At 66.1% G+C, this 56,225-nt stretch carries 52 protein-coding genes and 2 tRNA genes (1 of these 54 running past the window's edge); 23 read left to right on the top strand and 31 right to left on the bottom strand.

Annotation, left to right across the window (positions count from 1 at the left end):
- The 3 genes from GBG68_RS08540 to GBG68_RS08530 all read right to left on the bottom strand — a co-directional run.
- Positions 1–2,380 carry the 5' portion of an ATP-binding protein gene (locus tag GBG68_RS08540; protein ID WP_152146525.1) on the bottom strand. It extends 407 nt beyond the left edge of the window, so only the first 2,380 of its 2,787 coding nucleotides appear in the window; it begins with the start codon at positions 2,378–2,380; the stop codon falls past the left edge of the window.
- 12 nt (positions 2,381–2,392) lie between these two features.
- Positions 2,393–4,168 (bottom strand): aspartate--tRNA ligase, encoded by a 1,776-nt coding sequence (gene aspS, locus GBG68_RS08535; protein ID WP_152146524.1) that lies wholly within the window; start codon positions 4,166–4,168, stop codon positions 2,393–2,395.
- A 231-nt stretch (positions 4,169–4,399) separates the two neighbouring features.
- A complete protein-coding gene (locus tag GBG68_RS08530; RefSeq protein ID WP_152146523.1) occupies positions 4,400–4,657 on the bottom strand; it encodes an FmdB family zinc ribbon protein in 258 nt (85 codons plus the stop codon).
- A 94-nt stretch (positions 4,658–4,751) separates the two neighbouring features.
- On the opposite strand from GBG68_RS08530, the gene GBG68_RS08525 reads away from it, so the two are divergent.
- Positions 4,752–5,594, top strand: a complete 843-nt coding sequence (locus GBG68_RS08525) for an SDR family NAD(P)-dependent oxidoreductase (protein WP_226801750.1) — start codon at positions 4,752–4,754, stop codon at positions 5,592–5,594.
- Positions 5,595–5,631: 37 nt separating this feature from the next.
- Here the strand turns inward: GBG68_RS08525 and clpB are convergent, their stop codons facing one another.
- From clpB to rluD, 3 genes are all read right to left on the bottom strand, one after another.
- Positions 5,632–8,223, bottom strand: a complete 2,592-nt coding sequence (clpB, locus tag GBG68_RS08520; protein ID WP_152146521.1) for an ATP-dependent chaperone ClpB — start codon at positions 8,221–8,223, stop codon at positions 5,632–5,634.
- Positions 8,224–8,510: 287 nt separating this feature from the next.
- The gene (pgeF, locus tag GBG68_RS08515; protein ID WP_152146520.1) at positions 8,511–9,251 is read right to left on the bottom strand and encodes a peptidoglycan editing factor PgeF; all 741 of its coding nucleotides are present in this window, start codon (positions 9,249–9,251) and stop codon (positions 8,511–8,513) included.
- Positions 9,238–10,197, bottom strand: coding sequence for a 23S rRNA pseudouridine(1911/1915/1917) synthase RluD (rluD, locus tag GBG68_RS08510; protein WP_152146519.1), 960 nt, complete (start codon positions 10,195–10,197; stop codon positions 9,238–9,240). The genes pgeF and rluD overlap by 14 nt, the downstream gene beginning before the upstream one ends.
- 77 nt (positions 10,198–10,274) lie before the next feature.
- On the opposite strand from rluD, the gene GBG68_RS08505 reads away from it, so the two are divergent.
- On the top strand, positions 10,275–11,069 hold the full coding sequence (locus GBG68_RS08505; protein WP_152146518.1) for an outer membrane protein assembly factor BamD: 795 nt from the start codon (positions 10,275–10,277) through the stop codon (positions 11,067–11,069).
- Positions 11,070–11,132: 63 nt separating this feature from the next.
- Here the strand turns inward: GBG68_RS08505 and GBG68_RS08500 are convergent, their stop codons facing one another.
- The 3 genes from GBG68_RS08500 to sucC form a co-directional block, all read right to left on the bottom strand.
- Positions 11,133–11,471 carry a P-II family nitrogen regulator gene (locus GBG68_RS08500; RefSeq protein ID WP_152146517.1) on the bottom strand — a complete coding sequence of 113 codons (339 nt, stop codon included), beginning with the start codon at positions 11,469–11,471 and terminating at the stop codon, positions 11,133–11,135.
- A 126-nt stretch (positions 11,472–11,597) separates the two neighbouring features.
- Complete coding sequence (sucD, locus tag GBG68_RS08495) at positions 11,598–12,470, bottom strand: succinate--CoA ligase subunit alpha (RefSeq protein ID WP_152146516.1); 873 nt, start codon at positions 12,468–12,470, stop codon at positions 11,598–11,600.
- Positions 12,471–12,497: 27 nt separating this feature from the next.
- Positions 12,498–13,670, bottom strand: a complete 1,173-nt coding sequence (sucC, locus tag GBG68_RS08490) for an ADP-forming succinate--CoA ligase subunit beta (RefSeq protein WP_152146515.1) — start codon at positions 13,668–13,670, stop codon at positions 12,498–12,500.
- A gap of 312 nt (positions 13,671–13,982) precedes the next feature.
- Here sucC and GBG68_RS08485 point away from each other — a divergent pair, with 312 nt between their 5' ends.
- The 7 genes from GBG68_RS08485 (at position 13,983) to GBG68_RS08455 (ending at position 22,489) form a co-directional block, all read left to right on the top strand.
- Positions 13,983–15,572 carry a sensor histidine kinase gene (locus GBG68_RS08485; protein WP_152146514.1) on the top strand — a complete coding sequence of 530 codons (1,590 nt, stop codon included), beginning with the start codon at positions 13,983–13,985 and terminating at the stop codon, positions 15,570–15,572.
- Complete coding sequence (locus GBG68_RS08480) at positions 15,569–16,915, top strand: sigma-54-dependent transcriptional regulator (protein ID WP_152146513.1); 1,347 nt, start codon at positions 15,569–15,571, stop codon at positions 16,913–16,915. Before GBG68_RS08485 ends, GBG68_RS08480 begins: the two co-directional genes overlap by 4 nt.
- Before the next feature lie 192 nt (positions 16,916–17,107).
- Positions 17,108–17,560, top strand: coding sequence for a pilin (locus tag GBG68_RS08475; RefSeq protein WP_152146512.1), 453 nt, complete (start codon positions 17,108–17,110; stop codon positions 17,558–17,560).
- Positions 17,561–17,649: 89 nt separating this feature from the next.
- Positions 17,650–19,608, top strand: a complete 1,959-nt coding sequence (locus GBG68_RS08470) for a tetratricopeptide repeat protein (RefSeq protein WP_152146511.1) — start codon at positions 17,650–17,652, stop codon at positions 19,606–19,608.
- Positions 19,609–19,694: 86 nt separating this feature from the next.
- A complete protein-coding gene (locus GBG68_RS08465; protein WP_152146510.1) occupies positions 19,695–20,621 on the top strand; it encodes a glycosyltransferase family 2 protein in 927 nt (308 codons plus the stop codon).
- Positions 20,622–20,942: 321 nt separating this feature from the next.
- Positions 20,943–21,740 carry a glycosyltransferase gene (locus tag GBG68_RS08460; protein WP_193222267.1) on the top strand — a complete coding sequence of 266 codons (798 nt, stop codon included), beginning with the start codon at positions 20,943–20,945 and terminating at the stop codon, positions 21,738–21,740.
- Positions 21,737–22,489: a class I SAM-dependent methyltransferase gene (locus GBG68_RS08455; protein ID WP_152146508.1), complete on the top strand. Its 753-nt coding sequence runs from the start codon at positions 21,737–21,739 to the stop codon at positions 22,487–22,489. The genes GBG68_RS08460 and GBG68_RS08455 overlap by 4 nt, the downstream gene beginning before the upstream one ends.
- Here the strand turns inward: GBG68_RS08455 and GBG68_RS08450 are convergent.
- The 10 genes from GBG68_RS08450 to GBG68_RS08405 all read right to left on the bottom strand — a co-directional run bounded on the left by GBG68_RS08450 (position 22,476) and on the right by GBG68_RS08405 (position 30,526).
- Positions 22,476–23,369, bottom strand: coding sequence for a lysylphosphatidylglycerol synthase domain-containing protein (locus GBG68_RS08450; RefSeq protein ID WP_226801747.1), 894 nt, complete (start codon positions 23,367–23,369; stop codon positions 22,476–22,478). The two genes, GBG68_RS08455 and GBG68_RS08450, sit on opposite strands and share 14 nt — an antisense overlap.
- Positions 23,370–23,511: 142 nt before the next feature.
- Positions 23,512–23,588, bottom strand: a tRNA-Met gene (locus GBG68_RS08445).
- A 68-nt stretch (positions 23,589–23,656) separates the two neighbouring features.
- Positions 23,657–24,748, bottom strand: coding sequence for a redox-regulated ATPase YchF (gene ychF / locus GBG68_RS08440; RefSeq protein WP_152146506.1), 1,092 nt, complete (start codon positions 24,746–24,748; stop codon positions 23,657–23,659).
- A gap of 88 nt (positions 24,749–24,836) precedes the next feature.
- Positions 24,837–25,418 (bottom strand): aminoacyl-tRNA hydrolase, encoded by a 582-nt coding sequence (pth, locus tag GBG68_RS08435; protein WP_152146505.1) that lies wholly within the window; start codon positions 25,416–25,418, stop codon positions 24,837–24,839.
- Positions 25,419–25,436: 18 nt separating this feature from the next.
- The gene (locus GBG68_RS08430; protein WP_152146504.1) at positions 25,437–26,084 is read right to left on the bottom strand and encodes a 50S ribosomal protein L25/general stress protein Ctc; all 648 of its coding nucleotides are present in this window, start codon (positions 26,082–26,084) and stop codon (positions 25,437–25,439) included.
- A gap of 173 nt (positions 26,085–26,257) precedes the next feature.
- The gene (locus GBG68_RS08425; RefSeq protein WP_193222265.1) at positions 26,258–27,196 is read right to left on the bottom strand and encodes a ribose-phosphate diphosphokinase; all 939 of its coding nucleotides are present in this window, start codon (positions 27,194–27,196) and stop codon (positions 26,258–26,260) included.
- An 84-nt stretch (positions 27,197–27,280) separates the two neighbouring features.
- Positions 27,281–27,355, bottom strand: a tRNA-Gln gene (locus tag GBG68_RS08420).
- Complete coding sequence (ispE, locus tag GBG68_RS08415) at positions 27,335–28,222, bottom strand: 4-(cytidine 5'-diphospho)-2-C-methyl-D-erythritol kinase (protein WP_152146503.1); 888 nt, start codon at positions 28,220–28,222, stop codon at positions 27,335–27,337. Before ispE ends, GBG68_RS08420 begins: the two co-directional genes overlap by 21 nt.
- Positions 28,209–28,793 carry a lipoprotein insertase outer membrane protein LolB gene (lolB, locus tag GBG68_RS08410; protein ID WP_152146502.1) on the bottom strand — a complete coding sequence of 195 codons (585 nt, stop codon included), beginning with the start codon at positions 28,791–28,793 and terminating at the stop codon, positions 28,209–28,211. The genes ispE and lolB overlap by 14 nt, the downstream gene beginning before the upstream one ends.
- Positions 28,790–30,526: a tetratricopeptide repeat protein gene (locus GBG68_RS08405; RefSeq protein ID WP_152146501.1), complete on the bottom strand. Its 1,737-nt coding sequence runs from the start codon at positions 30,524–30,526 to the stop codon at positions 28,790–28,792. The genes lolB and GBG68_RS08405 overlap by 4 nt, the downstream gene beginning before the upstream one ends.
- Before the next feature lie 127 nt (positions 30,527–30,653).
- On the opposite strand from GBG68_RS08405, the gene hemA reads away from it, so the two are divergent.
- Together hemA and prfA are read left to right on the top strand one after the other, a co-directional pair.
- Positions 30,654–31,910 carry a glutamyl-tRNA reductase gene (gene hemA, locus GBG68_RS08400; RefSeq protein WP_152146500.1) on the top strand — a complete coding sequence of 419 codons (1,257 nt, stop codon included), beginning with the start codon at positions 30,654–30,656 and terminating at the stop codon, positions 31,908–31,910.
- Entirely contained in the window at positions 31,907–32,992 is a 1,086-nt protein-coding gene (gene prfA, locus GBG68_RS08395) for a peptide chain release factor 1 (RefSeq protein WP_152146499.1), read from the top strand. Before hemA ends, prfA begins: the two co-directional genes overlap by 4 nt.
- Positions 32,993–33,068: 76 nt before the next feature.
- Here prfA and dksA read toward each other — a convergent pair whose 3' ends face one another.
- The 4 genes from dksA to GBG68_RS08375 form a co-directional block, all read right to left on the bottom strand.
- The gene (gene dksA, locus GBG68_RS08390) at positions 33,069–33,500 is read right to left on the bottom strand and encodes an RNA polymerase-binding protein DksA (RefSeq protein ID WP_152146498.1); all 432 of its coding nucleotides are present in this window, start codon (positions 33,498–33,500) and stop codon (positions 33,069–33,071) included.
- A 169-nt stretch (positions 33,501–33,669) separates the two neighbouring features.
- Positions 33,670–34,761: a 3-deoxy-7-phosphoheptulonate synthase gene (locus tag GBG68_RS08385; protein ID WP_152146497.1), complete on the bottom strand. Its 1,092-nt coding sequence runs from the start codon at positions 34,759–34,761 to the stop codon at positions 33,670–33,672.
- Between the two features lie 224 nt (positions 34,762–34,985).
- The gene (prmC, locus tag GBG68_RS08380; protein WP_226801745.1) at positions 34,986–35,834 is read right to left on the bottom strand and encodes a peptide chain release factor N(5)-glutamine methyltransferase; all 849 of its coding nucleotides are present in this window, start codon (positions 35,832–35,834) and stop codon (positions 34,986–34,988) included.
- A 4-nt stretch (positions 35,835–35,838) separates the two neighbouring features.
- Complete coding sequence (locus tag GBG68_RS08375) at positions 35,839–36,099, bottom strand: Trm112 family protein (RefSeq protein ID WP_226801740.1); 261 nt, start codon at positions 36,097–36,099, stop codon at positions 35,839–35,841.
- A 170-nt stretch (positions 36,100–36,269) separates the two neighbouring features.
- Between GBG68_RS08375 and clpX the strand changes: the two genes are divergently transcribed.
- The gene (clpX, locus tag GBG68_RS08370; RefSeq protein WP_152146495.1) at positions 36,270–37,520 is read left to right on the top strand and encodes an ATP-dependent Clp protease ATP-binding subunit ClpX; all 1,251 of its coding nucleotides are present in this window, start codon (positions 36,270–36,272) and stop codon (positions 37,518–37,520) included.
- 52 nt (positions 37,521–37,572) lie between these two features.
- Here clpX and hslO read toward each other — a convergent pair whose 3' ends face one another.
- The 4 genes from hslO to gatC all read right to left on the bottom strand — a co-directional run bounded on the left by hslO (position 37,573) and on the right by gatC (position 41,852).
- Entirely contained in the window at positions 37,573–38,445 is an 873-nt protein-coding gene (hslO, locus tag GBG68_RS08365; RefSeq protein ID WP_152146494.1) for an Hsp33 family molecular chaperone HslO, read from the bottom strand.
- A gap of 7 nt (positions 38,446–38,452) precedes the next feature.
- The gene (gene gatB, locus GBG68_RS08360) at positions 38,453–39,892 is read right to left on the bottom strand and encodes an Asp-tRNA(Asn)/Glu-tRNA(Gln) amidotransferase subunit GatB (protein WP_152146493.1); all 1,440 of its coding nucleotides are present in this window, start codon (positions 39,890–39,892) and stop codon (positions 38,453–38,455) included.
- A gap of 162 nt (positions 39,893–40,054) precedes the next feature.
- Positions 40,055–41,509, bottom strand: coding sequence for an Asp-tRNA(Asn)/Glu-tRNA(Gln) amidotransferase subunit GatA (gene gatA / locus GBG68_RS08355; protein ID WP_152146492.1), 1,455 nt, complete (start codon positions 41,507–41,509; stop codon positions 40,055–40,057).
- A gap of 55 nt (positions 41,510–41,564) precedes the next feature.
- Entirely contained in the window at positions 41,565–41,852 is a 288-nt protein-coding gene (gene gatC / locus GBG68_RS08350) for an Asp-tRNA(Asn)/Glu-tRNA(Gln) amidotransferase subunit GatC (RefSeq protein ID WP_152146491.1), read from the bottom strand.
- 115 nt (positions 41,853–41,967) lie between these two features.
- On the opposite strand from gatC, the gene GBG68_RS08345 reads away from it, so the two are divergent.
- The 10 genes from GBG68_RS08345 (at position 41,968) to lipB (ending at position 51,426) form a co-directional block, all read left to right on the top strand.
- Positions 41,968–43,011 (top strand): rod shape-determining protein, encoded by a 1,044-nt coding sequence (locus tag GBG68_RS08345; protein ID WP_152146490.1) that lies wholly within the window; start codon positions 41,968–41,970, stop codon positions 43,009–43,011.
- A gap of 95 nt (positions 43,012–43,106) precedes the next feature.
- Complete coding sequence (gene mreC / locus GBG68_RS08340; RefSeq protein ID WP_319020497.1) at positions 43,107–43,979, top strand: rod shape-determining protein MreC; 873 nt, start codon at positions 43,107–43,109, stop codon at positions 43,977–43,979.
- A complete protein-coding gene (gene mreD / locus GBG68_RS08335) occupies positions 43,976–44,467 on the top strand; it encodes a rod shape-determining protein MreD (protein WP_152146488.1) in 492 nt (163 codons plus the stop codon). The genes mreC and mreD overlap by 4 nt, the downstream gene beginning before the upstream one ends.
- Before the next feature lie 3 nt (positions 44,468–44,470).
- Positions 44,471–46,342, top strand: a complete 1,872-nt coding sequence (mrdA, locus tag GBG68_RS08330) for a penicillin-binding protein 2 (RefSeq protein ID WP_152146487.1) — start codon at positions 44,471–44,473, stop codon at positions 46,340–46,342.
- Positions 46,332–47,462, top strand: a complete 1,131-nt coding sequence (gene rodA, locus GBG68_RS08325) for a rod shape-determining protein RodA (protein ID WP_152146486.1) — start codon at positions 46,332–46,334, stop codon at positions 47,460–47,462. The genes mrdA and rodA overlap by 11 nt, the downstream gene beginning before the upstream one ends.
- 29 nt (positions 47,463–47,491) lie before the next feature.
- On the top strand, positions 47,492–48,490 hold the full coding sequence (gene mltB / locus GBG68_RS08320; RefSeq protein WP_152146485.1) for a lytic murein transglycosylase B: 999 nt from the start codon (positions 47,492–47,494) through the stop codon (positions 48,488–48,490).
- A complete protein-coding gene (locus tag GBG68_RS14665) occupies positions 48,487–49,356 on the top strand; it encodes a septal ring lytic transglycosylase RlpA family protein (protein ID WP_152146484.1) in 870 nt (289 codons plus the stop codon). Before mltB ends, GBG68_RS14665 begins: the two co-directional genes overlap by 4 nt.
- Entirely contained in the window at positions 49,353–50,513 is a 1,161-nt protein-coding gene (locus GBG68_RS08310) for a D-alanyl-D-alanine carboxypeptidase family protein (RefSeq protein ID WP_152146483.1), read from the top strand. Before GBG68_RS14665 ends, GBG68_RS08310 begins: the two co-directional genes overlap by 4 nt.
- A 5-nt stretch (positions 50,514–50,518) precedes the next feature.
- A complete protein-coding gene (locus GBG68_RS08305) occupies positions 50,519–50,785 on the top strand; it encodes a YbeD family protein (protein ID WP_152146482.1) in 267 nt (88 codons plus the stop codon).
- Between the two features lie 2 nt (positions 50,786–50,787).
- A complete protein-coding gene (lipB, locus tag GBG68_RS08300) occupies positions 50,788–51,426 on the top strand; it encodes a lipoyl(octanoyl) transferase LipB (RefSeq protein WP_193222264.1) in 639 nt (212 codons plus the stop codon).
- Positions 51,427–51,515: 89 nt separating this feature from the next.
- Here lipB and GBG68_RS08295 read toward each other — a convergent pair whose 3' ends face one another.
- From GBG68_RS08295 to GBG68_RS08280, 4 genes are read right to left on the bottom strand one after another with little or no spacing between them, the layout of a single operon-like run.
- On the bottom strand, positions 51,516–52,520 hold the full coding sequence (locus GBG68_RS08295; RefSeq protein WP_152146480.1) for a M14 family metallopeptidase: 1,005 nt from the start codon (positions 52,518–52,520) through the stop codon (positions 51,516–51,518).
- Between the two features lie 20 nt (positions 52,521–52,540).
- Positions 52,541–53,959 (bottom strand): glutamate--cysteine ligase, encoded by a 1,419-nt coding sequence (locus GBG68_RS08290; protein ID WP_152146479.1) that lies wholly within the window; start codon positions 53,957–53,959, stop codon positions 52,541–52,543.
- Entirely contained in the window at positions 53,959–54,624 is a 666-nt protein-coding gene (gene murU / locus GBG68_RS08285; protein WP_152146478.1) for an N-acetylmuramate alpha-1-phosphate uridylyltransferase MurU, read from the bottom strand. The genes GBG68_RS08290 and murU overlap by 1 nt, the downstream gene beginning before the upstream one ends.
- 5 nt (positions 54,625–54,629) lie before the next feature.
- Positions 54,630–55,664: an aminoglycoside phosphotransferase family protein gene (locus tag GBG68_RS08280; RefSeq protein ID WP_226801739.1), complete on the bottom strand. Its 1,035-nt coding sequence runs from the start codon at positions 55,662–55,664 to the stop codon at positions 54,630–54,632.
- Positions 55,665–55,976: 312 nt separating this feature from the next.
- Here GBG68_RS08280 and GBG68_RS08275 point away from each other — a divergent pair.
- A partial coding sequence (locus GBG68_RS08275) for a hypothetical protein (RefSeq protein ID WP_193222263.1) occupies positions 55,977–56,225 on the top strand: 249 nt, incomplete at its 3' end.

Raw genomic sequence — 56,225 nt, 5'->3', positions numbered from 1 at the left:
CCAGCGCCGCGTACAGCGCCGACAGCTCAAGCGGCTTGCCAACCACCGCATCCAGACCGTGGCGGCGGCAGAAGGCCCGATCCAACCGGACGGCATCGGCGGTCAGCGCCACCACCGGGGTATTGGCCGCCGCCGTGTCCGCCAGGGCGCGGATACGGCGGGTGGCCTCGCAGCCATCCATGCCCTCCAGCCGCAAGTCCATCAACACCGCATCGTAGCGAGTACCGGCCACCGCCGCCACCGCCGACTCGCCATCCGCCACCGCATCGACCTGATGTCCCTCCAGGCTCAGCAGTTCCCGGGCCATCTCCCGGTTGGCCGCGACATCTTCCACCAGCAACAGGCGCCAGGGGCCTGCCCGATTCGGCGCCGGCAGCGAAGCCGGTGCCTGCGCTCCTTGCAGGCGGCAGTGCACACGAAACCGGGAGCCTCGACCCGGTGCCGTATCCAGTTCGATGCGCGCACCGATGGCCGCCGCCAGCCGGGCGACGATGAACAGCCCCACGCCCGCACCCGGGCCGTTGGCCTGGGGCGCGCGGTAGAACTCCTCGAACACCCGGTCCCGTTCGGCCGCGCTCATGCCCCGGCCGCTGTCGCTGACTTCCAGGCAATAGCCTTGCGCCCCCTCCGGGTACAGCGCGATGCGCACTCCGCCCTGCTCGGTGAACTTGATGGCATTGCTCAGCAGATTGACCAGAATCTGGCGCAGCACGCCGGCGGGGCCGGACAGGCGCTGGGGCACTGTGTCGTCAACCGTAGCCTGGATCGTCAGCCCCTGATCCCGGGCCAGCGGTTCAAGCAGCGCGGTGACGCCGCGCAATAGCTGCCTAGGCTCGAAATCCCGCACCGGTGCGCTGAAACGCCCGGCCTCGGCCTGAGCCATTTCCAGCACGCCTTCCAGCACCTGCAGCAGGGAGCTGCCCGCCTCCCGCAGGCGCTCTATGCGCTGACCGGCGGCAGCAGCAGGCAGGTCACGCTGCAGCAGTTCGAGATTGCCAAGGATGCCGTTCAAGGGCGTGCGCAACTCATGACCCAGGGTGGCGAGGAAGCGGGACTTCTGGCGGGCCTCGGCCTCGGCGGCCTGACGCGCCTGGCGCAGGGCCTCGCCGCGCTCGGCCAGATCCCGGGTGCGCCGCTCTACCTGAGATTCCAGGTCACGGTTGAGCGCCGCCAACCGCTCGGACAGCGCCGCGTTCTCCATCAGACTGTCCAGGGCACGATGGCCCAAGGCCAGACCGTGGGTGAACAGGAAGGCCAGCACCCCCAGGGAAGCCAGGTCAATGCTGTTGAAGACGTGCGCATAGCGCAGGGCATCATTGCCCACCGCCAGCAATAGCAGTACCGCACCCACCGCGATGGTACCCGCCCCCCGGCGCCGGGCCCGCACCGCCAGGGCCAGGCGGAGGAACAGATACAGCAACGCCAGCACCAGCATGGCTGCCCCCGGGTCGCGCAGCGCGGTGAACTCGGCCACCGGCAGCAACACCACCGCCAGGCTGCCGGCCAGCGCGCCCAGACTGAGCAGGCGGCACACGCCAAGCGCCACCTCGTCCGGGAACAGCGCACGCAACAACCAGGCATAGAAGGCCGGCATCAGGAACAGCGGCAGGTATTCCAGGCGCAGGGCCGTGGCTGCACTCAGCCCGCTGTTCGCCAGCAGATCGCTGGTCATCAGCAGGCGCAGGGTGCTGATGGCCAGCACGGCAATGAACAACAGCGCGGGGTAGGGTTGCCGGCGACTGCGGATCAGCAGGGCCAGGTAAAGCCCCAGCGCGACCGTGGCGCCCAACACCGCCACATTGGCTTGCTCGCGGGCCGCCAGGCGCTGTGCCAGTACCTCCTGGCGGCCGATCAGCACCCGGCCGTCGACGCCCCCTTCGAAGTGAAAGTGATTGGAGATCTCCACCACCAGCTCCAGCTCCGTGCCCTCGGCGGGCAGGCTCAGCAGGGTGGGAAGCAGCTGTGGCTGCTCACCGGCGGCCGAGGCCGCGGGCAGTCCGCGGCTCGCCAGCAGCCGGCCATCGAGGTAGAAACGGGCGGCGGACTTGACGTCACGAAAGCGCAGCGCCAGTGGCGGGCGCTCCGAGGGCAGGCGCAGGGTCAGGCTCAACCAGGCATGGCCGAAGGCCGGCAGCTCTTCACCGTCGACCAACACACGGCCGTTCCAGGTGCCCGGCAGTACGAAAGGCCGGGCCTCGGCCCCCGCCGTGCCCCAGCGCAGCCGCCACTCCCCGTCCAGGGGCAGTATCGGCTGCGTCAGCGGGTCCCAGTGGCGCAGATCGGCGATGCCGTCGCGCACCACGGCATCGGCCCGCGCCAAGCCGCTCAGTAACCACAGCGCCAGCCCCGCCAACAGCAGGGCCGTGCGCCGAGTCGGCACTGCTCGGTCTCCCTAGACGCCCGGGTGCTTGCGGATGCGCAGGTTGAGCTCCCGCAGCTGGGCCTCGGTTACCGGCGCCGGCGCCTCGGTCATGGGGTCGCTGGCGGTCTGGGTCTTGGGGAAGGCCATCACGTCGCGGATGGACCTGGAGCCGGTCATCAGCATCACCAGCCGGTCCATGCCGAAGGCGAGGCCGCCGTGGGGCGGCGCGCCGTACTCCAGGGCATCGAGCAGGAAACCGAACTTCTCACGGGCCTCTTCCTCGCCGATGCCCAGCAGCTGGAACACCGCCTGCTGCATGGCCGGCTGATGGATACGGATGGATCCGCCGCCCAGTTCGGTACCGTTCACCACCATATCGTAGGCCCGGGACAGGGCCTGCTCGGGGGCGGCCTTGAGCTGGTCCAGATCATTCACCTGGGGGGCGGTGAAGGGGTGATGCAGGGCGTACAGGCGCTGGTCCTTGTCGTCGTACTCGAACATGGGGAAGTCCACCACCCACAGCGGCGCCCACGCCCCTTCCACCAAACCCAGATCATGGCCCAGGCGCACCCGCAGCGCGGCCAGGGATTCGTTGACCACCTTGGCCTTGTCGGCGCCGAAGAAGATCAGGTCGCCGTCCTGGGCGCCGGTGCGCTCCAGTATGCCCTGCACGGCGTTGTCGGGCAGGAATTTGAGAATCGGGGACTGCAGGCCCTCGCGGCCTTCGGCAACGCTGTTGACCTTGATGTAGGCCAGGCCCCGGGCGCCGTAGCGACCGACGAAGGCGGTGTAGTCGTCGATCTGCTTGCGGGTAAGCTCCCCGCCCTTGGGCACCCGCAGCGCGGTGACCCGGCCCTTGGGGTCGGCGGCGGGGCCGGCGAAGACCTTGAACTCCACCTCGTCCATCAGATCCGCCACTTCCACCAGCTCCAGCGGAATGCGCAGATCCGGTCGGTCGATGCCAAAACGATGCAGCGCCTCGGCGTAGCTCATGCGCGGGAAGGGGTCGGGCAGCTCCACATCCAGCACGCTCTTGAACAGCTCGCGGATCATGTCCTCGGTGAGGCCCATGATCTGCTCCTCGTCCATGAACGAGGTCTCGATGTCCAGCTGGGTGAATTCCGGCTGACGGTCGGCGCGCAGGTCCTCGTCGCGGAAGCAGCGGGCCACCTGATAGTAGCGGTCGAAGCCGGACATCATCAGCAACTGCTTGAACAGCTGCGGCGACTGGGGCAGCGCGTAGAAGGAGCCGCCGTGCACCCGGCTGGGCACCAGGTAATCCCGCGCGCCCTCGGGGGTGGCCCGGGTCAGGGTCGGGGTCTCGATGTCCAGAAAGCCCTTGTCGTCCAGGAAGCGGCGCAGCTCCCGGGTCACCCGGGCGCGGGTCTGGATGCGGCGCTGCATCTCCGGACGGCGCAGGTCGATGTAGCGATAGCGCAAGCGCACGTCCTCGCCCACATCGTCGTCGTCCAGCTGGAAGGGCGGGGTCTTGGCGCGGTTCAGGATCTCCAGCTCCTCGCCGAAGATCTCCACCTGCCCGGTGGCCAGTTCCGTGTTCACCGTGCCCTCCGGGCGGCGGCGCACCCGGCCTTTCACCCGCAGCACGAACTCGTTGCGCACCCGGTCGGCTTCCTCGAAGGCCGCGCCCACGTCCGGGTCGAACACCACCTGCACCAGCCCGCTGCGATCCCGCAGATCGACGAAGATGATCCCGCCGTGGTCCCGGCGGCGATGCACCCAGCCGCTGACTTCAACCTGCTGATCCAGCAGTTGTTCGGTGACCTGGGCACAATAATGGCTGCGCATGATGGCTCGCTCTGGTTTGTATTCGGGTGAAGGGTGGCGAGGAATGGTAAGAGCTGGTCGCGGGGGGTGCAAGCTCACGCCCCGCGGCCTGTGGGGTGATTGCACCGCGGAGGCGCGGAGGACGCAGAGTTGCCCAGAGTGTTTTTTGAAAGGGCAACAATCTCTGCGCGCCTCCGCGTCCTCCGCGCCTCTGCGTTCAAAACCCGTTTAGAAGGAACGGCCGCGGTTGATTCACGAGGCGGTTTCGGGCTTCTTGTCGGCCTTGGTGTCCGGCTTCGCCCCATCGCCGGCCAGGTTGCGCTTGTTGCCGGTCTTGAAGTCGGTTTCGTACCAGCCGCCACCCTTCAGACGGAAGGCGGCGGCGGAGACCTTCTTGTACAGGGCCGGCTTGCCGCAGGCCGGGCACTCCAGCAGCGGCGCCTCGCTAAGCGCCTGCAAGGCTTCCAGCTCGTGTTCGCAGTCATTGCACTGATACTCGTAGATGGGCATCGTTCTTACCTCATGCAAATCGGCGGTACCGACCCGCCTTGTTGGACGCCAGAATCGGCGTAGTTTAGCCACTTCGCGGTGGAAAGGGGCACTGTTGAGCAACAAGCACATACTGGTCACCGGCTGCTCCAGCGGCATCGGCCTGGCCTGCGCCCGGATGCTCCGCGCGCGGGGCCACCGGGTCTACGTCACGGCCCGGCGCGAGGCGGACCTGCAGCGCCTGCGAGAGGCGGGCTACACCGCGTTGCACCTGGAGCTTGCCAGCAGCGAATCCATCGCCGCCTGCACCGACGCATTGCTCGCCCGCAGCGGCGGGCGGCTGGATGCGCTGGTGAACAACGCGGCCTACGGCCAGCCCGGGGCGGTGGAGGATCTCTCCCGCGCCGCCCTGCGCGAGCAGTTCGAAGCCAATCTGTTCGGCACCCAGGAACTCACCAACCGGCTCATCCCCGTGATGCGCCGTGCGGGCAGCGGGCGCATTGTCTACATCAGCTCCGTGCTGGGGCTGGCCGCCCTGCCCTATCGCGGCGCCTACGTGGCGAGCAAGTTCGCCCTCGAGGGGCTGGCCGATACCCTGCGCCTGGAACTGCGGGGCAGCGGTATCGCGGTGGCGCTGGTGGAACCCGGCCCCATCGAGAGCCGCTTTCGGGATAACGCCTACGCTGCCTTTCAGCGCCATATAGACCCCGAGCACAGCGCCCATGCGGAAACCTACCGGGCGGTGGAGCGGCGTCTGCGCGCCGAGGGCGGCGGGGCCTTCACCCTGCCCGCCTCCGCCGTGGCCGGGAAGGTATGCCATGCGGTGGAGCACCCGCGACCGAAGGCCCGGTATTACGTGACCTTCCCCACCCGACTGTTCGGCACCCTGCGTCGACTGCTCTCCACCCGGGCGCTGGACTGGGTGTTGCTGAAGGCGACAGAGGGAGAGCGGCGCTAAGACCCGCCGGCTCTACCCTCGGCCGTAGGAGCGGGCCTTATGCGGCCCTGCGCGCGCCCTTCTCGAACACGAACTCGCCGTCTTTTACATCCACCCGAATCTGGTCGCCGTCACCGTAGGCCCCCCGCAGGATCTCCTGCGCCAGGCGGTTCTCCACCTGGTGCTGGATGACCCGCTTCAACGGGCGGGCACCGTAGACCGGGTCGAAACCGGCCTCGCCGAGCTTGTCGAGCGCGGCCTCGCTGAGCGCCAGGCCCATGTCCCGCTCGGCAAGACGCTGGTCCAGGTAATGGAGCTGAATCTCGGTGATGCGGCGGATCTGCTCGCGACCCAGCGGGTGGAAGACCACCACCTCGTCGATGCGGTTGATGAACTCGGGGCGGAAATGCGCGCCGACCAGCTCCATCACCGAATCCTTCATCTGCGCGTACTGACCCTCGCCGGTTTGCTCCTGGATGATCTGGGAGCCGAGGTTGGAGGTCATCACCACCACGGTGTTGCGAAAATCCACCGTGCGGCCGTGGCTGTCGGTAAGGCGCCCGTCATCGAGCACCTGCAGCAGGATGTTGAACACATCCGGATGCGCCTTCTCCACCTCGTCGAGCAGGATCACCGAATAGGGCTTGCGGCGCACGGCTTCGGTGAGATAACCGCCCTGCTCGAAGCCCACGTAACCCGGAGGCGCGCCGATCAGCCGCGCCACCGCGTGCTTTTCCATGAACTCCGACATGTCGACGCGGATCATGGCCTCTTCGGTGTCGAAGAGGAAAGAGGCCAGCGCCTTGCACAGCTCCGTCTTGCCCACGCCGGTGGGCCCCAGGAACAGGAAGGAGCCGTTGGGACGGTTCGGGTCGGAGAGCCCGGCGCGGGAGCGGCGGATGGCGTTGGACACCGCCGAGACCGCCTCGCGCTGACCGATGACCCGCTTCTGCAGCTCCTCTTCCATGCGCAGCAGCTTGTCCCGCTCGCCTTCCAGCATCTTGGACACGGGGATGCCGGTCCACTTGGAGACCACCTCGGCGATCTCCTCCTCGGCCACCTTGTTGCGCAGCAGGGTCATCTCGTGCATTTCCGCCTGGGCGGCCATGTCCAGCTGTCGCTCCAGATCGGGGATGCGGCCGTACTGCAGCTCGGACATGCGCTGCAGATCACCCGCGCGGCGGGCGGTTTCCAACTCCTGACGGGCGCGCTCCAGCGCCTCCTTGATGTTGGAGGTGCCCTCCACCGCCGCCTTCTCGGAGCTCCAGATCTCTTCCAGGTCGCGGAACTTGCTCTCGAGCTCGGAAATTTCCTCTTCCAGCGCCTCCAGGCGCTTCTTCGAGGCCTCGTCGGATTCCTTGGCCAGCGCCTCGCGCTCGATCTTGAGCTGAATCAGGCGCCGCTCCAGGCGATCCATTTCCTCGGGCTTGGAGTCGATCTCGATGCGGATCCGGCTGGCGGCCTCGTCAATCAGGTCGATGGCCTTGTCCGGCAGCTGCCGGTCGGTGATGTAGCGGTGGGAGAGCGTCGCCGCGGCGACAATGGCCGGGTCGGTGATCTCCACCCCGTGGTGCACTTCGTAGCGCTCCTTGAGGCCGCGCAGAATCGCCACCGTATCCTCTACGCTGGGCTCGTCCACCTGCACCTTCTGGAAGCGCCGCTCCAGGGCGGCGTCCTTCTCGATGTACTGGCGGTACTCGTCCAGGGTGGTGGCGCCGATGCAGTGCAGTTCGCCGCGGGCGAGCGCGGGCTTCAACATATTGCCCGCGTCCATGGAGCCTTCCGCCTTCCCGGCACCAACGATGGTATGGATCTCGTCGATGAACAGGATCACCTGGCCTTCCTGCTTGGCAAGATCATTGAGTACGCCTTTCAGGCGCTCCTCGAACTCACCGCGGAATTTGGCGCCGGCAATCAGCGCGCCCATGTCCAGGCTCAGCAGGCGCCGGTTCTTCAGCGCCTCGGGCACCTCGCCGTTGACGATGCGGCTGGCCAGCCCTTCGGCAATGGCGGTCTTGCCCACGCCGGGCTCGCCGATCAGCACCGGGTTGTTCTTGGTGCGCCGCTGCAGCACCTGCACGGTGCGGCGGATCTCGTCGTCGCGGCCGATCACCGGGTCCAGCTTGCCCTGCTCGGCCCGCTCGGTGAGGTCGATGGTGTATTTCTCCAGCGCCTGGCGCTGCTCCTCGGCGTTGGGGTCGTCGACGCGCTGGCCGCCGCGCATGTCCTCCACGGCCTGTTCCAGGGCCGCCTTGTCGGCGCCGGCCTTGCGCAGCAGCTCGCCGGTCTCGCCCGCGCCTTCCAGGCAGGCGAGCACGAACAGCTCGCTGGAGACGTACTGGTCCTTGCGCTTCTGGGCGAGCTTGTCGGTGAGGTTGAGCAGCTTGCCCAGGTCGTTGGACAGGTGCACGTCACCGCCGGCACCGGAGACGGTGGGCAGGCCCTCCAGGCGATTGCCCAGCTGGGAGCGCAGGTAGTTGACGTTGACGCCGGCCTGATTCAACAAGTGGCGCACGCTGCCACCCTCCTGATCGAGCATGGCGGTGAGCAAATGGGCCGGCTCGATCATCTGGTGATCCCGGCCCACGGCCAGGCTCTGGGCGTCGGCCAGAGCCATCTGGAACTTGGTGGTGAGTCTGTCCATGCGCATGGTTGAAACGTCCTCGCAACGGGTCCGTATACGCTCAACTGGGGCACGCCGGGCGAACTTGCAAACGCCGCGACCGCGATCAGTCATTGCCTAACAGTTTAGCAAAATTAGCACTCTGTCAATAAGAGTGCTAACGCCAGGAGAAGTTCAGAGAGGGAGGGAGGAGCGAGGAGGGAATTCGCGGCCAAGACCGCTCCCACCGGGGGAAGGGAGAGTGCGAGCGCCAAGAAATGGGGAAGCAAGACACATCAGTGGTGCCGGGGGATCGGCCTTGGCCGCGAACCCGCTCAGCCGGCCTCAAGCCATATCAAACTGCCAAAGCGCCCGGTGACCCCTTCACCCCGGTAGGAATAGAACCGCGGGTCATCAAAGGTACAAAGGCCACCCCCGTATACGGCCCGCACCCCCACTGCCGCCAGGCGCAGCCGCGCCAGCCCGTACAGATCCGCCAGCCAGCGCCCCTGCTCGGACGGTCGGAAACAGCGATCGGCCTGGGCTTGGCCCACCAGGAACGCATCGCGCACCTCGCCGCCCACCTCGAAACGCGGCTGGGCGATGGCCGGGCCCAGCCAGGCGAGCAACTCCTCGCCCGGTACACCCAAGGTGCGCACCGCGGCCTCCAGCACCCCGTTCGCCAACCCCCGCCAGCCGGCGTGGGCCGCGGCCACCCGGGTGCCGGCTCGGTCACAAAGCAGTACCGGCAGGCAGTCAGCGGTGAGTACGGCGCAAACCACGCCCGCGCGATCGGTCCAGGCACCATCAGCCGCCTCGTCGGGCGCGGCGTCATGGGCCGCGGCCACCCGCACGCCGTGGACCTGGGAAAGCCACCGGGGCGGTGCCGGCAGATCGAGCGCCTGGGCCAGCCGGCGACGGTTCTCGGCCACCGCCCGGGGTTCATCCCCCACATGGGCGCCCAGGTTCAGGCTGTCGTAGGGCGCATGGCTCACGCCGCCAACCCGGGTGCTCACCGCCGCCCGCACCCCCGCCGGTGCGGGCCAGTCGGGCAACAGCGGCTCAGGGCTGCTCATCGAGCTCCCCCCGCAGTGCGGCCAGCAGATGTTGCATATCCTCGGCCAAGGGCACTTCCCAGCTCATGGGCTCGCCGTCAAGCGGATGCTCCAACCCCAGGGACCAAGCGTGCAGCGCCTGACGCCCGAAGCACTGGATTGCCCGGCGCTGCGCCTCGGAAGCGCCCCGCGGCAACATGGGCCGCCCGCCATAGACCGGGTCACCGAGCAGCGGATGGCGCAAATGCGCCATGTGCACCCGGATCTGATGAGTGCGCCCGGTCTCCAGGCGACACTCCACCAGGGTATGAGCGGCGAAACGCTCGCGCACCCGGTAATGGGTGATGGCCTCCCGGCCGCCCCCCACCACCGCCATGCGCTTGCGATCCCGCGGATGACGCCCCAGCGGGGCGTCCACCGTGCCGCCGGCCACCAGTGTGCCGTTGAGCAGCGCCAGATAGCGCCGGCTCACGGTGCGTGCCTGCAATTGCTCCACCAGCCGCTTGTGAGCGGTGAGGGTGCGCGCCACCACCATCAAGCCACTGGTGTCCTTGTCCAGCCGATGGACGATGCCGCAGCGGGGCACGGCGGCAAGCTCCGAATCATGATGCAGCAAGGCGTTCTGCAGGGTACCCGATGGATTGCCCGCCCCCGGGTGCACCACCAGCCCCGCCGGCTTGTGGACCACCAACAGGGCCTCGTCCTGGTGGACCACATCCAGGGGGATAGCCTCCGCCTCCACCCGGGTCTCGGATTCCAGCTCCGCGCGCAGCCGCACCTGCTCGCCCCCCAGCACCTTGTCCCTGGGCTTTAGCTGGCGGCCGTCCACGCTCACCCGCCCCTCCTTCAGCCACTGCTGCAGGCGGCTGCGGGAGAAATCGGGGATGAGCTCGGCGAGCACCTGGTCGATGCGTCGGCCCACCGCCTCGAAGGGTATCTGCACGGCGCGCTCCACGGGCTCAGCCATGGGCGGCACGCCGCTGGTGGGAGAAGGCGGCTTTCCCTACAATGGAGCGCTTGTGGGCCCGGCGTGAAATCGAGGACATGAAGTCAATCAAACCTTTGCTGCTGTTACTGGTGCTGCTGCCTCTGGGAGGCTGCTCCATGCTGGGCGGCGGCCCCAAGAACTATTCCGGGGATCCGCTGAACCCCACCGTGGATGAAACCGCCGATATGTCGGTGGAGGAACTTTACCAGAGCGCGCAGCGGTTGATGCGCAGCGGAGATTACGCCACCGCGGTGGACAGGCTGGAACGCCTGCAGGCCAACTTCCCCTTCAGCACCTACGCCAAACAGGCTCAGCTGGACACCCTCTACGCCTACTACCAGCTGGAAGAATCGGCAGCGGTGATGGCGGCGGCGGACCGCTACCTGCGCGCCAACCCACGCTCGCCGCAGGCGGCCTACGTTCATTATATGCGTGCGATGGCGAACCTGAACCGCGGGCGCGACCTGCTCTCGCGCGTGTTCGGCATTGACCGCAGCTACCGTGACCCGGAACCCCTGCGCCAGGCCTTCTACGATTTCCAGGAACTGGTGGAGCGCTACCCGGATAGCGAGTACGCCGAAGACGGACGCAAGCGCATGCTGGAGATCCGGGAAGATCTGGCGCGGCACGAGCTGCACGTGGCGCGGCATTACTTCGAGAACCAAGCCTATATCGCCGCGGCCAAGCGGGCACAGGGGATCATGGAAGACTACGCCAGCAGCTCTGCCACCTACGAAGCGCTGGGAATTCTGGCGCGCGCCTACGCGGCGCTGGAGCTGGAAGAGCTGCGGGAAGACGTGCTACGGATCATTCGGCTGAATTACCCGCAGCACCCGGCGCTGGAAGGCTGACAGCCCCATGGGCCCGGCAGGGACGGCTCGTGGCCGCCCCTGCGGAGGGCGTTTGCATCGCGCTTAAATCGCGCTTTCGTTTTCTTCACCGGTGCGGATGCGGATCACGCGCTCCACGGTGGTGACGAAGATCTTGCCGTCACCGATCTTGCCGGTATGGGCGGCCTGGGTGATCACTTCCACGCAGCGATCCACCTGCTCATCACCCACCACCACTTCCAGGCGCATCTTGGGCAGGAAATCCACCACGTACTCAGCGCCGCGGTAGAGCTCGGTGTGGCCCTTCTGCCGGCCGAAGCCCTTCACTTCCGTCACCGTCATGCCGGTGATGCCGATCTCCGACAGCGCTTCGCGCACATCGTCCAGCTTGAACGGTTTGATGATCGCTTCGACCTTCTTCATGAAACCTTCCTTTCCAGTAAATGTGGCTTGGCCAAGTCCAGCAACGATAACAACAAAAAGGCGGCCTGGGTAAGGCCGCCTTTCGGTGGGGGCAAAGGCATCGCGGCCAGGAGCCGCGATACTCCCTTAGCCTTTAAAGAACTCGTTCATCCGCGCGCCGATCTCGGCCGGGGAGCGCACGATGGCGACACCGGCCGCTTCCAGCGCGGCGAACTTGTCCTTGGCGGTACCCTTGCCGCCGCTGATGATAGCGCCGGCATGGCCCATGCGCTTGCCCGGCGGGGCGGTAACACCGGCGATGTAACCCACCACCGGCTTGCGCACATTGCTCTTGATGAACTCGGCGGCTTCCTCTTCGGCGGTACCGCCGATCTCACCCACCATGACGATGCCCTTGGTCTTGGGGTCCGCCTCGAACTCCGCCAGGCAGTCGATGAAGTTCATGCCGTGGATCGGGTCACCGCCGATGCCGACACAGGTGCTCTGGCCCAGGCCCGCGTCGGAGGTCTGCTTGACCGCCTCGTAGGTGAGGGTGCCGGAACGGGAGACGATGCCGATCTTGCCCGCCTGGTGGATGTGCCCCGGCATGATGCCGATCTTGCACTCACCGGGAGTAATGATGCCCGGGCAGTTCGGCCCGATCAGGCGCACATCGCTGTGCTCCAGGGCGGCCTTCACCTTGAGCATGTCCATCACCGGGATGCCCTCGGTGATGCAGGCGATGACCTTGACGCCGGCCTCGGCCGCTTCCAGGATCGCGTCGGCGGCGAAGGCGGCCGGCACGTAGATCATGGAGGCGTCGGCGCCGGTGTCAGCGACGGCGTCACGCACGGTGTTGAACACCGGACGGTCCAGATGGGTCTGGCCGCCGCGGCCCGGGGTCACGCCCCCGACCACCTGGGTGCCGTAGGCGATGCACTGTTCAGCGTGGAAGGTGCCCTGGGCGCCGGTGAAGCCCTGAACAATGACCTTCGTGTTCTTGTCGACAAGAATACTCATGATTTCGCGTCCTCGGAATTCGGTGGTTCAGGCCTGGGCAACCGCGTCCACGACCTTCTTGGCCGCGTCGGTCAGGTCGTCGGCGGGGATGATGGCCATGCCGCTATCGCGCAGCAGCGCCTTGCCCTGCTCGACATTGGTGCCCTCCAGGCGCACCACCACCGGCACTTCGACACCCACCTCTTTCACGGCGGCCATGATGCCCTCGGCGATCATGTCGCAGCGAACGATGCCGCCGAAGATATTGACCAGAATGCCCTGCACCCGGTCGCTGGAGAGAATGAGCTTGAACGCCTCGGTGACGCGCTCCTTGTTGGCGCCGCCGCCCACGTCCAGGAAGTTGGCCGGGTCGCCGCCCTGCAGCTTGATCACGTCCATGGTGGCCATGGCCAGACCCGCGCCGTTGACCATGCAGCCGATGTTGCCGTCCAGGGTGATGTAGTTCAGGCCGTATTCCTGAGCCTCCACCTCGGTGGGGTCTTCCTGGCTGGTATCGCGCATGTCGGCGATCTCGGCCTGGCGGCCCACTTCCAGCGCGTTGTCATCGACGTTGACCTTGGCGTCCAGCGCCAGCAGCTGGCCTTCGCCGGTGACGATCAAGGGGTTGATCTCCACCAGGGACAGGTCCCGCTCCTCGAACATCTTGTAAAGACCTTGCATGATCTTCACCAGCTGACCGACCTGCTTGCCTTCCAGCCCCAGGGCGAAGGCCAGCTGACGGCCTTGGTAGGGCTGCAGGCCGGCGGCCGGGTTCACCTCGATGGTATGGATCTTCTCCGGTTCGTTCTCGGCGACTTCCTCGATATCCATGCCGCCCTCGGAGGAAGCCATGAACACCACCCGGCGGGTAGCGCGATCCACCAGCGCGCCCAGATACAGTTCGCGCTCGATGCTCAGGCCCTGTTCGACCATCACGGAATTGATGGGCAAGCCCTTGTCGTCTGTCTGGTCAGTGACCAGGTTGGTGCCGAGAATGGAATCGGCATATGCAACGAGTTCATCGTGGCTCTTGACCACCTTCACGCCACCGGCCTTGCCGCGACCACCCGCGTGCACCTGGGCCTTCACCACCCACAGATCGCCGCCCAGTTCCTGGGCCGCCTTCTTCGCCTCGTCGGACGAGCGAGCCACATAGCCCTGCGGGACGGAAATACCGTATTTGGCGAAAAGATGCTTCGCCTGGAACTCATGCAGGTTCATTTACCACCAACCTCCGGTGCAAAGTGAGCGCCGTATTCTCCACCATGCATGGCCGCAAATCAAAGACAAAGGGCCGTAGCCCGCTGCCGGGACACGGTCGGCAAGGCGGTCAAGGAACGCTTGGCCGGCGGCCTCTTTCGCGGGCACCTCCCCCCGGGGGGCGAATCCGCGGCTCTCTTGCACGCTGAGGCGTTTGTCATGACACTAGCGCCATGGCACGGCTAATCTTCATCGCCCTGATCGTCCTGCTGCTCATCGGCTTGTTCCGCTGGGCGCGTGCCGGGCGCAACAAGCAAGACAGCGAGTAAACCCATGGGCACGCGCACGGCGCCCGAGCCGCTGGGCAGCGGCGACACCTACAGCTGGCGCCCGCTACGCATTCTCTCGTATTACCGGCTCGCCATCGCGCTGGCCCTGCTGATCGTCATGCTGAGCACCCTGGGCACCGCCCACGGCATGGCCACGCACCCGTTGCTGTTCGGCGCGACCACTCTCATCTACCTGCTGCTCGGCATCATCGCGCTGCTACTCACCATCCGCCGCGCCCCCGCGGCGCAATTGCAGGTCCATGCCCAGATAGCCACCGACCTGGTGGCACTGGTGATACTGATCTATGCGACCGGCTCGGTGGGCAACGGCTTGGGGGTGCTGCTGGTGGTGGCCGTGGCCGGCGCCAGCCTGCTCATGCCCGCGCGCAGCGCCGCCTTCTATGCCTCGGTGGCGATCATCGCCCTGTTTCTGCTGCAGCTCTGGGCGCATCTGCGCCAAGGCGCGCCCGCGCTCGGGTACACCCAGGTGGCCACCCTGGGGGTGGCCATGCTGGTCACCGCCCTGGCCGGCAGCCTGCTCGCCCGCCAGGGCCGGGAGAACCAGGCCCTGGCCGACGCCCGCCGGGTGGACCTGCAGGAACTGCAGAACCTCAACGGCCTGATCGTTCAGCAACTACAGGCCGGCGTGGTCGCCCTGGACGGGCAGCGGCGAATCCGCTTTCTGAACCAGGCCGCCGCCCAGCTGCTGGGGTGCCCGGTTGACACCACCGGCGTGGAACTGGAGTACGTTTCGGCCAGCCTCAACCATGCCCTGAACACCTGGCAGCGTGGACGCAAGCCCACGTCGCCGTTGGGCGCCAGGGGCCGGGAGCTGCACTGCGATTTCCGGCGCCTGGCCAACGGCTGGCTGATCTTCCTGGGAGACAGCAGCACACTCAAAGCCCAGGTGCAGCAGGCCAAGCTCGCCTCGCTCGGCCGGCTCACCGCCAGCATCGCCCACGAGATCCGCAACCCGCTCTCGGCCATACGCCACGCCGGCCAACTGCTGGAGGAAGCCGAGGACCTGAGCGACGCCGACCGGCGCCTCACCGAGATCATCCGCAAGCAAAGCGACCGCCTGAACCAGGTGGTGGACAGCGTATTGCAGCTCTCGCGTCGGCAGCGCCCGGAAGGTCAGACGCTGCGTCTGCAACTGTGGCTCGCCTGGTTCGCCACCGAGTTGCGCCGCAGCGAGCAGTTACAGATCAGCATCCACACCGAGCCCAAGGATCTGGAGATTCGCTTCGACCCCAACCACCTGCAGCAGATTGTCGGCAACCTCGTCGGCAATGCCCGCAAGCACGGCGGTCTGGACGCCCAGACCCTGCGCATAGAACTCACCGGCCTGATCGACGAACACGGCTTGCCGGCGCTGGAGGTACACGACAACGGCCGCGGCATTCGCTCGGAAGACGCCGCCCAGCTGTTCGAACCGTTCTTTACGACAGCCGCCCAGGGCACCGGCCTGGGTCTGTACCTGTGCCGTGAGTTATGTGAACTCAATCACGCAACGCTCAGACACCTGCCCAGCGAGCGCGGCGCGCGCTTTAGAATCAGCTTCGGCACCGAAGAGCAACAAGGACAGATAGCATGAGTGACGCTGTAGCCCTGGTCGTGGACGACGAACCGGATATCCGCGAACTGGTTCAGCTCACCCTGCAACGCATGCAGATCCCCTCCGATGCCGCCGCCGACCTGGCCGAGGCGCGGGAGCGCCTGCGTGGTGGGCGCTACCAGCTGTGCCTCACCGACATGCGCCTGCCCGACGGCTGCGGCCTGGATCTGGTGCGGCACATGCAAAAGCAGCACCCCGAGATTCCCGTTGCGGTGATCACCGCCCACGGCAACATGGAAAGCGCCGTGGAGGCGCTGAAAGCCGGGGCCTTCGACTTCGTCGCCAAGCCCGTGGACCTGGCCGTGCTGCGCAAGCTGGTGGGCACGGCGCTCAAGCTCAACACCCAGCCCGTGCAGGATCGTCGCTCCCGGGACACCCTGCTGGGCGACTCCGCGCCCATGCGCCGCATCCGCTCGTTGATCCACAAGGTCTCGCGCAGCCAGGCGCCGGTCTACATCGGTGGCGAATCGGGCACCGGCAAGGAACTGGTCGCCCGGCTGATCCACGAAAAAGGACCGCGGCGGGAGAAGCCCTTCGTCCCGGTTAACTGCGGCGCGATTCCCGGCGAACTGATGGAGAGCGAATTCTTCGGTCACAGGAAGGGCAGCTTCACCGGTGCGACCACCGATAAGCCGGGGCTGTTCCAGGCGGCCGATGGCGGCACCCTGTTCCTGGACGAAGTGGCGGAGTTGCCGCTGGCCATGCAGGTGAAACTGCTGCGCGCCATCCAGGAGAAGGCCGTGCGCCCGGTGGGCGAGCAGCAGGAGGTGAGCGTGGACGTGCGCGTGCTCAGCGCCACCCACAAGGATCTGAGCGAGCTGGTCGACAGCGGCCAGTTCCGCCAGGACCTGTACTACCGAATCAATGTCATCCAGCTCCAGGTACCGCCCCTGCGCGAGCGCCGGGAGGATATCCCCATGCTGGTGGAGCACGTCCTCGGCCGTCTGGACGAGGGTGGCCGGCACGCACTCAGCGATGCCGCCCTGGCCGCCCTGCGGGGGCATGCCTTTCCCGGGAACGTGCGGGAGCTGGAGAACATCCTGGAACGCGCCCTTACCTTGGCCGAAGGTGTGGAGATCGCCGAAGAGGATTTATTGCTGCCGGAAACCACGAATGCTGCCATGGCGGAAGGCGATCACACCCCGCCCTTGCCGGAGCCCGACGACGAGTTCCAACTAGAGCACTATATAGAGCACATGGAGCGGGAACTGATCGTGAAAGCCCTGGAGAAGACCCGCTACAACAAGACCGCCGCCGCCGGCCTGCTGGGCATCAGCTTTCGGGCGCTGCGTTACCGACTGAAGAAACTGGGTATCGACTGACGTTTTGCGGCCATTGGAGCGCGGCAGGACTGACAAAAAAAGTCACATTGAGGCGCTCGCCACACTTTAGCCGCCCTGCAAGCCGCGACATATTGACAACCGAACGGTTGGCACACAATCTGCACCTTCCAAGACGAAGCCGGACAGCACAGCCGGCCTTAACATACCCAACCTGATCAGGGGGAAACACCAATGAAGAAAGTGCAACAGGGCTTTACGCTCATCGAGCTGATGATCGTGGTCGCCATCATCGGCATCCTGGCCGCCGTGGCGATCCCGGCTTATCAGGATTACACGATCCGGGCGAAAGTCAGCGAGGCCATTGGCATGGGCTCCGCTGCCAAGGTTACCATCTCTGAATATTATGTCTCCGAAGGCTCCATGCCGACCAACAACACCCTGGCTGGTGTCAACACCGCTGTGACGACTGCTGTCGTGGCCGACATTGACTACAACGACAGCAACTCGACCATCGGTGTGATCACCATCAACGTCAGCGCCGGCGAGTTGGGCGGTGACACCAGCGCTACCGCAAGAAGCTTCCAGCTGGTTGGTTCGGGTGCGAACGGCAAGGTGACCTGGAACTGCCGTCCTAACGCCACCAACGGCCTGCCGAGCAAATATCTCCCTGCCAACTGCCGGTAAGCTTGGCCTCCTGTCAAAACGGCCCCGACTCCTGCGAGTCCGGGGCCGTTTCCCGTTAACACCCTGAAAAGTCATCGAACCCACTTGCCATGCCGCCCATTAGCAGGCCCCTAAGCCATGAAATCAGGGTTGCCGTATCGCTTTACGCGGTAATCGCCATCGTCGTCTGGGTGTTTTGGCCCGGCCTCACCGGCGATTTTCTTTTCGATGATTTCCCGAACCTCGCCCCCATGGGCAAGCATGGCGGGATAACGAGCTGGGACAAGCTCTACGCTTTCGTGATGAGTGGCTCGGCGGGCTCCCTTGGCCGCCCCCTAAGCATGCTGAGCTTCGCGTTAAACGACCAATACTGGCCCGCCTCTCCGGAGCCTTTCAAATATACGAATCTGCTGATCCATGTCATCTGTACCATCCTGGTCTTCGCTCTGTGCCGCCTGATCACGCAAGCGTTGGGCAAGAGCACTCGGGCCGGCGACTGGATTGCGCTATTGGCCGCGGCAACCTGGGCTTTACATCCCCTCCAGGTATCTACAGTGTTCCTTGTCGTCCAACGGATGACGCAGCTATCCGCCCTTTTCACTCTTGGCGGATTGATTTTCTATACTGCCGGAAGATTAAGACTAAACAGCCACGCATACCGAGGGCTGCTCTTGATGTCTCTGGGTATCGGGCTTTTCGGATGCCTGGCGACCCTCAGCAAAGAGAACGGAATCTTGCTGCCCTTGTACGCGCTCGTGCTGGAAGCAACAGCATTTTCTCGCAATCGGCCCACGCATCGCCTCTGGCGTCTTTGGCGATGGGGGTTCCTTCTCGCTCCCCTGCTATTGTTAACGGCATACCTTGCATTCCGTGCGGATCACATACTGCACATTTACGAGTACAGGAGAGATTTCACTCTAGAGGAGCGTTTACTCAGCGCCCCACGCATACTTTTCACTTACCTTTATCACCTGCTCACGTTCCGCGTTGGGGGAACCGGCCTCTTTCATGACGATTTCTCCCATTCAACGTCCATCTTTGCGCCATGGACAACCTTGCCAGCCCTTATAGCGCTCTGCTCCTTGACCTGGGTCGCCATAGCGAAACGTCGCCGCTATCCCGTATTTGCCTTCGCTGTTCTTTGGTTCATTGCCGGGCATAGCCTCGAGGGAAGCGTCATCCCCTTGGAACTGTATTTCGAACACAGGAATTACCTGCCACTTATCGGCCCCGCGCTTGGGCTCGCCTGCTTTGCAACCTCCACTCCTCACCGTCACCAAGCGATCACAATAGGCACGCTATGTATAATCGTGGGCATCTCGGTGATTCTGACCCGCCAGAACGCATATATTTGGGGAGATACAAACCGTTTGGCAGAAGTCTGGGTAAAGGAGAACCCCCAGTCCGTCCGCGCGCGCCAACTAGCCGCGAACACGTCGATAAAGCGGGGCCACGTCAAAGAGGCACTTGACCACCTGGAGAAAGCACATATTGCCGCTCCTCGCTTTGGCGCCATCTCAGTCGGCCGCCTGCAACTACGCTGCCTAACGGGCGTCATCGAGCCAGAAGACATCACGCACACCACCAAGGTGCTGAGCTCTGCACACTACGACACCGCCACCAGCGCAAGCTTGGGCAAACTGCGCACTGCCGCACACCGCGAAACATGTGCACCGACTATCACTGCCAAGACAGTTCAGCGGCTCGCTCAGGCCGCCCTGAGCAATCCAAATTACTTGGGCGACCCCAAGATCGCTTTCAACTTGCACTACCTGAACGGAATGCTTTACCTAGATCAACGCGATCTAGCCGGCCTGGTTGAAAGCCTGGACGACGCATACAGTGCGTATCCGCTGATTGACGTACCCCTTCTCCAGGCATCAGCGCTCATTTCCGCAGGGCTATATAAGGACGCAGAGCGCTACCTGGATCTCGCAGAAACCACCCCGCCCCGGGCGGAGTATTCGCCCAAGCGACACGCCCAGCTCCAGTACATCACCAAGCTCCGCGAGAGAATCGCTGATCTTAGTTCGAGAAAGCAGCCAACAATTAATCATGACCATCGGTAACGCAATACATTCGCGATTTCCGCAACCGGCAGACACACCGGTTGGCCCTGCGCCTAGGCAACTGTGTATGTTCGGGAAGCGCCGTAATGACGGAGGGCAGAACCTTGTCTCCTAAACCTCGACTCTCCATTGTTTTGCCAGCAAAGAACGAAGCCGTGGGGCTTGGAAAGCTCCTTCCGAACCTTCAGGCCGTCCTGCCCGTTGACGCGGAAATAATCGTGGTCAATGACGGATCGGGCGACGAAACGGCGTCGATCGCCACAGAGCATGGTGCGAAGGTAATCACCCACCCTTACTCAATGGGGAATGGCGCAGCTATCAAATCCGGAGCCCGTGCGGCGGAAGGCGAAGTAATTGTCTTCATGGACGCTGACGGGCAACATGACCCAAGAGACATTGAACGATTGCTGACGAAGCTGGAGGACGACAACTTTGCAATGGTGGTCGGGGCGCGGCGGCCTAGCACGCAAGCTTCCGCAGGGCGGCGAATCGCAAACGCGTTCTACAATAGACTCGCTTCCGTCATGACCGGGTTCAAGATAGACGACCTGACGTCTGGCTTCCGTGCGGTTCGCGCTCGGCATTTCAGGAAGTTTCTCTACCTGCTGCCGAATGGCTTCTCGTACCCCACCACCAGCACCATGGCCTTCTTTAGAAGCGGCCTGCCTGTAGGCTATATACCGATTGATGCGAGCGCGCGCGAAGGGAAAAGCAAGATCCGGCTCTTACATGATGGCACCCGCTTTCTCATCATAATTCTCAAGGTAGGCGCGCTATTCTCCCCGATGAGGTTCTTCTTGCCAGTCAGTGGTGCATTGTTTTCGATTGGCATCCTTTATTACGGCTATACCTACCTGAACGAAGGCCGATTCACGAACATGGGCGCTCTGCTTTTTTTATCGGCGCTGTCAACGTTCCTGATCGGTCTCCTGTCCGAACAGGTGTCATCTCTTCACTACCGCGGCCTGGACGAAGACCACCGCCGGACGGCCAGAGACGAAGCCCCCGAATGAAGAACCCTAGAACAGCACGACGCCCAAGCGGGACATGAGGTCGCATACCCAATGCGCGTTTGCTACCTTCTCGCCTATAAAGATCCGGACTACATTCGAACCCGGAACCTCGTCCAGGCCCTGCAGTCGATGGATGGGGTCGAGTTGTGTATCGCAAAAAGCCGAAGCTCGGGACCGACGAGATACCTTGAGACACTCAGGCAGGTATTTCACATCGAACGTACCTGGCACCCCGACTTTTACTTGGTGGGTTTCCGGGGCCACGAGCTGTATCCGCTCCTGAGGTCTTTCCTTCCCGGGGAAAGGATCATCTTTGACAATATGATGTCACCCACTCTGTCCCTGCTTGAGGAACGCGGTCTCGGCGCAGCACGAAGGAAACTGGTGTCATCAACGATTGCGCGTATCGAACGATGGATATTGCATGATGCCGCCGCTGTTCTAACGGACACCTCCGCACACATCGATGCCTTCAAGGAACACTTTCAGCTCCAACACCAACAGTTGGAGGCCATTCCCGTAGCTGCTGACGAGACCTTTCAAGCTGCCTCTCCTCTACCGCCAGGCAAACGAACCGTGCTTTTCTACGGCTCCTTTCTCCCCCTTCATGGCGCCACGTACATACTTAATGCACTCAGGAGGCTCTCTCTCCCCGGAGTGACCTTCCATTTCGTCGGGGGGAGCAATTCCGACAGTAGTGACATCGCGCGGCTACGCAGCGAGAACACAGCGATAGAAGTACGCCATGATCGCCATATCCCATTCGACACGCTGATCGGAAAACATCTTGCGCAAGCATGGCTATGCCTGGGAGGCCCTTTTGGAGGAACGCCCCAAGCAAAGCGTGTGGTAACCGGGAAAACAGCACAGGCGCTGGCGATGGCGGTGCCCACCATGGTCGGTGAAAGTCCCGCCGCGTGTGGCTTGATTGATCGCAAGAATTGTCTCGCGGTTCCTCAGAGGGACGCAGACGGAATCGCTGCCTCGATTAAGTGGGCTTACCACAACCCTACCGCCCTGGCCGAAATAGGCAACGCAGGGCAGGCTCACTATCGCGAACACTTGAGCATGAGTAGAGTCAAGGATTCGCTCGGATCCCTATTGAGAAGGCTCTCATGACCTACTACCCACCTCGCTACCTGTTGCGTAGAGCGTCCATGATCCGGCAGATAAGGCCTGGAGGGTCGTTCCTGGAAATAGGCCCAGGGGAGTATCAGCTTTCCCGGGAGTTGGCCAAGCTGTTCGATGATGGCTGTCTGGTCGAGTTCCACCCGGAGGCCCAGGCCCGATACACATCCTGTCTCTCGGCAGACGAAAGAGAGCGCGTCCGCCTGGTGGTTGGAGACTTCATGGCGGCTGATTTCCATCAGCAGTTCGACTGTGTGATCGCCTGCGAAGTCCTTGAGCATATTGAGGACGACTCAGCCTTCCTTCGCAAAATGATGGCAGCGCTCAAGCCCGGTGGACAAATGCTTTTATCGGTACCCGCCCATGAGCGCTACTGGAGCACTCATGATGATCTGGTAGGTCACCTTCGGCGATACAGCCGTGAGCAGCTGGCAGACGCACTTAACGAGGTGGGCATGCAACAGACCAAGATTTTTGGCTACGGCTATCCGTTCATCCACGCTTTCAGATTAGCAAGGGAAACGTTTGCCTTGTTACAAAAGCCTGGGAAATCCCGCTGGAATACAGAGCAAAGGACGAAGCGCAGTGGAATAGACCATGCACCGCGACGATTTCATTGGCTCGGCGTATTAGCCAACCCCATCACATTCTGGCCGTTGGATTTCATAGCGCAAAAATTCGAACACACCGACCGCTCTGACGGCTTTATTGCGTTAGCCTATAAGCCTATATCCTGGTGATTCGTGGGTGCAGGAGAAAGATACTCATCAGAAGCTCGGTGGCCATAAGCCAAAATCTGAACAAGACTGTCAGGATCACCGCATGCTCAACGGGCATCGCCGGAAGCAGCAGAGCGGTCGTTACAGCCTCACGCACTCCGATACCGCCCGGAGCAAAAACCGCGAAGAAACCTACGGTAATGCCCACCACATTCGCCAAGATCAACCAGCAGGTGCGCGCAAGATCAGGCTCCACACCTAAAACTGCCGGTTCGATGACCGTCAAGCTCAAGCTAAGAAACAACCAGACACAAACGTGAGCCAGAAACACTTTGGCGTATGACCTTGGATCAGCTATCCGTGACAACAGCCCATCCATACGCTTGAACATTCGTTCAACGAGTCGGAGGGCCAAGCCTAACCACAAGGGTGTCAACGCCACCAATAGCGCAAGACCTAAGGCCACCAGCCAAAATGCCGGGGAAATAACAATGGCTGCGGCTACCGCCCCCAGCACCACACCGGCGTGTAATAAGGCTATTTGTTCCTGCAGGGTCGCGGAAGCGACCTCCGACGGGCCGCAGCGCTCGCCAAGTGCCATGCCTCGCGCAAACATGCCCCAAACCTTACCTGGTACATACTTTCCCAGATTAAGTGCGGCAACATGCGCTACGGCCTCCATTAACGTCACCTGCAAGCCGCAGCTTCCCCGCAGTGCCAGACGCCAAGCGCAGCTTGCTGCCAAGACATAGCATGCATGGAAGCCCACCAGGGGCAGGATGTACAGCGGCTCAAATACTAGGTCAGCCAGCATTACGTCCGGAGAGGCCAAGCGTGACGCCAACACTCCGATACCCGCGAGCAGCAACAAACTGAACCAATAGCGCCTGTATCTGCGCACGGCAATCAGAGGCTAATGTCGTTATTAGACAGCATGGACGAACTATAACAATCCCGGTGCGAGGAGTCTTCGGACGCGGGCTACCTGATCACGAAAATCGTGATTACTAGCTCGCTTGGACGATCTTGTGATTTCGCAGAAATGGTGGCTACGGGTGGATTCGAACCACCGACCCCAGCATTATGAGTGCTGTGCTCTAACCAGCTGAGCTACGTAGCCGTACAAGGTAGGCAGGGCCGGGATTTTCCAAGACCGGCCCCGGTCTGTCAAGGGTGCAGCGGCGCGGTTCAGACGTTGAACCGAAAATGCATCACATCCCCTTCCTGAACGATGTACTCCTTGCCTTCCAATCGCAGCTTGCCCGCTTCCTTCGCGCCCTGCTCGCCCTTGCAGGCGATATAGTCGTCATAGGCCGTCACCTCGGCGCGGATGAAGCCCCGCTCGAAGTCGGTGTGGATGCGCCCGGCCGCCTGGGGCGCGGTGGAGCCCTTGCGCACGGTCCAGGCGCGCACTTCCTTCTTGCCGGCGGTGAAGTAGGTCTGCAGGCCCAGCAGCTCGTAACCGGCGCGAATCAGCCGGTTCAGGCCCGGCTCGTCCAGGCCGTACTCGGCCAGGAATTCCTTTTTCTCGTCGTCGTCCAGCACCGCAAGCTCGGCTTCAATCGCGGCACACAGGGCCACCACGCCCGCGCCTTCCTGCGCGGCATGCTCACGCACCTTCTCGAGCAACTCGTTGCCCTCGAAGCCGTCTTCGAGCACGTTGGCGACGTACAGCACGGGCTTGATGGTGAGCAGGTGCAGATCGCGCAGTAAAGCACGCTGATCGGCGTCCAGGCCCTGGGCGCGCACGGGCACGCCCTCGTTGAGTCTTGCCTGCACGTCCTTCAACAGGTCGCGGCGGGCGATAGCAGCCTTGTCGCCGGCCTTGGAAGCCTTCTCGGCCCGCAGCAGGGCCTTCTCGACACTGTCCAGGTCCGCAAGCTCCAGCTCGGTGTTGATGATCTCGATATCGGAGAGCGGGTCCACCTTGCCCGCCACGTGGTGCACGTCCTCGTCCTCGAAGCAGCGCACCACATGGGCGATGGCGTCGCACTCGCGGATATTGCCCAGAAACTGGTTGCCCAGCCCTTCGCCCTTGGAGGCCCCCGCCACCAGACCCGCGATGTCCACGAACTCCATGGTGGTGGGAAGGACTCTCTCAGGCTTGACGATGGCGGCCAACTCATCGAGCCGCGGGTCGGGCACCGGGACGATGCCAACGTTGGGGTCGATGGTGCAGAAGGGGTAGTTCTCCGCCGGAATCTCGGCCTTGGTCAGGGCGTTGAACAGGGTGGACTTGCCGACGTTGGGCAGGCCGACGATGCCGCATTTGAATCCCATGAGTGTGCTCCGGTGTGTGGTGGCGGGAAGGGGAATTCTCGATTCCGCCATCGGCTGCATCGCGGCGACGGGCGCCGCGGCGCGACAATCAAGTGTGCAGACGCTGCTGCGCTCGGCCCCAGTCGCCTGCCAGCAGCCAGGCCATGCAGTCGGCGGCCTGGTCGGCGGCATCGCGAATGGCCTGCTCCTCGGCGGCGGGGGCGCGACTCAGCACGTAGCCGACCACGGCGTCCTTGTGGCCGGGGTGACCAACGCCCAGACGCAGCCGGCCGAAGTCGCGGCCGAGCACGCGGATGGTGTCGCGCAGGCCGTTGTGACCGCCGTGCCCCCCGCCCTGCTTCAGCTTCGCCTGGCCCGGGGGCAGGTCCAGCTCGTCGTGCACCACCAGGATCCGCTCGGGCGGAATCTTGTAGAAGTGCGCCAGGGCCTGGATGGACTGGCCGCTCTTGTTCATGAAGGTCATGGGCTTGAGCAGATGGCAGTCGACACCGTCCAGGGTCACCCGGGCGAGCTCGCCGAAGAACTTGCCCTCGGCACGAAAAGACCCGCCATAACGGCGGGCCAGTTCGTCCACGAACCAGAACCCCGCGTTATGACGGGTCTGCGCATAGCGCTCGCCCGGGTTCCCCAGGCCCACGACCAGTTCGACCTTCGGTGCCTGTTCGGCCACGTCAGCCTCGCCGCCCGCTTACTCTTCGCCGGCTTCCTCGGCGCCCTCGCCTTCTTCGCCTTCGCCCTCATCGCCGACACCGCCGCGGGGCGGGCGAATGGAGACCACCGGCTGGTCATGCTCGGCGCCCTGCTCCAGTATGCGGCTGACCACGCCCTTGGGCAGGGTGATATCGGACACATGCAGGATGTCGCCAATATCCATGTCGGCCAGGTCCACTTCGATGTTATCGGGCAGATCCTGGGGCAGACACTCGACTTCCAGCTCGATCATGGCGTAGTTGACGCGACCGCCGCCGAGCTTCACGCCCTTGGCGGATTCGGCGTTGAGGAAGTGGAAGGGCACGTGCATGACCATCTTCTGGCCCTTGACGACGCGCTGCAGATCAAGATGCTCGATCAAGGGCTTGAAGGCATGGCGCTGCATGTCCTTGAGCACTACCTGCTCGGCCTTGCCGTCGATCTTCAGCTCGAGGATCTGGGAGTAGAAGGCCTCTTCCTCGGCCAGGCGCAGCACCTGCTGCGCGGCCAGGGTGATGGCCACGGCGTCCTTGCCGCCACCGTAGACGATGGCGGGGATCTTCTTCGCACGGCGCAGGCGGCGGCTCGCACCTTTCCCCAGATCCGTGCGCTTTTCAGCATCAAGCTTGAGTTCAATAGTAGACATCTCGTCTCTCCATCAGAACCGCGATTGGCGGTCGGCGCCTCCCCCGCGACCTGGTTCGGCGCCTTGCTTAAAGAACGACCCGCGCGGGGCCGTTGTGCTGCGGCAAAATGCCGCAATTCTGCGGGGTGGCGCGGCCACCCTGTCCGGTAGAAGCGGCTCCTACCGGGGGGTTGTCAGTCTACAAACAGCTCGCTCACCGACTCTTCGCTGCTGATGCGGCGTATGGTCTCGGCCAGCATACCGGCCATGCTGAGCTGGCGGATCTTGCTGCAGGCTTCGGCGGCCTCGCCCAGCGGAATGGTATTGGTGACCACCATCTCATCGAGCTGGGAGTCGGTGATGCGCTCGATCGCCTTGCCGGAGAGCACCGGGTGGGTGATGTAGGCCACCACCTTGAACGCACCCCGCTCCTTGAGCACCTTGGCGGCTTCGCACAAGGTGCCGGCAGTGTCCACCATATCGTCGACGATGATGCAGGTCTTGTCCCGCACGTCGCCGATGATGTTCATGATCTTGGCTTCGTTGGCCCGGGGGCGGCGCTTGTCGATGATGGCCAGGTCCGCGTCGTCCAGCCGCTTGGCGATGGCCCGTGCCCGCACCACCCCGCCCACGTCCGGGGAGACGACGATCTTGTTCGGGTAGAGCTGTCGCCAGATGTCGCCCAGCAAAATGGGCGAGGCGTAGACGTTGTCCACGGGGAAGTTGAAGAAGCCCTGGATCTGGTCGGCGTGCAGGTCCACGGTGAGCACGCGGTTGATGCCCGCCGCGGACATCATGTCAGCCACCAGCTTGGCGGTGATGGGCACGCGCTGGGAGCGCGGTCGCCGGTCCTGGCGGGCGTAACCGAAGTACGGCACCACGGCGGTGAGCCGGGCGGCGGAGGAGCGGCGCAGGGCATCGGCGATGACCAGCAGCTCCATGAGGTTGTCATTGGAGGGCGCACAGGTGGGCTGGACGATGAACACATCCTTGCCGCGCACGTGCTCGTCAATCTCCACGGCCACTTCACCGTCGCTGAAGCGGCCAACTTCCGCCTGCCCGAGGCGCGTGTTCAGATTCTCCGCTATGGCTTCCGCCAGAGGGCGGTTGGCATTGCCGCTGAAGACCATCATGCGACCATTTCCGGACACGAGGCACCACCTGCACTAACAACGACAGCCCGGCGCGCGGGCCGGGCTGCATGGGATGGAAATGAATGGCTGGGGCGGCAGGATTCGAACCTGCGCATGCGGAGATCAAAACCCCGTGCCTTACCGCTTGGCGACGCCCCAGTTGTCCTTGCGCACCCGCTCCACCGCCAGCCGCGCCCGCAAGGGGGAACGCTGCAGGCCGCGGGCGACGAAACCCTGCCAGCCCGCGGGCAGTGTTGCCAGCACCGCCTCGGCCCGCGCCCGCGCCGCGAAGGGCGCGAACACACAGCCCCCGGTGCCGGTCAGGCGGGCCGGGGCGTGGCTGGAGAGCCAATCCAGGGCTCGGGCCACGGGCGGATACCGTGTACGCACCACCGGTTCGCAATCGTTGCGACACCGATGAAATTCAAGGGGCGGTATTTTGATACGCGGGGTATCCCTTGTCAATTCAGGTGCCGTGAACACCTCGGCGGTGCTCACGCTCACCGCCGGGGCGATGACCAAAAACCATTGTTCGGGCAGCGCCAACGGCTGCAGGCGCTCCCCCACGCCTTCGGCGAAGGCACTTTCGCCGCGCACGAAGACCGGCACGTCCGCTCCCAGACGCAGGCCCAGCGTGGCCAGTTCCTCGGTGGAAAGCTCCGCGCCCCAGAGCGCGTTCAAGGCCACCAGGGTGGTGGCCGCATCGGAACTGCCGCCCCCCAGCCCGCCCCCCAGGGGCAGGCGTTTGCGCACCCGGATATCCACGCCCTGGCGGATACCGGCCTGTGCCTGCAGCAGGCGGGCCGCGCGCACTACCAGATCCTCTTCCGGCGGTACCGCCTCGGGGCCGGCCGAGCGACGGATAGCGCCGTCACCGCGGGGCACGAAGTCCAGCTCATCACCGTGGTCCAGCAACTGGAAGACGGTCTGCAGCTCGTGGTAGCCGTCGGCGCGGCGCGCGCAGACGTGCAGGAACAGGTTCAGCTTGGCCGGCGCGGGCCAGCCGACGGATTCAGGGCCTGCCATCGAGCACCCATTCGTTGACGGCCAGGCGCAACTCCACATCGGGGCCGCGCAGGTGCAGCACCTCGGGCAACAGGAAACCGCCGACGCTGACGTATCGGCGGTACTCCACCTCCCAGGCTCCCTGGGCGAGGGCGCGCGGCAGGCCGTCCTCGTCCCTTTGCAAGCGGGCGCCCCCGCCCGGCTGGGGCAGGCCGCGCAGCCAGTATCCCAGCGCCTCCACCGGCAGCGGGGCCGGCAGGTAAGCGGCCAGCAACTGCGCGGGGCTCGCCGCGCGCAGGATCCGGTCCCGGGTCTGCAGGCTTGCCCGGCCCGGCTCGCCCCGCAGGTGCAGGCTGCCCGCCCCCAACGGGGCGCGCAGCCAGATATCGTAGGCGGCGCCGTCCTGGCGCCAGGCCACGCTGAACCGGCCGCTTTCGCGCGGGGCGCGCAATACCGCGCGCCCGCTGAGCGACCACTGCTCCACCGCCAGCAGGGCCTGCTCCCGGTCGCCGCGAACGTCCTCCTGGGGCGGCCGGGTGGCGCAGCCGACCAGCAGCAGTGCGGCAAGCAACACGGTCAACCAGCACTTCACCGGGTCAGTCGCTCCATGGTCTCACGCACGGCGGGGCTCGCCGAATCACGCTCCAGCACCGCCCGCCAAATCGCCCGCGCCTCCTCCCGCCGGCCCAGCTGCCAGAGCACCTCGCCGAGATGCGCGCCGACTTCCTGGTCTGGGTAGAGTTCGTAGGCCCGGCTGAGATAATCCAGCGCCTGCTCCAGTTCGCCCATCCGGTAATGGGCCCAACCCATGCTATCGATAACCGCCGGGTCGTCCGGGGCACCCTGGTAGGCGCGGCGGATCAGCGCGAAGCCCTCCTCCACCCGCTCGGTGAGATCCACCAGAGTGTAGCCCAGCGCGTTCAAGGCCCGGGCATTGTCCGGGTTGCCGGCCAGCACCGCGCGCAGATCCTCCTCGGCGCGGGCCACATCCCCCGCCTCGGCGGCCATCAGGGCACGGCTGTAGAGCAGATCGGGCTCCCCGGGGTGCCTCTCCAGAGCCTGATCCAGCATTGCCCGCGCCTCATCCCGGGCACCGGCCTCGCGCAGCAGCGCCACTTCGCCCAGCCAGGCCTGCATCGCCAGCTCCGGCTGGGCGTTTCGCAGTTCGGCGAGCATTTTCCGGGCGCCGGCCAGGTTGCCCTCGGCCGCCAACACCGCGGGACGGCGCAACTGCGCCCGGGCCTGGTACTCGCCGCCCTGCACCCGGCCGTACCAGCGCAAGGCCCCTTCCAGATCCCCTTCGGATTCTGCCAGGCGACCCAGGAAATACTGCGCCGCGTCGGTCTGCTCCCCCAGCTCCAGCAGCTTCAACAGATAGCCGCGCGCCTGCTCCGGCTCGCCGGTCTCCAACGCCAGCAGACCTGCGGCGTAGAGCACCCGGGCGTCGGCCGGCCGCTGCCTGAGCAAGCGCCGGAACTGCGCCAGGGCCTGCTCGGAAAAACCCGCGCCCAGCAGTCCGCGGGCGTACTGAAGCCGCAGCTCGTAGTCCGCGGGCTGACTTTTCAGGGCCTGATCCAGGGTTTCCAGGGCGGCCACCTCGTCGCCGGACCGACGCTGCGCCTCGGCGCGCAGGAACCAGGCATCGCGCCAGTCTGGACGCAGCGCCAGGGCACGGGCGGCGGCTTCATCCACCAGCGCGTAGCGCTGCTCCCACAGCGCCAGCCGCCCCAGCGCGAGCTGTGCGTCGGGGCTGTCCGGAAAGCGCTCGGCCAGCGCCTCGCCCACCGCCAGGCTGCGATCGGCGGCCGAGGACTGACGCAGATCCGCCAGCAGTTGCTCAAAAGCCTCGGCGGTGGCGCCACTGCCCTCGACGAACTCGGCGAGCAGGGCCAGCGCCTCAGCCTGGGCGCCCGCCTCCAGGCGCAGCAGGCCCAGCAGGCGCAGGGGCTGGGGGTCTTCCGGCGCCCAGACGCGCCAACGCTCGGCGGCCTCCCGCACCAGCTCATCGCGCCCCAGGTAGCGGGCCAACTGCGCGGTGCGACTGGCCACCCGGGGGCTGTTGCTCAAGGCCATGGCCTCCCGGTAGTAGCCGAGCGCCGCCCCCGCGTCCTGCTCGCGCAGCGCCATCTCGGCGGCGAGCAGCTTCAGCATCAGATCCGCATCGGCACTGCGGGGCGGCGCCTCGGCCGCGGGTTCGGGCGCCGGGGCAGCTGCCTCACGGGGCTGCGGCCCGGCGCAGGCAGCCAGCCCCAGAGCCAGGGCCGGCGCGAGCAAGGTGATCAACGAAGGGCGTCTAGTGCGCAACATGCGGGGCAACTCGATCATCCAGGTTCCCCCCCCTTTTAACACAGGCCGAGCGCAGCTCGCATGGGCCGGGCACGGAGGCCGGCCATGGGATAGGCGGAAAACCGCCGGGCTGCTAGAATTGCGCCAGCTTCACCGCTGGAAAATCATGTCCCTTCTCGTCCTTGGCCTCAGTCATCACAGCGCGCCGGTAGAGGTCCGCGAGCGGGTCGTGTTCGATGCAGAGCAGCTTCAGGGTGCTCTGCGAGAACTCGGCACCGAGCGGGGCGTCGCCGAGGCCGCGATCATCTCCACCTGCAACCGCACCGAGCTCTACGCCGTGGCGGAGCAGGCCGAGGTGCTGCGCGCGTGGTTGCACCGCCATCACCGGCTCGCCCCGGACAGCCTGGACGGGCACCTCTATCAGCATGAGGGCGAACAGGCGGTGCATCATCTGTTGCGGGTGGCGAGCGGGCTGGACTCGCTGGTGCTGGGCGAGCCGCAGATCCTCGGCCAGGCCAAGAGCGCCTACGGCGAGGCGCTTAGCGCGGGCACCCTGGGCGGGGTGCTGGACCGGCTGTTCCAGCACAGTTTCGCGGTGGCCAAGCAGGTGCGCAGCGACACCGCCATCGGCGCTAGCCCCGTGTCGGTGGCTTATGCCGCGGTGCGCCTCGCGCATCAGATCTTCGGTGAACTGGGCCAGCAGCGCGCGCTGTTGATCGGCGCCGGCGAAATGATGGAGCTCACCGCGCGGCACCTGCGCGATCATGGCCTGGGCGGGCTTACCGTGGCGAACCGTAGCCTGGAGAAGGCGCAACAGCTCGCCGCCCAGCACCAGGGTCGCGGCATCGCGCTGCCGGACATCCCGGCGCAGCTGGTCGAGACCGACATCATCATCGCCTCCACCGCCAGCCGCCTGCCCATACTCGGCAAGGGCAGCGTGGAGCGGGCGCTGAAGGCGCGCAAGCACCGCCCCATATTCATGGTGGACATGGCCGTGCCCCGGGACATCGAGCCGGAAGTGGGCGAGCTTGCCGATGTGTACCTTTACACGGTGGATGATCTGCGCGAGGTCATTCAGGAGAATCTGCGCTCGCGCCGCGAGGCCGCCCGGCAGGCCGAGGCGATCATCGTCGAGCAGAGCGGGCGCTACCTGCGCTGGCTGCGCAGCCAGGACGCGGTGGCGCTGATCCGCGAATACCGCGAGCGCGCCCGGCGCAGCCGGGACGAGGTCATGGCGCGGGCCCAGGCCCGGCTGCGCCGGGGCGAGCCCGCCGAGCAAGTGCTGGAGTATCTGGCCTACACCCTGACCAATAAACTCACCCACGCCCCCACCCGCGGCCTGCGCGAAGCCGCCGGCGAGGGGGAGCAGGCGACTCTGGCGGCCTACGCCCGGCTGCTGGACGTGGCAAGGAAACCGCAGTGAAAGCATCGATCCGCAACAAGTTGGACCAGCTGGCCGAGCGCCACGAGGAAGTGAGCGCCCTGCTCTCGGAGCCGGGAATCATCGCCGAGCAGAACCGCTTCGCCCAGCTTTCCCGGGAATACGCGCGCCTGGAGCCGGTGGTGCACGGGCTGCGCGATTATCGCCAGACCGAGGAAGACCTGCGGGCCGCCGAAGGCATGCTGGCCGATGGTGACGCGGACATCCGCCAGATGGCCGAGGACGAGATCCGGGCGGCCCGGGACAGGCTCGCCGAGCAGGAGCAGGCATTGAAGCTGCTGCTGCTGCCCAGCGACCCCAATGACGACAGCAATATCTATCTGGAAATCCGCGCGGGGACCGGCGGCGACGAGGCCGCGCTGTTCGCCGGCGATCTGTTCCGCATGTACAGCCGCTACGCGGAGAGTCAGGGCTGGCGCATCGAGGTGATCAGCGCCAGCGAGGGCGAGCACGGCGGGTTCAAGGAGCTGATCGCCCGGGTGGTGGGCCAGGGCGCCTACTCCCGGCTTAAATTCGAATCCGGCGCCCACCGGGTGCAGCGGGTGCCCGAGACCGAATCCCAGGGGCGCATCCACACCTCCGCCTGCACGGTGGCGGTGCTGCCGGAGGTGGCGGACGTGGAGGAGATCAGCATCAACCCGGCGGATCTCAAGGTGGACACCTTCCGCGCCTCGGGCGCCGGCGGCCAGCACGTCAACAAGACCGACTCCGCCATCCGCATCACCCACATCCCCACCGGTGTGGTGGTGGAATGCCAGGAGGAGCGCTCCCAGCACAAGAACCGCGCCAAGGCGCTGTCCTTGCTGCAGGCGCGCCTGACCAGCGCCGAGCGGGAGAAGCAGCAGGCCGAGCAGAGCAGCCAGCGCAAGCTGCTGGTGGGCAGCGGCGACCGGTCCGAGCGGATCCGCACCTACAATTTTCCCCAGGGACGGGTAACGGACCACCGCATCAACCTCACCCTCTACAAGCTCGACGAGGTGCTGCAGGGCGGGCTGGAGCAGGTGATCGGGCCGATCATCAGCGAGTACCAGGCGGACCAGCTGGCGGCGCTGGCCGGGGAATGATGCGGAGGGGATCGCGGTACGGAACGAAGAAAGGCCGCAGAACGCGGCCTTTCTTCACAATGCTGCGGTTCGGACGTCACGCCACCCGCTGCTTCTCCCGAATCTCTTCCAGGGTCTTGCAATCGATGCACAGCGTGGCCGTGGGGCGAGCCTCCAGCCGGCGCAGGCCGATCTCGATGCCGCACTGCTCGCAGTAGCCGTAATCGTCCTGACGGATCTTCTCCAGGGTCTGGTCGATCTTGCGAATCAACTTGCGCTCGCGGTCACGGGTGCGCAGTTCCAGGGCGAACTCCTCCTCCTGAGAGGCACGGTCCGCGGGATCGGCATAGTTGTTGGCGTCGTCGCGCATGTGGCTCATGGTGCGCTCGACTTCTTCCTGGAGTTGCTGCTTCCAGGTCTGCAGCAGATCACGGAAATGATCCAGCTGCTCGCGGCTCATGTACTCCTCACCCTTGCTGGGTTCGTACGGCGTAAAATCCTTTACCGGCGCATGTTGTTTCTGGGACATTGGTGCTTTCCTCCCTTAGCCCACCCCGCGACGACTCATGTCGCCGGGGGCCGCCCGCCCGTCCATTTCGAACCGACGGCGAGCGCCCTTATCGTTGAATTGGCGCTGTTGGCATCAGCCAAGAGCTGTGATCCATTCCGGTCAATTCAACCCTTACCGAAGCAGGTCGTCAAGCTCCCGCCGCCGCGGGGCTCTCGGACTCCCGAGTCGCCAGCACCTCGCGCAGCTTGTTCGCCGACTCGCGCAGGCAACTGGCGGTGGTGTCCCAGTCGATGCAGGCATCGGTGATGGACACGCCGTACTGCAGTTCCTCGGGCTTGCCGGGCTTCTGATTGCCCCAGCCCAGATGGCTCTCGAGCATCACGCCGACGATGGAGCGATTGCCCTCCAACACCTGATTGACCAGGTTCTCCAGCACCAGCGGCTGCAAGGCCGGGTCCTTGTTGGAGTTGGAGTGGCTGCAGTCCACCACCAGCTTGGTGCGCAGGCCGGCGTCATCCAGCTCCTTCTCGCACAGGGCGATGCTCACCGAGTCGTAGTTGGGCCGTTCGCCGCCGCGCAGCACCACGTGGCCGTAGCGGTTGCCGCGGGTGCGGACCACCGCCGATTGGCCATCCTGGTTGATGCCCAGGAAGCTGTGGGGCGAGGCGGCGGACTGCAGGGCGTTGATCGCCACCTGCAGGCTGCCGTCGGTGCCGTTCTTGAAGCCCACCGGGCTGGACAAGCCGCTGGCGATCTCGCGATGGGTCTGGGATTCGGTGGTGCGCGCGCCGATGGCGGTCCAGCTGATCAGATCCGCGAGATATTGCGGGGTCAGCGGGTCCAGCGCCTCGGTGCCGGCGGGCAGGCCCAGCTCGTTCACGTACAGCAGCAGCTCCCGCGCCATCTGCAGGCCTTCCTCGATGCGGAAGGAATCGTCCATGTAGGGGTCGTTGATCAGCCCCTTCCAGCCCACGGTGGTGCGGGGCTTCTCGAAGTACACCCGCATGACGATGTAGAGGGTGTCCTTGAGCTCATCGTGCAGGGCCTTGAGGCGCTGGGCATACTCCTTGGCCGCCTTCGTGTCGTGGATGGAACAAGGCCCCACCACGACCAGCATGCGCGGATCGCTGCCGTCGAGGATGTTCTGCACCACCTTGCGCCCTTCCACCACGGTGCGCGCCGCCGCCTCGCTCAGAGGCAGCTTGCGCTTGATCTCGGCGGGGGTGGGCATTAAGTCCAGGCTCACGACGTTGAGGTTGTCTACGTGCTGCTCGTCCATATTTGATCCGGTCTCGCCTGCGGGTCATTCCGCTCTGCAAAGCAAGCTATCATAGTAACGAGCCGCGCCGCGCAAGACCATGACGGGATTGTGAACGGTGGCGGATTACGGTCCGCCGGCATGGCCTCGAGGCCGCCGAAGACGGAATCGAGGCTTCCCAGGCCAGCAAAGCTGTGCGCATATCGCCGAAGATCCCGGGCCCCCCGCCTTCGGCGCCGCCCAAGCTATGCGGACTCGGGCCAACGGCCCAGGCTCACCCGCTCGAGGCCTGCCAGATCCCGCTGGGTGAGCACGCCCAGGAACCCCCGCGCCGTCATCAGCGACCGTACCGCACCGCCTTGGGCATAACCGTGCTCCAGCATCAGCCAGCCGCCGGGCGCCAGATGCGCCGGTGCCCGCTCGATGATGTGACGCAGATCCGCCAGGCCCGCCTCTTGGGCCACCAGCGCGCCGCGTGGCTCCCGGGCGAGAGCGGCAAGCTCCGGCTCCTGCTCGCCGATGTAGGGGGGGTTGGAGACGATGAGCTGAAAGCGCCGCCCGGCCAGCGGCTCGAACCAGCTGCCCCGCAGCAGCTCCACCCGCCCCGGCGCCAGCGCCTCGCAGTTGCGCCGGGCCAGCGCCCAGGCCGGTTCGCTGCACTCCACCGCGGTGAGCCTGAGCCGCGGCCTCTCCACGGCCAGGGCGAGGATGATCGCCCCGCTGCCGGTGCCCAGATCCAACACCGCGGCCTCTTGCCCGGGCCCCAGCGCTTCCAGTGCGCACTCCACCAGCAACTCGGTCTCCGGCCGCGGCACCAGCACGCCGGGGCCGACCTCCAGCTCCAGCGACCAGAAGCCCTGTCGGCCCAGTAGATAGGCCACCGGCTCGCCTTGGGCGCGGGCCTGCAGCAAGCGCTCGTAATGGGCCGCCGCGGCCACGCCCGGCCTGCGCTCCGGCCAGGTGAGCAGATATGCGCGGGGTTGTCCCAGGGCTTTGGCGAGCAGCAATTGCGCATCCAGCGCGGCACTCTCGCTGCACCCGCTCAGCCGTGCCTCACCGGCGCGCAGCCAGTCGGCGATGCTGCGCTCGCTCACCGGGCTACTTCAGACCGGCTTCGCGGGCGCTGATCCCGCGCTCCTGGAGCATGATGGGAATGCCGTCTTCCACCGGGTAGATGCGCTCGCCATTGTCGGTGACCAGTGCCTCGGTGAGCGCGGCGCGCACCGGTTCGTCGCCGTAACTGCGCACCGAGCCCTCGGCGATGCGCGCGTTGAGCGTCTTGAGCTTGTCCCTGGAGAGCACCTTTACCGGCTGTTTGGTCACCGGGCAACAGAGGATGTCCAGCAGCTTCTTGTCCATATCCATTCCGCGCATTGGCCGCAAAAGCGCGATTGTAGCACCGGGGTTCCAGCCCGTCCGTGCGCCGGTGGCTGGGCGAGAACGGGCAAGACCGGCTATAAAGAAAACAGGTCCGCCTGCCGCTGTATTGATATAGCAGGGCGCTGCACGGGAGAGGAGCCGTGAGCCGTATGAGTCGTTACTACCATGACCCCGCCAACGGCCAGGACCTGTTCTGTTCGTTCTGCGGCAAGGGCGAATCCCGGGTCGGCGCGCTGATCGCCGGCCCCCGGGCCTATATCTGCGAGCACTGCGCGGCGGACTGCCAGCGCCTGTTGGACGAGGAACTGGATCACGGCTGGGCCCAGGCGCTGGCCCATCTGCCCCGCCCGCGGGCGATACACGCCGAACTGGATCGCTACGTCATCGGCCAGCAGAAGGCCAAGAAAGTACTGGCGGTGGCGGTCTACAACCACTACAAACGCCTGGCCGCCCGCGGCCGGGGCGCAACGGAGCTGGCCAAGAGCAATGTGCTGCTGATCGGCCCCAGCGGCTCCGGCAAGACCCTGCTGGTGGAGACCCTGGCCCGTCAACTGCAGGTGCCCTTCGTGGTGGCCGACGCTACCAGCCTCACCGAGGCAGGCTATGTGGGCGAGGACGTGGAGAGCATCGTGCAGCGCTTGCTGGAAGCCGCCGGCGGCGACCCGGACCTGGCCGGCCGGGGCATTGTCTACATCGACGAGGTGGACAAGCTCGCCTCCCGCTCGCGCAGCCCGGGTCACGGCCGGGACGTTTCCGGCGAGGGCGTGCAGCAGGCGCTGTTGAAGATGGTGGAGGGCAGCCTGGTGAAAGCGCCCGCACGAGGCGGTAGCGCCGTGGCACGCCAGCCGGTTCAGGTGGACACCCGGGAGATCCTGTTCATCTGCGGCGGCGCCTTCCAAGGGCTGGGGGAGCTGATGAAACAGCGGCGCAGCCGCGCCGGCATCGGCTTCAGCGCGGCCCCGGAAACACCCGAGATGCACGCGCACAGCCCCGAACCCGCCGATCTGACCGCCTACGGCCTGATCCCGGAGTTCGTCGGCCGCCTGCCCGTGGTGGCCATGCTGGAGGAGCTGGATGAGGCGGCACTGGTACGCATTCTGACCGAGCCCCGCAATGCGCTGGTGAAACAATACGCGGCCTTGCTGCAGGCCGATGATTGCGAGCTTCTGGTGACGGACCAGGCGCTCCACGCCCTGGCGGCGCGAGCGCTGGCCCGGGGCACCGGGGCGCGGGGCTTGCGCTCGGTGCTGGAGGCGGTGCTTCTGGAGCCCATGTTCCGGGTGCCGGAGCTGGGAGATGTGGAGCGGCTGGTGATCGATGAGGCGACGGTTGCCGGTGGCAAGCCGACCTACCAGCGGCGCGAGGCGCGGAAGGCGGAACCGCGGCGACGCAGGGCCTGAAAAGGAAGGGGGTATCGCGGCTGGTGGCCGCGATACCCCCTCCCGTCCCGCCTCAATGGCGTGTAGGCGGCGTCTCCGTAGGCGGCTCCCCGCTGAACATGGCATCCACGTCCACGGCATCGAAGCGGTAGCCCTCGCCGCAATAATCGCAGGCCACCTCCACCGCGCCCTGCTCGGTGAGAATATCGTGCACTTCCTCCGAGCCCAGGGATTTGAGCATCCCCTCCACCCGCTCCCGCGAGCAGCTGCACTGGAAGCGATGAGGCACCGGGTCGAACAGACGCAGGTCTTCCTCGTGGTACAAGCGGTGCAGCAACTCGGTCACGGGCAGCGCCAGCAGCTCCGCTTCCGTCACCGTCTCGGCCAGCTTCTCGGCGCGATTCCAGGCGTCCTCGTCCGGGTCATCGCCGGGCAGGCGCTGCACCAGCAGCCCCGCCGCACGCTCTCCGTCGGCGGCGAGCCACACGCGGGTTTCCAGCTGCTCGGAGTCGCGGAAGTAGGCATCCAGCGCCTCGGCCAGGCCCTCGCCCTGCAGACCGACGATGCCCTGGTAGCGCTCACCCTCCCCTTCCGGGTCAATGGTGATGGCCAGATAACCGTTGGTGCAGAGCTCGCCCAGGGGGCGCTCGGCCAGCTCGCCTTCCCAGCGCGCCATGGCGCGCAGCCCGCCGTTGCTGCCCGCCTGCACCACGAACAGGCTCAACGGCCCCTCGCCCTGGGCCTGCAGCACCAGCGAGCCGCGGAACTTGACGGTCGCCACCAGCAGGGCGGCGGCGGCCAGCCCCCGGCCCATCAGATCCCGCAGCACCGGCGGGTATTCCCGGCGGCGCAGCACTTCCTGGTAGGCGTCTTCCAGCTGCACGAATTCACCGCGCACATTGGCGTGCTCGAAGACGAAACGGTAAAGATGGTCGGGGCTGCTCATGGAATAATCAGTCCTGCTTCAGCTTGGCCCGCAGCAGTTCATTGACCTGCGCCGGGTTGGCCTTGCCCTTGGAGGCCTTCATGATCTGGCCGACGAAAAAGCCCAGCATCTTCTCCTTGCCGGCGCGGTACTGCTCCACCTGCGCGGGGTTGGCGCCGAGCACCTCGTCCACCATGGCTTCGATGGCGCCGGTGTCGGTGACCTGCTTGAGGCCTTTCGCCTCGATGATGGCATCCGGCTCGCCCTCGCCCTGCCACATGGCTTCGAACACGTCCTTGGCAATCTTGCCCGAAATGGTGTTGTCGGTGATGCGCTGTATCAACTGCCCGAGCATGCCCGGGGTGACGGGGCTGCGATCGAGCGGGATCTCGCTGCGATTGAGCGCCGCGGCCAACTCGCCCATGACCCAGTTGGCAGCCAGTTTCGGCTGATGCCCACTGGCCTGCACCACGGACTCGTAGTAATCAGCCTGATCGCGGCTGGCGGTCAGTATCGCGGCATCATCGGCGCTCAGGCCGTATTCCGCCATGAAGCGCTCACGCTTCACGTCCGGCAACTCGGGCAGGGTCTCCCGCACCGCGGCGAGGAAATCCTCGGAAAGTTCCACCGGCAGCAGATCCGGGTCGGGGAAGTAGCGGTAGTCGTGGGCTTCTTCCTTGCTGCGCATGGAGCGCGTCTCGTCCCGGTCGGCGTCATACAGGCGGGTTTCCTGCACCACGGTCCCGCCGGACTCGATCAGTTCGATCTGGCGCTCCACCTCGAAGTTGATAGCCTTCTCCAGGAAGCGAAAGGAGTTGAGGTTCTTCAACTCGGCCCGGGTGCCGAACACCGCCTGCCCCTTCGGGCGCACGGAGACGTTGGCATCGCAACGGAAGGAGCCTTCCTGCATATTGCCATCACAGATCTCCAGGTATCGCACCAGGCTGTGGATCTTCTTGGCGTAGGCCACGGCCTCGACAGCGGAGCGCATGTCGGGCTCGGAGACGATCTCCAGCAGCGGTGTGCCCGCGCGGTTGAGATCCACGCCGGTCATGCCGGCGAAATCCTCGTGCAGAGACTTGCCCGCATCCTCTTCCAGGTGCGCCCGGGTCACACCAATGCGCTTGCGCTCACCGCCCGGCAACTCGATCTCCACTTCCCCCTCGGCGACGATGGGCAGCTCGTACTGCGAGATCTGATAGCCCTTGGGCAGGTCGGGGTAGAAGTAGTTCTTGCGGGCGAACACCGAGCGCGGGCTGATGCGCGCGCCTATGGCCAGACCGAACTTGGCCGCCATGCGCACCACTTCACGGTTGAGCACCGGCAAGACACCGGGCATGGCCAGGTCGATGGCGCAGGCCTGGGTGTTGGGCGCGGCGCCATAGGACGTGCTCGCGCCGGAGAAGATCTTGCTGCGGGTGGCAAGCTGGGTGTGAATCTCCAGCCCGATGACCGTTTCCCATTCCATGACTAATCTCTCGCTCGATATTCAGCGGGTGCTACCACCGCTGCTTTAACCACAGAGACACAGAGGGCACAGAGATCCACAGAGGAGAACATTCAAGTGCTTTTCTCTGTGTGCCCCGGTGTGCCTCTGTGGTAAACAAAACCCAAGCTACAACTCCGGACGCTATTGAAACGCCGCCGGCAGGCGCTGGTGCCAGTCGGTGGCCTGCTGGAACTTGTGCGCCACGTTCAGCAGCCGCGCCTCGTCGAAGTAGCGGCCGATGATCTGCAGCCCCACGGGCATGCCCTGATGGAAGCCGGCCGGAATGGACATGGCCGGCACGCCCGCCAGGTTCACGGCGATGGTGTAGACATCGGACAGGTACATCTGCACCGGGTCGTCACACTTGGCGCCCAGAGCGAAGGCGGTGGAGGGGCTCGCGGGCCCCATCAGCACGTCCACGTCCTCGAACACCCGCAGGAAGTCGTCGCGGATCAGGCGGCGAATCTGCTGGGCCTTCAGGTAATAGGCATCGTAGTAGCCGGCGGACAACGCATAGGCGCCCACCATGATGCGTCGTTTGACCTCCGGCCCGAAGCCCTCACCCCGGCTGCGCGTGTACAGGTCTTCCAGGTCGGCGGGGTTCTCGGCCCGGTGGCCGTAGCGCACGCCGTCGAAACGCGAGAGGTTGGAGGAGGCCTCGGCCGGGGCGATCACGTAATAGGCGGGGATCGCCAGATGATTGCTGGGCAGGCTCACCTCGCGCACCTCGGCCCCCAGACGGCGGTATTCCTCCACCGCCGCCTCCACCACGGCGGCCACCGCCGGGTCCAGACCTTCGCCGAAGTACTCCCTGGGCAACCCGATCCTCAGCCCTTTCAGGGACTTGCTCAGCCCCTGATGGTAGTCGGGCACCGCGCGCTCGACGCTGGTGGAATCCCGCTCATCGTTGCCGGCCATGGCCTGGAGCATCAGCGCCAGATCCTCGGCGCTGCGGGCCATGGGGCCGGCCTGGTCCAGGCTGGAGGCGAAGGCGATCATGCCCCAGCGGGATACCCGCCCGTAGGTGGGCTTGAGCCCGCTGATGCCGCACAGGGCCGCCGGCTGGCGGATGGAGCCGCCGGTATCGGTGCCGGTGGCGCCGGGCACCAGGCCCGCCGCCACCGCCGCCGCGGAGCCGCCGGAGGAACCGCCGGGCACCCGGCTGGTGTCCCAGGGATTGCGCACCGCGCCGTGGAAGCTGGTCTCGTTGGACGAGCCCATGGCGAATTCGTCCATATTGGCCTTGCCCACCATCACCGCACCGGCTCGGCGCATCCGCTCCACCACCGTGGCGTCGTAGGGCGCGATGAAGTTGTCGAGCATCTTCGAGCCACAGGCGCTGCGCACGCCGCGGGTGCAGAAGATGTCCTTGTGGGCGATGGGCACGCCGGTGAGCGGCCCGCCGCGCCCCTGGGCGAGCAGGGCATCGGCGTTCTCAGCCTCGACCAGGGCCTGCTCCTCGGTGAGGGTGACGAGGCTGTTCAATTGGCCGTCCAGCGCCTTGATGCGCGCCAGCACGCTGCGGGTGAGCTCCACGCTGGAGAACTCGCCGCCGCGCAGGGCCGCGGCCAGCTCGGCTAGGGTCTTGCGGTGCATGTCTGATTCCTGAAATGAATCCGTGGCGGTACGGCCGCGCGGGGCGTGATTGGTATCACTCTATGACCCGGGGTACCAGATATAATCCGGCCTCAGTCGCCGGGGCGATGGACTGGAACAGCTCGCGCTGATTCGGTTCGGTCACCTCGTCGTCACGCAGGCGCTGGGTAGCGTCCAGCGGATGGGCCATGGGCTCCACCCCGCTGGTGTCCACGTCCTGCATCCGCTCGACCAGGTCGAGGATGTCGGACAGGCTACGGGCATAAGAAGGAATATCGGCTTCATCGATCGCCAACCGGGCAAGGTGGGCGATGCGCTTGACTTCATCGGGTCCGAGAGACATCGGCTCACTCCGTGCTACCCGCCGGGTAAAGCCGGAAAAGTTAGCACAGAAGCCGCCTTGCCCAAACCCCTACCCATTGCTAGATTAAGCGGCTTTATCGGACCGGGAAGAGAGAATGCTCAAGGGAATCCGCGGCCTGTTCTCCAACGACCTCTCCATAGACCTCGGCACCGCCAACACTCTGATCTACTCCCGGGGCCAGGGCATCGTCCTGAACGAGCCCTCGGTAGTGGCCATCCGACAGGATCGGGACGGCGGGCCGAAGAGCATTGCGGCGGTAGGCACCGACGCGAAGAGGATGTTGGGGCGCACCCCAGGCAATATCAAGGCCATCCGGCCGATGAAGGACGGCGTGATCGCCGACTTCACGGTGACGGAGAAGATGCTGCAGTACTTCATCAAGAAGGTTCACGAAGCACGCTTCTTCAAGCCCAGCCCGCGCGTGCTGGTCTGCGTGCCCTGTGGCTCCACCCAGGTGGAGCGCCGCGCGATCAAGGAATCCGCCGGCGGTGCCGGGGCCCGCGAGGTTTATCTCATCGAAGAGCCCATGGCGGCGGCCATTGGCGCAAACATGCCAGTGGACGAAGCCCGCGGCTCCATGGTGCTGGACATCGGGGGCGGCACCTCGGAAGTGGCGGTATTGTCGCTGAACGGCATCGTCTACGCGTCGTCGGTGCGCATCGGCGGCGACCGCTTCGACGAGGCGATCATCAACTATATCCGCCGCAACTACGGCATCTTGGTGGGTGAGGCCACCGCCGAGCGGATCAAGCACGAGATCGGCACGGCCTTCCCGGGCGCGGAAGTGCACGAGACCGAAGTGAAGGGCCGCAATCTGGCCCAGGGCGTGCCGCGCAGCTTCACGGTCAACAGCAACGAAATTCTGGAATCGCTGCAGGAGCCGCTCTCGGGCATCGTCGGCGCTGTGAAGACGGCGCTGGAGCAGACCCCGCCGGAGCTCGGTTCGGACGTGGCCGAGCGCGGCATCGTGCTCACCGGCGGCGGCGCGCTGCTGCGCAACCTGGACCGACTGCTGATGGAAGAGACCGGCCTGCCCGTGGTGGTGGCGGACGACCCGCTCACCTGCGTGGTCGTCGGTGGCGGCCGTGCGCTGGAACTGATGGACGAGAAAGGCACCGACCTCTTCGCGGTGGAGTAGGCCCCATCGGGCTCACCCGCAGGCCCCACGCATCGGGGTGGCGCCGGACACGGCGCCGCCCGCCTTTGGGCAGCGATCCCGAAGCCGGCCTCTGACTGACCCGGGGAAGCATCATCAAACCGCTGTTTCAACAAGGCCCTTCGCTTACGGCCCGCGTGATCTTCTTCAGCGTCATCTCGGTGGTGCTGATGACCCTGGATCATCGCCAGCACCTGGCCCAGCCCATCCGCGAGAGCCTGGCCGCCGCGGTCTACCCCATTCGCCTGGCGGTGGATCTGCCCGGCAATTTCAGCGGCTACCTCAGCGAAAACCTCGCCAGCCGCCGACAGTTGATCGAGGAGAACGCCCGCCTGCGCGACCAGCAACTGCTTCACCAGGCGCGTCTGCAAAAGATGGACGCTTTAGAGGTGGAGAACATCCGCCTGCGGGATCTGCTCGATTCCAGCTACCAGGTGGGGGAATCGGTGCTGATCGCCGAGCTGATGCGAGTGGACCTGGACCCGTTCACCCATCTTATCCAGATCGACAAGGGCGCCAGCTCCGAGGTCTTCGTCGGCCAGCCGGTGCTGGACGCCCACGGCATCATGGGCCAGGTGAATAGCGTGGGGCCCTTTTCCGCCATGGTGCGCCTGATCACCGACCCCGGCCACGCGATCCCCGTGCAGGTCAATCGCAACGGGGTGCGCAGCATCGCCCTGGGCACCGGTGATCTGCACCGCTTGGAACTGAGCAGCCTGCCCAATAACGCCGATATTCGCCCCGGAGACCTGCTGGTCAGCTCCGGGCTTGCCGGGCGCTTCCCCCAGGGCTACCCCATCGCCCGGGTGGAGACCGTGCACCAGGATCCGGGCCGCCCCTTCGCCCAGGTGACCGCCGCCCCCACGGCCGCGCTGGATCGCAGCCGCGAGGTACTACTGGTGCGCAAACGCGAACAGCCCGGCGCCGCTCCCACGCAGGAGGGGCCATGAATCCGGGCGGCGCGCGACAGGGCGGCTGGGTCATTGCGCTCAGCTTCTTTCTGGCACTGAGCCTGAGCGTGGTACCGCTGCCCGACTGGGCAAGCAGCGCACGCCCCGAATGGGTGCTGCTGGTGTTGATCTACTGGACCCTGGCCCTGCCAGAGCGGGTGGGGGTGACCGTGGGCTGGCTGGTGGGGCTGCTGCAGGACACCCTGCAGGGCACGCTGCTGGGTCAACACGCCCTGGCCTACGCCGTGGTGGCCTGGCTGATCCTCCGCCTGCACCAGCGCCTGCGCCTGCTACCGGTCTGGCAGCAGGCCACCAGCATCCTGATCATGCTGCTGCTGGCCCGGTTCATCCTGCTGTGGGCGAACGGCATTATCGGCAAGCCCCCGGCGGACCTGGGCTTCTGGCTGTCCGCCCTGCTCGGAGCCATCCTCTGGCCCTGGCTGTTCTTCATCCTGCGGGAAGTCCGCCGCCACTTCCGGGTACGCTGAGCCATGGCCCGCGCGCCGCACATCAAGGATCGTCGCGAGGAGCGGGGGCTGTTCAACCGCCGGGCGCTCACTGCCATGGCGTTGATGTTTCTGCTGTTTCTGGGTCTGGCCGGGCGTGCCGGCTACCTGCAGGTATTCAACTACCAGCACTACACCACCCTCTCCCAGGCCAACCGGGTCAAGCTGGTGCCCGCCCCCCCCACTCGGGGGCTGATCTTCGACCGGGAAGGCCGGCTGCTCGCCGAGAACCGCCCCAGCTTCCAGTTGGTGATCACCCCCGAGCAGGTCCAGGACATGGACGCCACCCTGGCGGAGCTGGGCCGGCTCATCGAGCTGAGCGACGCGGAGCTGGAGCGCTTCCACGCCCTGCGCCACCGCCAACGCCACTTCAACGAAGTGCCGTTGAAGTACCGGCTCAGCGAGGAAGAGGTGGCGCACATCGCGGTCAACCGCCATCGCCTGCCGGGCGTGGACGTGCGCGCCCAGCTCACGCGCCATTACCCGCGCGGCGAGGTTGGGGCTCACGCCATCGGCTATGTGGGGCGGATCAGCGAACGGGATCTGGGGCGCATAGACACCGGCGAGTACGCCGGCACCAGCCATATCGGCAAGGCTGGCGTGGAACGCTACTACGAGGATCTGCTCCATGGCCGCGTGGGCACCGAGCGCCTGGAGACCAATGCTTTGGGGCGCACCATCCGCAGCCTGGAGCGCGAAGCCCCCCAGCCGGGGAAAAATCTTTACCTCACCCTGGACATCGAACTGCAGGCCATCGCCGAGCAGGCGCTGGGGGAATTCGACGGCGCGGTAATCGCGCTGGACCCGCGCAACGGGGACCTGCTCGCCTTCGCCAGCAAACCCAGCTTCGACCCCAACCTGTTCGTCAACGGCATCGACCAGGCCACCTATGAGGCGCTGCAGCACGGCCCGGGCAAGCCGCTGTTCAACCGCGCCCTGCGCGGGCAGTACCCGCCGGCCTCCATCATCAAGCCGCTGATCGGCCTGGCGGGGCTGGAGTACGGCGTGACCACGCCGGAACAGCGCACCTGGTGCCCCGGCTACTACCAGCTGCCGGGCCTCGATCACCGTTATCGGTGCTGGAGCAGCCATGGCCACACCAATATGGAAGAGGCCATCGCCGAGTCCTGCGATGTGTACTTCTATGCGCTCTCCTATGAGCTGGGCATAGACCGCATGTCCACCTTTCTCGCCCCGTTCAGCTTCGGCGCCCCCACCGGCGTGGACCTGCACGGCGAGTCCGCCGGCATCCTGCCTTCCCGGGCGTGGAAGCGGGCCAACCGCAACGAAAGCTGGTACCACGGCGAGACCCTGATCACCAGCATCGGCCAGGGCTTTTTCCTGAGCACCCCGCTGCAGCTGGCCGCCTCCGCCGCGACGCTCGCCAACCGGGGCCGGCCGGTCACGCCGCGCCTGCTGGGCGGCGTGCGCGCACCGGGAGAGAAGACCATCACCCAGCGCCCGCTGGACGAACCCCCGGGCCAAGCGATCACGCCCCGAGCCCCCGGCAACTGGGAGCGCATCATCGAGGCCATGCGCCTGGTGGTGGACGGCCCGCGGGGCACCGCCCGGCGCATCGGCAAAGCCCCCTACAGCATCGCCGGCAAGACCGGCACCGCGCAGGTCTTCAGCCTGGGCCAGGATGAGGAGTATGACGCCGAACGCCTCGCCCGGCGGCTGCACGACCACGCCCTGTTCGTCGGTTTCGCGCCGGTGGAAGACCCACAGCTGGTGGTGGCGGTGATCGCCGAGCACGGCGGCGGCGGCAGCCGCACCGCCGCCCCCATCGCCCGTCAGGTGATGGACGCCTGGCTACTCGAGGACGGCAAGCTCAAGGAGGCCGCCGATGATCGGTAACGATACCGTCGGCCGGGGCAGCGTCTGGCGGCAGTCCTGGCTGCAGCGTCACCTGCACCTGGACGGCACCCTGCTCACGCTACTGGCGCTGCTGTCGGTGTTCGGCCTGGTGGTGCTCTACAGCGCCTTCGACCAGGACTGGCTGGAGGCCCGCAAGCAGTTGGTGCGCCTGGGGGCGGGCTTCGGCGCCATGGCATTCTTTGCCCAGATCCCGCCCTCCACCCTGCGCCGCTGGACGCCTTGGGTGTTCCTCGGTGGGGTCGCCCTGCTGGTGGCGGTGCTGGTGATCGGTTACACGGGCAAGGGCGCACAGCGCTGGTTGGACCTGGGTTTCATGCGCTTCCAGCCCTCGGAAGCGATGAAGCTCGCGCTGCCCATGATGATCGCCTGGCTGCTCGCGGACGGCAGCCTGCCGCCGCGCCTGCCGCGCCTGCTCACCGCGCTGGGGCTGATCGGCCTGCCGGTGGGGCTGATCATGCTGCAACCGGATCTAGGCACTTCCCTGCTGGTGGCCTCCTCGGGCTTTTTCGTGCTGTACCTGGGCGGGCTGCGCTGGCGCATGATGTTGGGCGCCGCGCTGCTGGGCGGCGCCGCGGCACCCTTGATGTGGTTCTTCGCCATGCACGACTACCAGCGCGAGCGGGTGCTGACCTTCCTCAACCCGGAACGTGATCCGCTGGGCGCGGGCTATCACATCATTCAATCGAAGATCGCCATCGGCTCCGGCGGGCTTTTCGGCAAGGGCTGGCTCAACGGCACCCAATCGCATCTGCAGTTCCTGCCCGAACGTCACACGGACTTCATCTACGCCGTGCTCGCCGAGGAGTTCGGCCTGGTGGGGGTGGCGCAGTTGCTGGTGCTCTACCTGCTGGTGATCGGTCGCGGCCTGTACATCGCCGTCAATGCCCAGGACACCTACAGCCGCCTGCTGGCGGGCAGCCTGAGCCTGACCTTCTTCGTCTACATCTTCGTCAACGCCGGCATGGTCTCGGGCCTGCTGCCGGTGGTGGGCCTGCCGCTGCCGCTGATCAGCTACGGCGGCACCTCCATGGTGACCCTCATGGCGGCCTTCGGTATGCTCATGTCCATCCACACACACCGCAAGCTCTGGTCCTCCTGAGGCTGCGTCACTCTCGGATTCGAACGGCCATGCCCTTATCCGCGTCGCGTTTTCTGCTGTGCCTTGCCCTCCTCCCGGGTGTGCCGCTGGCCGCCCAGGCAGCCACCAGCGAGCGCGCCGAGGTGCGCAGCTTCATCGAGCAGCTCTCCGAGGCCCACGGCTTCACCGAGAGTGAGCTCGAAGAAGTGCTGGACCAGGCGCAGCCCCGCCCGGAAATCATCGAGGCCATCAGCCGCCCCGCCGAGGCCCTCCCCTGGTACCGCTACCGGCCGATCTTCATGAAGCCCGAGCGCATCCGTCTGGGCGTTGAGTTCTGGCGCGAACACGAGGCCTTGCTGGCCGAGGCCCGGACGCGCTATGGCGTGCCCGAGGAGATCATCATCGCCATACTCGGCGTCGAGACCCGCTATGGCACCTACAAGGGGCGCCACCGGGTGATCGACGCCCTGCTCACCCTGGGCTTCGACTACCCGCCCCGGGCCGATTTCTTCCGCAAGGAGCTGGGCGAGTTCCTGCTGCTCGCCCGCGAGCAGGGCATGGACCCACTCACCCCCATGGGCTCCTACGCCGGCGCCATGGGCCTGCCCCAGTTCATTTCCAGCAGTTACCGCCACTACGCCGTGGACTTCGATGGCGACGGCCGCACCCAGCTGTGGGAAATTCCCGACGCCATCGGCAGCGTGGCCAACTACTTCCGCGCCCACGGCTGGCGCGCCGGCGAGCCGGTGGCCCTGCCCGCCCGGCTCACGGGCGACGCCTGGGAGGCCTACGCCCAGCGCGGCCGGCGCCCGGTGAAACCGGCCACGGCGCTGGAGACCTTGCGCGCGGCGGGCGTGAGCGTGGACGCGGAACTGTCCGGCGACACCCCGGCGACCCTGCGGGTGCTGGCGCTCGAAAACGGGGAGCAGCCTTGGGTCGTGCTGCACAATTTCTACGTGATCACCCGCTACAACCACAGCCCGCTCTACGCCATGGCGGTCTGGCAGTTGGCCGAAGCCATTCGCGAGCAGAAGGAGCAGGCCCGGTGACTCGCGCCACCCCCCTACTGCTGATCACCCTGTTGGCCTCTCTGCTGGCCGCATGCTCCGGCCCCCAGGTTACGGTGCGCGAAGGCCCCGCGCCCCGCCACGAGAAGGACCGCGCCCCCGCCGCCCCGCCCCGCAACCTGGACCAGGTGCCCGACGCCAGCCCCCGGGCCGAGCCCCGCAGCCGCTACGGCAACCCGGCCAGCTACGAGGTCTACGGCGTCCGCTACGAGGTGCGCGACCGCCCCGCCGGACATACCGAGCGAGGCATCGCCTCCTGGTACGGCGAGAAGTTCCACGGCCGCCGCACCTCCAGCGGCGAGCCCTATGACATGTACGCCATGACCGCGGCCCACAAGACATTGCCGCTGCCAAGCTACGTGGAAGTGCGCCATTTGAACAATGACCGGCGTATCGTGGTCAAAGTGAACGATCGGGGGCCTTTCGCCGAAGGGCGCATCATCGATCTGTCCTACACCGCCGCCCACAAGCTCGGTATCCTGCGCCAGGGCACCGCGCCGGTGGAGATCCGCGTGCTCGCGGCGCCACCGCCCGGGGCCGCGCCGCGTGGCGCGAATGTGAGCTACTACGTACAGGCCGGCGCCTTCGGCGAGCATACTAATGCCCGCCGCCTGCGCCAGCGGCTGCAGGGCCGGTTCACCGTGCCGGTGGAAATCCACAGCAGCGGTCAGACCGCGGGCGCCGTGCACCGGGTCCGCCTGGGCCCGCTTCAGGATCTCGCCGCGGTGGAGCGCCTGCGGGCCCAACTGCGCGAGCAAGGCCTCGCCACCACCACCGTCAGCACGCTAGAGGAAAGCGGCCACAGCCGGCCGGCCGCGCACGACCAAAGGGAAGACGAAGCACCATGAGCCGTACACTGTTCCGAACCGCCGCGTTGCTGTTCAGCCTGCTCGCCGCCGCCCCGGCGCTGAGCCAACAGGCCCCGCCGGCCAGCATCCCGGTGCCCGCTCCGCCGCAGTTGGCCGCGCCCAGCTACCTGCTGCTGGACTTTCACAGCGGCCACGTGCTCGCCGAGAAGGCACCGGACGAGCGTCGCGACCCGGCTAGCCTTACCAAGATGATGACCGCCTACGTGGCCTTCAGCGAACTGCGCGCGGGCAATATGCGCCTGGACGAAATGGTCACGGTGAGCGAGAAGGCCTGGCGCGCGCCGGGGTCGCGCATGTTCATCGAGGTAGGCAAGCAGGTCAGCGTCGAGGACCTGCTGCGCGGCATCATCATCCAGTCCGGCAACGACGCCAGCATCGCCATTGCCGAGCACATTGCCGGCAGTGAGAGCACCTTTGCCCAGGTGATGAACACCTATGCCCAGCGCCTGGGCATGAACAACAGCAACTTCCTCAACGCCACCGGCCTGCCCAACCCGAACCACTACGTGAGCACCCGGGACGTGGCGCTGCTGGCCGCCGCGCTGATCCGCGACTTCCCCGAGTACTACCAGTGGTATTCCCAGAAGCAGTTCAGCTTCAACGGCATCACCCAGTACAACCGCAACAAGCTGCTCTGGCGCGACCCCTCGGTGGACGGCCTGAAGACCGGCCACACCAACGCCGCCGGCTATTGCCTGGCGAGCTCCGCCCAGCAGGATGACATGCGCCTGGTGGCCGTGGTGATGGGCACCGCGAGTGAAAAGGCCCGGGCCGACGACAGCCAGGCCCTGCTCAACTACGGCTTTCGCTTCTTCGAGACCCACCGTCTTTACGGCGCCTCCGAGGCGCTCAGCCAGGCCCGGGTATGGAAGGGCGCGCGGGAGCAACTGCCCCTGGGGCTGGAGCAGGACCTTTACGTCACCATCCCCCGCCGTCAATACGACAGGCTGGACGCCAGCATGAGCATGGAAAGCCAGATCATGGCGCCGGTGGATGCCGGCAGCACCCTGGGCAAGCTGGTGGTGCGCCTGGGCGATACCGTGCTGGCCGAACGTCCGCTGGTGGCGCTGGACCCGGTGAAGGAAGGCGGCCTGTGGCAACGCCTGAGCGATGAAGTCCTGCTGATGTTCGAGTAAAGCCCATGAGCGAAGAGCAATCACTGCTGCAGTTTCCCTGCGATTTCCCCATCAAGGTGATGGGCCGCGCCGACGGCGACCTGCCCGCCACGGTGGAGAGCATCGCCCGGCGCCATGCACCGGACCTGGGGGACGACTGCCTGCGCACCCAGGCCAGCAAGCGCGGCAATTACCTCTCGGTGACGGTGACCATCCGAGCCACCAGCCGCGAGCAGCTGGATGCGCTGTATCTGGAGCTCAATGCCCACGAAGCGGTGCTGATGACGCTTTGAGCATGGCGCGGTTCCTTGTCGAAGAACTCGGGCGGGTCGACTACGAACCCACCTGGCGCGCCATGCAACGCTACACCGAGGAGCGCGACGCCCAAAGCCCCGACCGCTGCTGGGTGCTGGAACACCCGCCGGTGTTCACCCTGGGGTTGGCCGGCAAGCGCGAGCACCTGCTCGCGCCCGGCGATATCCCGGTGGTGCCGGTGGACCGGGGCGGACAGGTGACCTACCACGGCCCGGGGCAGGTGGTGATCTACCCACTGGTGGATCTGCGCCGCCGCGGCCTGGGCGTGCGGCGCATGGTCAGCTGCCTGGAAGAGGCCATCGTGCGCCTGCTGGCGGAATACGACATCGCGGCGGCGGCCCGCCCCGAGGCGCCCGGCGTGTACGTGGGCGAGCGCAAGATCGCCTCGCTGGGCCTGCGGGTGAGACGGGGCGCGAGCTACCACGGCCTGAGCCTGAACGTGGCCATGGACCTGGAGCCCTTCAGCCGGATCAACCCCTGCGGCTACCCGGGGCTGGATGTGGTGGACATGCGGAGCCTGGGCGTGGAGGCCGAACCGGCGAAAGCCGGCACACGCCTCGCGGAATTATTGGTCGAAACCGTGGAAGCCCACACCCGCCGCGCACCCCCCTCCCGGTAGGGGGCGGCCCTGGCCGTACAACAAGGCGACGTGAATGTTCACCGCAGAGACCGAAACCCGGTGAAAGGCATCCGCGGCCAGGGCTGCCCCTACGCGGTGTCCAGCGCCACCGGGCGCATCAGATAGCCCAGGCAATCCTGACGGATCACCCGCAGGTCGCGGCTGAGCATGGCGGGCATGACGTGGCGACGCATTCGTAGTTCGCCATCCGCGAGCTCCAGATATTCCGATGTGACGTCCCGGCCCTCGTTGTCCTCCACCCGCAGGCGGGCGTCGCTGTCCGGGGCGACCCGGGCCAACGCGGTACCGGCCGGCAGCTCGCGGAAATTGAGCCGCTCGATGTCGTCCAGCAGACGCAGCGGCACGCCGGCATCGAAGCCCACCGCCACGTCCTCGGGCACCCGCACCCGGGCCACCGTCTGATATACCCCCAGGCCATCCAGCGCCGGGTGGTCCGGCAGCTCCCGCAGGTGCAGCAACGCGTCCAGTAATTGCTCGGCCTCCTGTATGCCCTCCTCTCGACCGGGCAGGCCACACTCCAGGGTCACCGCGGGGCAGAACTCGGCGAAGGCGAGAGACTGCACGCCGGCGGGGCGGGTGAAGTACACCACCGTGCGGGCGAACAGCGAGGCCAGATACAGAAAGGGGCCGTCCAGGCGGTTGATGCAACCGTAGTGCGGATTCCAGCCGGTGTTGTTGTGCACGTCCACGCTGGCGAACAGGCCGCGCCGGCGCATGTGCGCGGTCAGCTCCGCCGCCATCCGGGTCTCGGGGCTGTCCGTGGCCTCGCCGCCGGGCCAGATGCGGTTGTAATCCGGTTGGCCGTCCAGGTGCCGCAGCCCGTGGCGGGCGGCGCTCACATTACCGACGAAAAGCTCCAGGCTGCGCGGCAGCGCCTCGCGGTGGCGACGCAGCAGCCGCTGCACGGCGTACACACCGGTGGTCTCGTTGCCGTGTAGCAGCACACAGGCGAACAGGGCCGGTTCCCGGCGCCCGGGCAGGCTGATCAGCGCCGGCCCGCCCAGCAGCGTTTCCAACGCTTCGGGCGCGGCGTCCAGAAAACCCGCTGGCAGATGGTCGTAGTACTTGAGCATGCCCGCCCCCCTTATATCGGCTATATCGGCCAGGCATGCACCGGCTCGCCGCCGGCCTGCTGTTTCAGGTACGCGCGGGTCAACCCGGCGAAATCGCGCCCGTGGCGGCCCACCCACTGGCGCTGCCAGGCCGCGCCCGTGCGCTCGGCGCTGACCCGCGCCTCGATCACGCCCAGATAGCGGTCAATATCGGTCTGGGCAAGGCCCAGGGCCTGCAACTGTTGCGCCGCGGCGGGCAGAAGCTGGGTGAGGATCAAGCGCTGCACACTGATCTCGCCCCCGCCCCAGTGGATAGTCGCCCGCAGCCCGTGCCGGGCAGCGGCGTAGAAGTTGGCCTCCAGCACCGGATAGGGCAGCTTGCGGTCGCCGGCGGCCAGCGCGTGCACGGCCCCATAGAAGAAGGCGGCATTGGCGAGGGTGTCGATGAAGCTCGGCCCCGCGGACATGACCCGGTGCTCGATGCGCAGATGCGGCCGGCCGTCCTCCTCGAAACCCACCAGCGGGCGGTTCCAGCGCCAGATGGTGCCATTGTGCAGGCGCAGATGCGGCAGGCGCTCGGCGGGCTCGCCCAGCGGCACCGGCAGCAGCACCGGGTAGTGCTGGCGGTTCTCCACGAAGAAGCTGTACAGACCGTCACGGGCGTAACCGCTGCCAAAGCCCACCCGCGACAGGGGGCCGGCGTGCCCGCCGTGCAGCGGCCCCACGGCCACCGCCTGTTCGAACAGCGGAATGCGGGTCTCTTCCCAGAGGCTGCGGCCGAACAGGAAGGGCGCGTTGGCGGCCAGGGCCACGGTGGCGGCGGAAAGCGCGGCGGCGGCGTTGTAGAAAGCCGGCGCTTCCGCCGGCCCTACCTGCAGGTGCAATTGCAGCGAGGTGGCGGCGGATTCCAGCATCAGGTCGGCATGCCGAGTCTGGACCCGCTCCTCGCCGCGAATGTCCACGCTCAGCGGCTCGCGGTTGCGCAGCAGCAGCACCTGCTCGTTCAGCGCCTGGTAGCGACGCAGCTTCGACATGCGCGCCAGACACAGATCGTCTTCGGTGACGCTGGGCAGGATGCCGATCATCCCCGGACGCACGCCCAGGGGGGCGGCGGCCGCGGCGACCCGCGCCCAGAGCGCTTCCAGTTGGCGCTGGGTGTCGGAGAGGGCGGTGTCGCGTAGCGCCAGGGGGTGAGTGTTCAGCTCCAGGTTGTACTGGGCGAGCTCCGGGGAGAGCAGCGGATCATGCAGCGATTCCAGCACCTGGGCGTTGCAGGGGGCGGGCCGGCCGGCCTCGTCCACCAGCCAGGCTTCCAACTCCAGGCCCATGCGCCGCGGCCCATCCACGAAACGGCCTTCCGACAGCCAGTCCTTGTACAGCCGAGTCTCGTCGCGCAGCCGCTGGCTGAAGCGCAGGAAGTCGTCCCGATCGAAGCGTGTTTCGTCGATTTCGGTTCCCATCAAGGGCTCCGCAGTTGTGTGTCCAGCGCCGCCAGTCGATCCGGCGTGCCGATGTCATACCAGGCGCCGGCGTAATGCTCGCCGCTGACCTGCCCCGCGCTCATGGCCCGGCGCAACAGCGGTGCGAGACGAAAGGCGACCGGCTCGCAATCGGCGAACAGGGCCGGCCGGTATACCCCGATGCCGGAGAAGGTCAGCCCGGGCTCGCCCTCGGGGCGCACCTGCCCGTCGCGCAGGGCGAAATCCCCTCGCGGGTTGTGCGCCGGGTTTTCCACCAGCACCAGGTGCGCCAGGCCCGGCGGTTCCACGGGCAGCCGCTGATAGTCATAATCGGTCCAGATATCACCGTTCACTACCCAGAAAGGCGCATCGCCCAACAGGGGCAGTGCCCGGTATATGCCGCCGCCGGTCTCCAGGCCCCGCTCGCCTTCCGGGGAGTAACGGATGCGCAGACCGTAGCGTTCGCCATCGCCCAGATAGTCGCGGATCTGCTCGCCCAGCCAGGCGAGGTTCACCACCAGTTCGTCCACGCCGGCGCGACGCAGCGCCAGCACATGATGCTCGATGAGCGGACGGCCGCCGGCTGCCAGCAAGGGCTTCGGGGTATGGTCGGTGAGCGGGCGCATGCGCTCGCCCCGCCCGGCTGCCAGTATCATCGCCTTCATGACGGTCAGGCGGCGTCCAGCACGGGCAGCACGCGGGCGTGCAGGTAACGGTTCAGCTCGTCGAGCTCCGGATGGGTCTCCGCCACCTGGCTGATGTAGCGCACGGTGCGGGGCAGATCCGCCAGATACCCGGGTTTGCCGTCCCGGTGCCACAGGCGGGCGAAGATGCCGGCGGCCTTGAGATGGCGCTGAGCGCCCATGAGATCGAACCAGCGCAGCCATTGCTCGTCGCTGACCTCACCGCACAGCTCGCCAATCGCGGGGCGCCGGCGGTAGTCCAGGGCCCAGGCCTCCACCTGACTGCGGGGCCAGGCGATATAGCAATCGCGCAGCAGCGAGACCAGGTCGTAGGTGATCGGACCGATCACCGCATCCTGGAAATCCAGGATGCCGGGATTGTCCTGCTCCACCACCATCAGGTTGCGGGAATGGTAATCACGGTGCACGCACACCCGGGGCTGCTCCAGGGCGGCCTCCGCCAGCAGGGCGAAGCTGTGATCGAGCATGGCGTCTTCGGCGCTGGTATCGAGGCCCAGATGACGCTGCAACAACCATTCGCGGAACAGTTCCATCTCGCCCAGCAGCAGCGCGCGGTCATAATCGGGGAGCCCCGCCGCGTCGCCACTGGGCCCGTGCAGCTGCAAGCGCTCCAGGGCATCCAGGGCATCGCCGTAGAGACGCTCCACGCTGTTGGGGTCTAGTTCGGACAGATACTGACTGTTCCCCAGGTCGGAGAGGAGCAGGAAGCCCTGGGAGAGGTCCATTTCCAGCACCTGGGGCACATTCAGGCCGATGTCGCGCAGGGCCCAGGCGATGCTGACGAAGGGGCGGCAGTCCTCGCGCTCCGGGGGGGCGTCCATCACCACATGGCTGCCCTCGGGCACCTGAATGCGGAAATAGCGCCGGAAACTGGCGTCGGACGAAGCGGGCGCCAGCGCCGTATAGGGCAGGCGCAACTCCTCGCGCAGCCAGTGCTCCAACTGCTGCAGGCGCGGATCGGACAGGCTACTGGGGGGCTCGTTTTCGGTGGCGGGCATCATCTGCGTTCTTGGTCCGGCCAAGGCCGTCTCCACATAAACGGGTATTCATCGCCGAACAGGCGCTAAAATGCAAGCTTCGTTGATGCGGCGCATGGGCTGTGCCAAGGTATGCGCGCCCTGCTCGCCGAGAATAAATCGTGAAGCCCAATAAAGCCGGTGCCGCCGTGTCTTCATGCCGCCATGGTCTGCTGTTGACCGCATCCAGCCTCGCGCTGTGTCTGAGCGCGCCCGTACTCGCCCAGAGTGGCGGGAAATGGGCCTGCCGCCAGGACCCACGGGGTGAGTGGGTCTGCGTGGCCGCCGAGCCTGCCCGTGAGCCTGCCCGTGAGCCTGCCCGTGAGCCTGCCCGTGAGCCTGCCCGTGAGCCTGCCCGTGAGCCTGCCCGTGAGCCTGTTCGTGAGCCCGTTCGTGAGCCTGTTCGTGAGCCTGTTCGTGAGCCTGTTCGTGAGCCTGTTCGTGAGCCTGTTCGTGAGCCTGTTCGTGAGCCTGTTCGTGAGCCTGTTCGTGAGCCTGTTCGTGAGCCTGTTCGTGAGCCCGTTCGTGAGCCCGTTCGTGAGCCCG

The organism is Alkalilimnicola sp. S0819, from assembly GCF_009295635.1.
Classification (GTDB): Bacteria; Pseudomonadota; Gammaproteobacteria; order Nitrococcales; family WHIW01; genus S0819.
Note: the sequence above shows the minus strand (reverse complement) of the source record. Positions and strands in the feature narration are given on the sequence as shown.

Excerpts from the sequence above, each read along its gene's own strand:
- aspS (WP_152146524.1), bottom strand. The coding sequence starts at position 4,168 with ATGCGCAGCCATTATTGTGCCCAGGTCACCGAACAACTGCTGGATCAG.
- GBG68_RS08530 (WP_152146523.1), bottom strand. The coding sequence starts at position 4,657 with ATGCCCATCTACGAGTATCAGTGCAATGACTGCGAACACGAGCTGGAA.
- clpB (WP_152146521.1), bottom strand. The coding sequence starts at position 8,223 with ATGCGCATGGACAGACTCACCACCAAGTTCCAGATGGCTCTGGCCGAC.
- pgeF (WP_152146520.1), bottom strand. The coding sequence starts at position 9,251 with ATGAGCAGCCCTGAGCCGCTGTTGCCCGACTGGCCCGCACCGGCGGGG.
- rluD (WP_152146519.1), bottom strand. The coding sequence starts at position 10,197 with ATGGCTGAGCCCGTGGAGCGCGCCGTGCAGATACCCTTCGAGGCGGTG.
- GBG68_RS08505 (WP_152146518.1), top strand. The coding sequence starts at position 10,275 with ATGAAGTCAATCAAACCTTTGCTGCTGTTACTGGTGCTGCTGCCTCTG.
- GBG68_RS08500 (WP_152146517.1), bottom strand. The coding sequence starts at position 11,471 with ATGAAGAAGGTCGAAGCGATCATCAAACCGTTCAAGCTGGACGATGTG.
- sucD (WP_152146516.1), bottom strand. The coding sequence starts at position 12,470 with ATGAGTATTCTTGTCGACAAGAACACGAAGGTCATTGTTCAGGGCTTC.
- sucC (WP_152146515.1), bottom strand. The coding sequence starts at position 13,670 with ATGAACCTGCATGAGTTCCAGGCGAAGCATCTTTTCGCCAAATACGGT.
- GBG68_RS08485 (WP_152146514.1), top strand. The coding sequence starts at position 13,983 with ATGGGCACGCGCACGGCGCCCGAGCCGCTGGGCAGCGGCGACACCTAC.
- GBG68_RS08480 (WP_152146513.1), top strand. The coding sequence starts at position 15,569 with ATGAGTGACGCTGTAGCCCTGGTCGTGGACGACGAACCGGATATCCGC.
- GBG68_RS08475 (WP_152146512.1), top strand. The coding sequence starts at position 17,108 with ATGAAGAAAGTGCAACAGGGCTTTACGCTCATCGAGCTGATGATCGTG.
- GBG68_RS08470 (WP_152146511.1), top strand. The coding sequence starts at position 17,650 with ATGCCGCCCATTAGCAGGCCCCTAAGCCATGAAATCAGGGTTGCCGTA.
- GBG68_RS08465 (WP_152146510.1), top strand. The coding sequence starts at position 19,695 with ATGACGGAGGGCAGAACCTTGTCTCCTAAACCTCGACTCTCCATTGTT.
- GBG68_RS08460 (WP_193222267.1), top strand. The coding sequence starts at position 20,943 with ATGATGTCACCCACTCTGTCCCTGCTTGAGGAACGCGGTCTCGGCGCA.
- GBG68_RS08455 (WP_152146508.1), top strand. The coding sequence starts at position 21,737 with ATGACCTACTACCCACCTCGCTACCTGTTGCGTAGAGCGTCCATGATC.
- ychF (WP_152146506.1), bottom strand. The coding sequence starts at position 24,748 with ATGGGATTCAAATGCGGCATCGTCGGCCTGCCCAACGTCGGCAAGTCC.
- GBG68_RS08430 (WP_152146504.1), bottom strand. The coding sequence starts at position 26,084 with ATGTCTACTATTGAACTCAAGCTTGATGCTGAAAAGCGCACGGATCTG.
- GBG68_RS08425 (WP_193222265.1), bottom strand. The coding sequence starts at position 27,196 with ATGATGGTCTTCAGCGGCAATGCCAACCGCCCTCTGGCGGAAGCCATA.
- ispE (WP_152146503.1), bottom strand. The coding sequence starts at position 28,222 with ATGGCAGGCCCTGAATCCGTCGGCTGGCCCGCGCCGGCCAAGCTGAAC.
- GBG68_RS08405 (WP_152146501.1), bottom strand. The coding sequence starts at position 30,526 with ATGATCGAGTTGCCCCGCATGTTGCGCACTAGACGCCCTTCGTTGATC.
- hemA (WP_152146500.1), top strand. The coding sequence starts at position 30,654 with ATGTCCCTTCTCGTCCTTGGCCTCAGTCATCACAGCGCGCCGGTAGAG.
- dksA (WP_152146498.1), bottom strand. The coding sequence starts at position 33,500 with ATGTCCCAGAAACAACATGCGCCGGTAAAGGATTTTACGCCGTACGAA.
- GBG68_RS08385 (WP_152146497.1), bottom strand. The coding sequence starts at position 34,761 with ATGGACGAGCAGCACGTAGACAACCTCAACGTCGTGAGCCTGGACTTA.
- GBG68_RS08375 (WP_226801740.1), bottom strand. The coding sequence starts at position 36,099 with ATGGACAAGAAGCTGCTGGACATCCTCTGTTGCCCGGTGACCAAACAG.
- clpX (WP_152146495.1), top strand. The coding sequence starts at position 36,270 with ATGAGTCGTTACTACCATGACCCCGCCAACGGCCAGGACCTGTTCTGT.
- hslO (WP_152146494.1), bottom strand. The coding sequence starts at position 38,445 with ATGAGCAGCCCCGACCATCTTTACCGTTTCGTCTTCGAGCACGCCAAT.
- gatB (WP_152146493.1), bottom strand. The coding sequence starts at position 39,892 with ATGGAATGGGAAACGGTCATCGGGCTGGAGATTCACACCCAGCTTGCC.
- gatA (WP_152146492.1), bottom strand. The coding sequence starts at position 41,509 with ATGCACCGCAAGACCCTAGCCGAGCTGGCCGCGGCCCTGCGCGGCGGC.
- gatC (WP_152146491.1), bottom strand. The coding sequence starts at position 41,852 with ATGTCTCTCGGACCCGATGAAGTCAAGCGCATCGCCCACCTTGCCCGG.
- GBG68_RS08345 (WP_152146490.1), top strand. The coding sequence starts at position 41,968 with ATGCTCAAGGGAATCCGCGGCCTGTTCTCCAACGACCTCTCCATAGAC.
- mreD (WP_152146488.1), top strand. The coding sequence starts at position 43,976 with ATGAATCCGGGCGGCGCGCGACAGGGCGGCTGGGTCATTGCGCTCAGC.
- mrdA (WP_152146487.1), top strand. The coding sequence starts at position 44,471 with ATGGCCCGCGCGCCGCACATCAAGGATCGTCGCGAGGAGCGGGGGCTG.
- rodA (WP_152146486.1), top strand. The coding sequence starts at position 46,332 with ATGATCGGTAACGATACCGTCGGCCGGGGCAGCGTCTGGCGGCAGTCC.
- mltB (WP_152146485.1), top strand. The coding sequence starts at position 47,492 with ATGCCCTTATCCGCGTCGCGTTTTCTGCTGTGCCTTGCCCTCCTCCCG.
- GBG68_RS08310 (WP_152146483.1), top strand. The coding sequence starts at position 49,353 with ATGAGCCGTACACTGTTCCGAACCGCCGCGTTGCTGTTCAGCCTGCTC.
- GBG68_RS08305 (WP_152146482.1), top strand. The coding sequence starts at position 50,519 with ATGAGCGAAGAGCAATCACTGCTGCAGTTTCCCTGCGATTTCCCCATC.
- lipB (WP_193222264.1), top strand. The coding sequence starts at position 50,788 with ATGGCGCGGTTCCTTGTCGAAGAACTCGGGCGGGTCGACTACGAACCC.
- GBG68_RS08295 (WP_152146480.1), bottom strand. The coding sequence starts at position 52,520 with ATGCTCAAGTACTACGACCATCTGCCAGCGGGTTTTCTGGACGCCGCG.
- GBG68_RS08290 (WP_152146479.1), bottom strand. The coding sequence starts at position 53,959 with ATGGGAACCGAAATCGACGAAACACGCTTCGATCGGGACGACTTCCTG.
- murU (WP_152146478.1), bottom strand. The coding sequence starts at position 54,624 with ATGAAGGCGATGATACTGGCAGCCGGGCGGGGCGAGCGCATGCGCCCG.
- GBG68_RS08280 (WP_226801739.1), bottom strand. The coding sequence starts at position 55,664 with ATGATGCCCGCCACCGAAAACGAGCCCCCCAGTAGCCTGTCCGATCCG.